Origin of the sequence: Hasllibacter halocynthiae (assembly GCF_003003095.1) — a bacterium.
Classification (GTDB): Bacteria; Pseudomonadota; Alphaproteobacteria; order Rhodobacterales; family Rhodobacteraceae; genus Hasllibacter; species Hasllibacter halocynthiae.
On the sequence record NZ_PVTT01000001.1, the window covers coordinates 438416 to 492179 of the forward strand.

Annotated in this window: 61 protein-coding genes and 1 tRNA gene (2 of these 62 cut by a window edge); 27 read left to right on the plus strand and 35 right to left on the minus strand. The window is 69.4% G+C overall.

The annotated features are described in order from the left end of the window. Positions 1 to 791 carry the 3' portion of an ABC transporter substrate-binding protein gene (locus BCF33_RS02205; protein ID WP_106160158.1) on the plus strand. Its footprint begins 145 nt before the window's first position, so 791 of the gene's 936 nt are visible here — the last part of the coding sequence; its start codon lies off the left edge, out of view; it ends in the stop codon at positions 789 to 791. A gap of 42 nt (positions 792 to 833) precedes the next feature. Here BCF33_RS02205 and BCF33_RS02210 read toward each other — a convergent pair whose 3' ends face one another. Both BCF33_RS02210 and BCF33_RS02215 read right to left on the minus strand, forming a co-directional pair. After that, complete coding sequence (locus BCF33_RS02210) at positions 834 to 2504, minus strand: alpha-amylase family glycosyl hydrolase (protein WP_106159302.1); 1671 nt, start codon at positions 2502 to 2504, stop codon at positions 834 to 836. A 75-nt stretch (positions 2505 to 2579) separates the two neighbouring features. After that, positions 2580 to 3767 (minus strand): FAD-binding domain-containing protein, encoded by a 1188-nt coding sequence (locus tag BCF33_RS02215; RefSeq protein ID WP_106159303.1) that lies wholly within the window; start codon positions 3765 to 3767, stop codon positions 2580 to 2582. A 122-nt stretch (positions 3768 to 3889) separates the two neighbouring features. Between BCF33_RS02215 and BCF33_RS02220 the strand changes: the two genes are divergently transcribed. From BCF33_RS02220 to BCF33_RS02230, 3 genes are all read left to right on the plus strand, one after another. Further along, positions 3890 to 4522, plus strand: a complete 633-nt coding sequence (locus tag BCF33_RS02220; protein WP_106159304.1) for an ATP-dependent Clp protease proteolytic subunit — start codon at positions 3890 to 3892, stop codon at positions 4520 to 4522. A gap of 169 nt (positions 4523 to 4691) precedes the next feature. Continuing rightward, positions 4692 to 5948: an ATP-dependent Clp protease ATP-binding subunit ClpX gene (gene clpX, locus BCF33_RS02225; RefSeq protein ID WP_106159305.1), complete on the plus strand. Its 1257-nt coding sequence runs from the start codon at positions 4692 to 4694 to the stop codon at positions 5946 to 5948. Beyond that, on the plus strand, positions 5945 to 6301 hold the full coding sequence (locus BCF33_RS02230; protein WP_106159306.1) for a Rid family hydrolase: 357 nt from the start codon (positions 5945 to 5947) through the stop codon (positions 6299 to 6301). Before clpX ends, BCF33_RS02230 begins: the two co-directional genes overlap by 4 nt. A gap of 6 nt (positions 6302 to 6307) precedes the next feature. Here the strand turns inward: BCF33_RS02230 and BCF33_RS02235 are convergent, their stop codons facing one another. Then, the gene (locus BCF33_RS02235; protein ID WP_158259332.1) at positions 6308 to 6769 is read right to left on the minus strand and encodes an SPW repeat domain-containing protein; all 462 of its coding nucleotides are present in this window, start codon (positions 6767 to 6769) and stop codon (positions 6308 to 6310) included. 125 nt (positions 6770 to 6894) lie between these two features. Here BCF33_RS02235 and BCF33_RS02240 point away from each other — a divergent pair, with 125 nt between their 5' ends. Both BCF33_RS02240 and BCF33_RS02245 read left to right on the plus strand, forming a co-directional pair. Beyond that, a complete protein-coding gene (locus BCF33_RS02240; RefSeq protein ID WP_106159308.1) occupies positions 6895 to 7272 on the plus strand; it encodes an NADH:ubiquinone oxidoreductase subunit NDUFA12 in 378 nt (125 codons plus the stop codon). Continuing rightward, positions 7269 to 7625: a DUF2155 domain-containing protein gene (locus BCF33_RS02245; protein ID WP_106159309.1), complete on the plus strand. Its 357-nt coding sequence runs from the start codon at positions 7269 to 7271 to the stop codon at positions 7623 to 7625. The genes BCF33_RS02240 and BCF33_RS02245 overlap by 4 nt, the downstream gene beginning before the upstream one ends. Here the strand turns inward: BCF33_RS02245 and aat are convergent. The 10 genes from aat to BCF33_RS02295 all read right to left on the minus strand — a co-directional run bounded on the left by aat (position 7589) and on the right by BCF33_RS02295 (position 19130). Then, positions 7589 to 8257 carry a leucyl/phenylalanyl-tRNA--protein transferase gene (gene aat / locus BCF33_RS02250; RefSeq protein WP_106159310.1) on the minus strand — a complete coding sequence of 223 codons (669 nt, stop codon included), beginning with the start codon at positions 8255 to 8257 and terminating at the stop codon, positions 7589 to 7591. The genes BCF33_RS02245 and aat overlap by 37 nt on opposite strands. Positions 8258 to 8261: 4 nt before the next feature. Continuing rightward, positions 8262 to 9611, minus strand: coding sequence for an acetyl-CoA carboxylase biotin carboxylase subunit (accC, locus tag BCF33_RS02255; protein WP_106159311.1), 1350 nt, complete (start codon positions 9609 to 9611; stop codon positions 8262 to 8264). Beyond that, positions 9611 to 10102 (minus strand): acetyl-CoA carboxylase biotin carboxyl carrier protein, encoded by a 492-nt coding sequence (gene accB, locus BCF33_RS02260; protein WP_106159312.1) that lies wholly within the window; start codon positions 10100 to 10102, stop codon positions 9611 to 9613. Before accB ends, accC begins: the two co-directional genes overlap by 1 nt. Positions 10103 to 10302: 200 nt before the next feature. Further along, the gene (locus tag BCF33_RS02265; RefSeq protein WP_106159313.1) at positions 10303 to 11595 is read right to left on the minus strand and encodes a PRC-barrel domain-containing protein; all 1293 of its coding nucleotides are present in this window, start codon (positions 11593 to 11595) and stop codon (positions 10303 to 10305) included. Positions 11596 to 11763: 168 nt separating this feature from the next. Beyond that, entirely contained in the window at positions 11764 to 13728 is a 1965-nt protein-coding gene (gene acs, locus BCF33_RS02270; RefSeq protein ID WP_106159314.1) for an acetate--CoA ligase, read from the minus strand. Between the two features lie 58 nt (positions 13729 to 13786). Further along, positions 13787 to 14542, minus strand: a complete 756-nt coding sequence (locus BCF33_RS02275) for an ABC transporter ATP-binding protein (protein WP_106159315.1) — start codon at positions 14540 to 14542, stop codon at positions 13787 to 13789. Between the two features lie 12 nt (positions 14543 to 14554). Further along, positions 14555 to 15322 (minus strand): ABC transporter ATP-binding protein, encoded by a 768-nt coding sequence (locus BCF33_RS02280; protein WP_106159316.1) that lies wholly within the window; start codon positions 15320 to 15322, stop codon positions 14555 to 14557. Between the two features lie 5 nt (positions 15323 to 15327). Further along, entirely contained in the window at positions 15328 to 16503 is a 1176-nt protein-coding gene (locus tag BCF33_RS02285; RefSeq protein WP_245883750.1) for a branched-chain amino acid ABC transporter permease, read from the minus strand. A gap of 139 nt (positions 16504 to 16642) precedes the next feature. Next, complete coding sequence (locus BCF33_RS02290) at positions 16643 to 17674, minus strand: branched-chain amino acid ABC transporter permease (RefSeq protein WP_106159318.1); 1032 nt, start codon at positions 17672 to 17674, stop codon at positions 16643 to 16645. A gap of 85 nt (positions 17675 to 17759) precedes the next feature. After that, positions 17760 to 19130: a substrate-binding protein gene (locus tag BCF33_RS02295; RefSeq protein WP_106159319.1), complete on the minus strand. Its 1371-nt coding sequence runs from the start codon at positions 19128 to 19130 to the stop codon at positions 17760 to 17762. 267 nt (positions 19131 to 19397) lie between these two features. Here BCF33_RS02295 and BCF33_RS02300 point away from each other — a divergent pair, with 267 nt between their 5' ends. The 5 genes from BCF33_RS02300 to BCF33_RS02320 all read left to right on the plus strand — a co-directional run bounded on the left by BCF33_RS02300 (position 19398) and on the right by BCF33_RS02320 (position 25052). After that, on the plus strand, positions 19398 to 20549 hold the full coding sequence (locus tag BCF33_RS02300; protein ID WP_158259333.1) for a helix-turn-helix domain-containing protein: 1152 nt from the start codon (positions 19398 to 19400) through the stop codon (positions 20547 to 20549). A 96-nt stretch (positions 20550 to 20645) separates the two neighbouring features. Beyond that, entirely contained in the window at positions 20646 to 21053 is a 408-nt protein-coding gene (locus tag BCF33_RS02305; protein ID WP_245883689.1) for a response regulator transcription factor, read from the plus strand. A gap of 64 nt (positions 21054 to 21117) precedes the next feature. After that, positions 21118 to 21309 (plus strand): hypothetical protein, encoded by a 192-nt coding sequence (locus tag BCF33_RS02310; protein WP_245883690.1) that lies wholly within the window; start codon positions 21118 to 21120, stop codon positions 21307 to 21309. Positions 21310 to 21313: 4 nt separating this feature from the next. Next, complete coding sequence (locus BCF33_RS02315) at positions 21314 to 23992, plus strand: sensor histidine kinase (RefSeq protein WP_106159322.1); 2679 nt, start codon at positions 21314 to 21316, stop codon at positions 23990 to 23992. Between the two features lie 46 nt (positions 23993 to 24038). Continuing rightward, on the plus strand, positions 24039 to 25052 hold the full coding sequence (locus BCF33_RS02320; protein ID WP_106159323.1) for a FliM/FliN family flagellar motor C-terminal domain-containing protein: 1014 nt from the start codon (positions 24039 to 24041) through the stop codon (positions 25050 to 25052). A gap of 128 nt (positions 25053 to 25180) precedes the next feature. On the opposite strand, the gene BCF33_RS02325 is transcribed toward BCF33_RS02320, so the two are convergent. The 3 genes from BCF33_RS02325 to BCF33_RS02335 all read right to left on the minus strand — a co-directional run bounded on the left by BCF33_RS02325 (position 25181) and on the right by BCF33_RS02335 (position 27118). Further along, complete coding sequence (locus BCF33_RS02325) at positions 25181 to 25615, minus strand: protein tyrosine phosphatase family protein (protein ID WP_342747413.1); 435 nt, start codon at positions 25613 to 25615, stop codon at positions 25181 to 25183. Positions 25616 to 25854: 239 nt separating this feature from the next. Then, positions 25855 to 26856, minus strand: a complete 1002-nt coding sequence (locus BCF33_RS02330; RefSeq protein WP_106159324.1) for an ester cyclase — start codon at positions 26854 to 26856, stop codon at positions 25855 to 25857. Between the two features lie 37 nt (positions 26857 to 26893). Continuing rightward, a complete protein-coding gene (locus tag BCF33_RS02335) occupies positions 26894 to 27118 on the minus strand; it encodes a hypothetical protein (RefSeq protein WP_106159325.1) in 225 nt (74 codons plus the stop codon). A gap of 102 nt (positions 27119 to 27220) precedes the next feature. Between BCF33_RS02335 and BCF33_RS02340 the strand changes: the two genes are divergently transcribed. Then, on the plus strand, positions 27221 to 27478 hold the full coding sequence (locus BCF33_RS02340) for a DUF2312 domain-containing protein (protein ID WP_106159326.1): 258 nt from the start codon (positions 27221 to 27223) through the stop codon (positions 27476 to 27478). A 49-nt stretch (positions 27479 to 27527) separates the two neighbouring features. On the opposite strand, the gene BCF33_RS02345 is transcribed toward BCF33_RS02340, so the two are convergent. Further along, positions 27528 to 28214, minus strand: a complete 687-nt coding sequence (locus BCF33_RS02345; protein ID WP_106159327.1) for a M48 family metallopeptidase — start codon at positions 28212 to 28214, stop codon at positions 27528 to 27530. A gap of 77 nt (positions 28215 to 28291) precedes the next feature. Here BCF33_RS02345 and BCF33_RS02350 point away from each other — a divergent pair, with 77 nt between their 5' ends. Next, a complete protein-coding gene (locus BCF33_RS02350) occupies positions 28292 to 28819 on the plus strand; it encodes a DUF421 domain-containing protein (RefSeq protein WP_158259334.1) in 528 nt (175 codons plus the stop codon). On the opposite strand, the gene BCF33_RS02355 is transcribed toward BCF33_RS02350, so the two are convergent. The 5 genes from BCF33_RS02355 to BCF33_RS02370 all read right to left on the minus strand — a co-directional run bounded on the left by BCF33_RS02355 (position 28816) and on the right by BCF33_RS02370 (position 32946). Further along, positions 28816 to 30000 (minus strand): vWA domain-containing protein, encoded by a 1185-nt coding sequence (locus tag BCF33_RS02355; protein ID WP_106159329.1) that lies wholly within the window; start codon positions 29998 to 30000, stop codon positions 28816 to 28818. The two genes, BCF33_RS02350 and BCF33_RS02355, sit on opposite strands and share 4 nt — an antisense overlap. Further along, positions 30000 to 30170: a hypothetical protein gene (locus BCF33_RS14165; protein WP_170073270.1), complete on the minus strand. Its 171-nt coding sequence runs from the start codon at positions 30168 to 30170 to the stop codon at positions 30000 to 30002. Before BCF33_RS14165 ends, BCF33_RS02355 begins: the two co-directional genes overlap by 1 nt. Positions 30171 to 30183: 13 nt before the next feature. Further along, a complete protein-coding gene (locus BCF33_RS02360; protein WP_245883691.1) occupies positions 30184 to 31509 on the minus strand; it encodes a DUF2927 domain-containing protein in 1326 nt (441 codons plus the stop codon). Then, entirely contained in the window at positions 31506 to 31958 is a 453-nt protein-coding gene (locus tag BCF33_RS02365; protein WP_106159330.1) for a GNAT family N-acetyltransferase, read from the minus strand. The genes BCF33_RS02360 and BCF33_RS02365 overlap by 4 nt, the downstream gene beginning before the upstream one ends. 142 nt (positions 31959 to 32100) lie before the next feature. Next, positions 32101 to 32946: an AAA family ATPase gene (locus BCF33_RS02370; RefSeq protein ID WP_106159331.1), complete on the minus strand. Its 846-nt coding sequence runs from the start codon at positions 32944 to 32946 to the stop codon at positions 32101 to 32103. Between the two features lie 169 nt (positions 32947 to 33115). Here BCF33_RS02370 and dksA point away from each other — a divergent pair, with 169 nt between their 5' ends. Together dksA and BCF33_RS02380 are read left to right on the plus strand one after the other, a co-directional pair. Then, positions 33116 to 33538: an RNA polymerase-binding protein DksA gene (gene dksA / locus BCF33_RS02375; RefSeq protein WP_106159332.1), complete on the plus strand. Its 423-nt coding sequence runs from the start codon at positions 33116 to 33118 to the stop codon at positions 33536 to 33538. 61 nt (positions 33539 to 33599) lie between these two features. Then, on the plus strand, positions 33600 to 34742 hold the full coding sequence (locus BCF33_RS02380) for an FAD-dependent monooxygenase (RefSeq protein ID WP_281260009.1): 1143 nt from the start codon (positions 33600 to 33602) through the stop codon (positions 34740 to 34742). A gap of 79 nt (positions 34743 to 34821) precedes the next feature. Here BCF33_RS02380 and xth read toward each other — a convergent pair whose 3' ends face one another. Then, positions 34822 to 35622, minus strand: a complete 801-nt coding sequence (gene xth / locus BCF33_RS02385; RefSeq protein WP_106159333.1) for an exodeoxyribonuclease III — start codon at positions 35620 to 35622, stop codon at positions 34822 to 34824. Between the two features lie 238 nt (positions 35623 to 35860). On the opposite strand from xth, the gene BCF33_RS02390 reads away from it, so the two are divergent. Next, the gene (locus BCF33_RS02390; RefSeq protein ID WP_158259335.1) at positions 35861 to 36793 is read left to right on the plus strand and encodes a Hint domain-containing protein; all 933 of its coding nucleotides are present in this window, start codon (positions 35861 to 35863) and stop codon (positions 36791 to 36793) included. 37 nt (positions 36794 to 36830) lie between these two features. Here the strand turns inward: BCF33_RS02390 and BCF33_RS02395 are convergent, their stop codons facing one another. Beyond that, positions 36831 to 37154 (minus strand): HesB/IscA family protein, encoded by a 324-nt coding sequence (locus tag BCF33_RS02395; protein ID WP_106159335.1) that lies wholly within the window; start codon positions 37152 to 37154, stop codon positions 36831 to 36833. Between the two features lie 91 nt (positions 37155 to 37245). Here BCF33_RS02395 and BCF33_RS02400 point away from each other — a divergent pair, with 91 nt between their 5' ends. The 7 genes from BCF33_RS02400 (at position 37246) to BCF33_RS13985 (ending at position 43469) form a co-directional block, all read left to right on the plus strand. Beyond that, positions 37246 to 38448: a deoxyguanosinetriphosphate triphosphohydrolase gene (locus BCF33_RS02400; protein ID WP_106159336.1), complete on the plus strand. Its 1203-nt coding sequence runs from the start codon at positions 37246 to 37248 to the stop codon at positions 38446 to 38448. Positions 38449 to 38498: 50 nt separating this feature from the next. Continuing rightward, entirely contained in the window at positions 38499 to 39920 is a 1422-nt protein-coding gene (gene argS, locus BCF33_RS02405) for an arginine--tRNA ligase domain-containing protein (RefSeq protein ID WP_106159337.1), read from the plus strand. Between the two features lie 159 nt (positions 39921 to 40079). After that, a complete protein-coding gene (locus BCF33_RS02410; RefSeq protein WP_146132774.1) occupies positions 40080 to 40901 on the plus strand; it encodes an SPOR domain-containing protein in 822 nt (273 codons plus the stop codon). A 1-nt stretch (position 40902) separates the two neighbouring features. Continuing rightward, on the plus strand, positions 40903 to 41898 hold the full coding sequence (locus BCF33_RS02415; RefSeq protein WP_106159339.1) for a glycoside hydrolase family 3 N-terminal domain-containing protein: 996 nt from the start codon (positions 40903 to 40905) through the stop codon (positions 41896 to 41898). Further along, entirely contained in the window at positions 41895 to 42647 is a 753-nt protein-coding gene (locus BCF33_RS02420; protein ID WP_245883692.1) for a segregation and condensation protein A, read from the plus strand. Before BCF33_RS02415 ends, BCF33_RS02420 begins: the two co-directional genes overlap by 4 nt. Beyond that, complete coding sequence (gene scpB, locus BCF33_RS02425; RefSeq protein ID WP_245883693.1) at positions 42640 to 43326, plus strand: SMC-Scp complex subunit ScpB; 687 nt, start codon at positions 42640 to 42642, stop codon at positions 43324 to 43326. Before BCF33_RS02420 ends, scpB begins: the two co-directional genes overlap by 8 nt. Next, complete coding sequence (locus BCF33_RS13985) at positions 43323 to 43469, plus strand: hypothetical protein (RefSeq protein ID WP_158259336.1); 147 nt, start codon at positions 43323 to 43325, stop codon at positions 43467 to 43469. Before scpB ends, BCF33_RS13985 begins: the two co-directional genes overlap by 4 nt. 31 nt (positions 43470 to 43500) lie before the next feature. On the opposite strand, the gene BCF33_RS02430 is transcribed toward BCF33_RS13985, so the two are convergent. The 8 genes from BCF33_RS02430 to BCF33_RS02465 form a co-directional block, all read right to left on the minus strand. Then, positions 43501 to 44559 (minus strand): 2'-deoxycytidine 5'-triphosphate deaminase, encoded by a 1059-nt coding sequence (locus tag BCF33_RS02430; protein WP_106159340.1) that lies wholly within the window; start codon positions 44557 to 44559, stop codon positions 43501 to 43503. 53 nt (positions 44560 to 44612) lie between these two features. Continuing rightward, positions 44613 to 44689: transfer RNA gene (locus tag BCF33_RS02435), tRNA-Pro, on the minus strand. Positions 44690 to 44742: 53 nt separating this feature from the next. Next, positions 44743 to 45795: a MerR family transcriptional regulator gene (locus BCF33_RS02440; RefSeq protein WP_106159341.1), complete on the minus strand. Its 1053-nt coding sequence runs from the start codon at positions 45793 to 45795 to the stop codon at positions 44743 to 44745. A gap of 4 nt (positions 45796 to 45799) precedes the next feature. Further along, positions 45800 to 46108: an integration host factor subunit alpha gene (gene ihfA / locus BCF33_RS02445; protein ID WP_106159342.1), complete on the minus strand. Its 309-nt coding sequence runs from the start codon at positions 46106 to 46108 to the stop codon at positions 45800 to 45802. A 93-nt stretch (positions 46109 to 46201) separates the two neighbouring features. Then, positions 46202 to 47158, minus strand: a complete 957-nt coding sequence (locus BCF33_RS02450) for a beta-ketoacyl-ACP synthase III (protein ID WP_106159343.1) — start codon at positions 47156 to 47158, stop codon at positions 46202 to 46204. After that, complete coding sequence (plsX, locus tag BCF33_RS02455; RefSeq protein WP_281259996.1) at positions 47155 to 48240, minus strand: phosphate acyltransferase PlsX; 1086 nt, start codon at positions 48238 to 48240, stop codon at positions 47155 to 47157. Before plsX ends, BCF33_RS02450 begins: the two co-directional genes overlap by 4 nt. 22 nt (positions 48241 to 48262) lie before the next feature. Further along, entirely contained in the window at positions 48263 to 48466 is a 204-nt protein-coding gene (gene rpmF / locus BCF33_RS02460; protein WP_106159344.1) for a 50S ribosomal protein L32, read from the minus strand. Positions 48467 to 48632: 166 nt separating this feature from the next. Then, positions 48633 to 49151, minus strand: a complete 519-nt coding sequence (locus tag BCF33_RS02465; protein WP_106159345.1) for a YceD family protein — start codon at positions 49149 to 49151, stop codon at positions 48633 to 48635. Between the two features lie 89 nt (positions 49152 to 49240). On the opposite strand from BCF33_RS02465, the gene BCF33_RS02470 reads away from it, so the two are divergent. Next, the gene (locus BCF33_RS02470; RefSeq protein WP_106159346.1) at positions 49241 to 49681 is read left to right on the plus strand and encodes an outer membrane protein assembly factor BamE; all 441 of its coding nucleotides are present in this window, start codon (positions 49241 to 49243) and stop codon (positions 49679 to 49681) included. 2 nt (positions 49682 to 49683) lie between these two features. Here the strand turns inward: BCF33_RS02470 and msrB are convergent, their stop codons facing one another. Beyond that, the gene (msrB, locus tag BCF33_RS02475) at positions 49684 to 50091 is read right to left on the minus strand and encodes a peptide-methionine (R)-S-oxide reductase MsrB (RefSeq protein ID WP_106159347.1); all 408 of its coding nucleotides are present in this window, start codon (positions 50089 to 50091) and stop codon (positions 49684 to 49686) included. A 105-nt stretch (positions 50092 to 50196) separates the two neighbouring features. Between msrB and BCF33_RS02480 the strand changes: the two genes are divergently transcribed. Continuing rightward, positions 50197 to 50895 carry a GNAT family N-acetyltransferase gene (locus BCF33_RS02480; RefSeq protein WP_106159348.1) on the plus strand — a complete coding sequence of 233 codons (699 nt, stop codon included), beginning with the start codon at positions 50197 to 50199 and terminating at the stop codon, positions 50893 to 50895. Between the two features lie 37 nt (positions 50896 to 50932). On the opposite strand, the gene BCF33_RS02485 is transcribed toward BCF33_RS02480, so the two are convergent. Continuing rightward, positions 50933 to 52111, minus strand: a complete 1179-nt coding sequence (locus BCF33_RS02485) for a phosphoglycerate kinase (protein ID WP_106159349.1) — start codon at positions 52109 to 52111, stop codon at positions 50933 to 50935. A 117-nt stretch (positions 52112 to 52228) separates the two neighbouring features. Here BCF33_RS02485 and BCF33_RS02490 point away from each other — a divergent pair, with 117 nt between their 5' ends. Then, positions 52229 to 52726, plus strand: coding sequence for a peptidylprolyl isomerase (locus BCF33_RS02490; RefSeq protein ID WP_106159350.1), 498 nt, complete (start codon positions 52229 to 52231; stop codon positions 52724 to 52726). Next, the gene (locus BCF33_RS02495; RefSeq protein WP_106159351.1) at positions 52719 to 53258 is read left to right on the plus strand and encodes a peptidylprolyl isomerase; all 540 of its coding nucleotides are present in this window, start codon (positions 52719 to 52721) and stop codon (positions 53256 to 53258) included. The genes BCF33_RS02490 and BCF33_RS02495 overlap by 8 nt, the downstream gene beginning before the upstream one ends. Positions 53259 to 53333: 75 nt before the next feature. Here BCF33_RS02495 and tyrS read toward each other — a convergent pair whose 3' ends face one another. Continuing rightward, positions 53334 to 53764 carry the 3' end of a tyrosine--tRNA ligase gene (gene tyrS, locus BCF33_RS02500; RefSeq protein ID WP_106159352.1) on the minus strand. The gene runs 823 nt beyond the window's last position, so 431 of the gene's 1254 nt are visible here — the last part of the coding sequence; the start codon falls outside the window, past its right edge; it ends in the stop codon at positions 53334 to 53336.

A 53764-nucleotide genomic window follows, 5' to 3' on the forward strand; every position in this document is an offset into this window, starting at 1 on the left:
GGCTGGAAGAGGTCTATCCCCAACTGGACTTCGTGCTCGCCACTGCCGGCGACGCGGCCGAGCAGGTCAGCGACATCGAGGACATGCTGGCGACGCGGAACATCGACGCCCTCGTCGTCCTGCCCTTCGAATCCGACCCGCTGACCGGCCCCGTCGCGGCGGTCGCCGACAGCGGCGCCTGGGTCACGGTCGTGGACCGGGGCCTTTCGCAGGAAGGGATCGAGGACCTCTACGTCGCGGGCGACAATCCCGGCTTCGGCCGCGTCTCGGGCGAGTTCATGACCAGCCAGATGCCGGACGGAGGGGACATCGTCGTCCTGCGGGGCATCCCGACGACGATCGACAACGAGCGCGTCGAGGGCTTCGAGGAGGCGATCGACGGCTCGGGCATCAACGTGCTGGCGATGGAGCATGGCAACTGGAACCGTGACGACAGCTTCACGGTCATGCAGGATTTCCTGTCGCGCTATCCGAACATCGATGCGGTCTGGGCGTCCGACGACGACATGGCGATCGGCGTGCTCGCCGCGATCGAGGCGGCGGGGCGCGACGACGTGCAGTTCGTCCTCGGCGGGGCGGGCATGAAGGAGATGATCGCCCGTACCCGCGACGGCGATCCGATGATCCCCGCCAACGTGACCTATCCGCCCGCGATGATCGGCACGGCGATCGAGCTGACGGCGGTCGGCCTGACCTCCTCGGCGCCCGTCTCGGGCGAGTTCACGATCGGCTCGGTTCTGATCACGCCGGACAACGCGGAGGACTACTACTTCCCCGACAGCCCGTTCTGATCGGGTCGGGGGCGGGCCGCGCCGGCGCCGCCCCCACGCGCGTCAGCCCGATTCGGTCCCGAGGAACCCGCCCGACCGCTCGCCCCAACGCTCGCGCGGCAGGGCTTCCTCCTCGACGGCGACCTCGCCTTCGAAGAAGGCCCAGCCGAAGGGCGCCAGGGCGGACCCGTCCCAGCCTTCCGCGGGGCCGGTCCGTTCCTCGCCTGTCAGCCCGAGCGGCTCGGCGGAGAGGTTGAAGACGCCCTTCAGCCCGTCCCGGTCGATCACGAGACCACGCGCGCCCACATGCGGAAAGGCGATGTCGCCCGTCAGCAGTTCCTGCCGGGCGCGACGCTGGGCCAGCAGGGCCTTGTAGCACGCCAGCACCGAACCCTCGCCCTGGAGGTCCACCGCCCGTTCGAGCTGCGGCTCCTTCACGGGCAGCCAAGGCGTGCCGTCGGTGAACCCACCCTCTTCGTCCTGGGCGGTCCAGACCATAGGCGTGCGGCAGCCGTCGCGGCCCTTGTAGTCGGGCCAGAAGGCGAAGGCGGGCGGATCGGTCAGTTCCTCGTAGAGGATGTCCGTCTCGATCTGGCCCAGCTCCTCCCCTTGGTAGAGGCACACCGACCCCCGGAAGCTGAGGAGGAGGGCCGCCGACAGCTTGGCGACCGCGTCCGTGACGTCCCGGTCGTCGTCGGTGCCCGTCAGCCGGCGCGAGAAGCGGGTGGCGTGTCGAGTGACGTCGTGGTTCGAGAACGCCCAGCACGGCCATCCGTCGGGAGCCTTCTCACCGTACTCGGTAATGCGGTCTGCGTAGAAGCGGGGGCTGAAGTTCGGGCCCAGCATCTCGAACGAGTAGGCCATGTGCAGCCGCTTCTCGCCGCGGGTGTACTCGGACATGATCTCCATGGGGATCAGGCTCTCGCCGATCTCGCCTACCATCATCCGGGCATCGTACCCGTCGGTCATGGTGCGCAGCGTCTCCATGAACCCAAGGTTCTCGGGCTGATTCTTCGAATGGAGGTGCTGCTGCATCTCGTAGGGATTGGCGGGGGGCCATTCGTCCCAGCGCCGGTCCTCGGGGACGGGTGGGTTGGATCGCAGCTGCGCGTCGCAATAGTAGTAATTCACCGTGTCGAGGCGGAAGCCGTCGATCCCGCGGTCCAGCCAGAACCGCATCGTGCCGAGGATCGCCTCGCGCATGGGGGCGCAGTGGAAGTTCAGGTCTGGCTGCGAGGGCAGGAAGTTGTGGAGGTAGTACTGCCGCCGCCGCGCCTCCCAGGTCCAGGCGGAGCCGCCGAACACCGAAGGCCAGTTGTTGGGCGGCGAGCCGTCCTCCTTCGGGTCTGCCCAGACGAACCAGTCGGCTTTGGGATTCGTGCGGTCCTGGCGCGACTCCTCGAACCACGGGTGCTTGTCCGAGCAGTGCGAGATCACTTGGTCCACCACGACCTTCAGCCCGAGGTCATGCGCCCGCTCGATCAGGGCGTCCATGTCCCGAAGCGTGCCGAAGAGCGGGTCGATGTCCGTGTAGTCCGAGACGTCGTAGCCCATGTCCTTCATCGGCGAGGTGAAGACGGGACTCAGCCACACCGCGTCGGCGCCGAGGTCGGCGACGTGGTCGAGCCGCCGGGTGATGCCCGGCAGGTCGCCGATGCCGTTGCCGGTGCTGTCCTGAAAGCTGCGGGGGTAGATCTGGTAGATCGTGGCGCCGCGCCACCATTCGTCGGCCATTCCCATGACTCCGCGAGGATACGTTCCCGGATCCGCTAGGGCAGCCCGCAGGCGATTGGAAGCGCCTCGGACGGATCAGGCAGCGCCGCGCTGCGGAAGATGGGCCGTCAGCGCAGGGATCGCCTTCTTCAGCTTGAAGAATCCCGCCGTGGCCTTCGGCCAGGCACGGGCGTCGTAGCTGCGCAGCGCCCGGACGAGGGGCAGGCCCGACCGCTCGGCCGCCCTCAGCGCGTCGGCTGCGGGGCCCGCGGGGGCGTAGGGCGTCACCACCTTCGCGAGGCTTTCGGTCCGCGCCCAGGCGGCGGCCTCCTCTGGCCCGTCGAGCCACCGTGCCGCGATCCCCCGCTCGCGCATGGCGTCCTCCGCGGCCGCACGGGTCCAGCCCAGCACCTTCGGCGCGACCCTCAACGGCGAGCGTCCCTCCGGCGAAAGGAGGACCGCGGTGGGCGCGCCCTCCATGCGGGGCAGGACATGGTCCGCCCAGAGGTCGTCCTCGTGGATCAGGACGCCGTCCGCGTCCGACCAGTCGTCGCCTTGGGGCGGCGCCCCCGGGGGCGGGTTGGGCATGCCGCCGGCCGGCTCGGCCCGGCCGGCCAAACGGTCGTCGGGCTCGAAGCGTCCGTTCGTGTAGCGCGTGATGTTCCCGTTCCTCGCGAGGTAGGTGCGTCCTTCGGTATGCAATCCGACCACCCAGCGCCAACTCAACGTGTTGGAGGCTGCATCGCCATCCAGGAGGTGCCGGATGAAGAAGTCGGCCCCCAGCTCCCATGGCAGGCCGAGCGTGTGGGTCCAGAGCGAGGCGAACCACATCCGCGCGTGGTTGTGCACGTAGCCCGTCTCGACGAGCTCCCGGGCCCAGTGATCGAACGCCTCATACCCCGTCTCGCCCTTGCAGGCCGCCTCCCATTCCGAACGCAGGCCGCTCTCGGCCTGCACCCGGTCGAGCTGTCGGCGCACGTCCCTGCCATATCCGGCCCAGAGCGACGGGCGCAGCTCCATGAAGCCCTTGAAGTAGGTGCGCCAGTGGACCTCCGACACGAACTTCGCCGCCGCGTCGGGAGCGTGCCGGGCGAGCACGGCATCCAGCACCTCCGCCTCCGTTACGAGGCGGTGTCGCAGCCAGGGCGAGAGGACGGAGACGGCGGGATAGCCATTCTCGCTATCGTCGGCGTTGCGTCCCGTGGCGTAGGCTCTCCCGGCTTCGGGCGCGAATGCCTGAAGCCGTTCCAGGCCGGCGGCGCGGGTAGGGGAGAGATCCAGCATGGCGCGAAGACTAGGGCCGCGGCCGCACCGGGCGAGGGCGGGTTGCGGCTCCGGGATGCCGCCCCTACCTTCGCTCTCCGGGCGGCGACCGCGGCCCTGATCTGAGCAGAGGCGACCCGAACATGCGCGACCCCGTCGACACCTACATGAACCTCGTCCCCATGGTGGTCGAGCAGACCTCGCGCGGAGAGCGTGCCTACGACATCTTCTCGCGCCTCCTGAAGGAGCGGATCGTCTTCGTGAACGGACCGGTGCACGACGGGATGAGCCAGCTGGTCGTCGCGCAGCTCCTCCACCTGGAGGCGGAGAATCCGACCAAGGACATCTCGATGTACATCAACTCGCCCGGCGGCAGCGTCGTCGCAGGGATGAGCATCTACGATACGATGCAGTACGTGCGCCCCAAGGTGTCGACGCTGGTTTGCGGCATGGCCGCGTCCATGGGATCCGTGATCGCCATCGGCGGCGCGAAGGGGATGCGCTTCTCGCTCCCCAACGCCGAGTTCCTGGTCCACCAGCCCTCAGGCGGCTCGCAGGGCACGGCAGCCGACATCCTGATCTCTGCAAAGCACATCGAGCAGACGCGCGAGCGGATGTACCAACTGTACATGCGTCATTCCGGCCAAGACTACGAGACCGTCCGCGCGGCCCTCGACCGGGACAAGTGGATGACGCCCGAGGAGGCGAAGGATTGGGGGCATGTCGACGAGATCGTCGAGAGCCGCGATCAGGTCCCCTCGGACGACGCGAAGTAGGCTGGTCGGTACAAATGCGGGGGCCCCCGTTGCGGGCCCCCGTGGCCCGGCCTAGGGTCCGGGTGAGCAGGGGCGGGCCGCAAGTGGCCCGACGGGATGGCGACCCGGCAAACGCCAGCACACTCAGGCGGTTGTCCTTCGGGCGGTCGCCGAACGCCGGAGGACGGACATGGCGGGCGCTCAAGGCAAGGATGGCAAGAACACCCTCTACTGCAGCTTCTGCGGGAAGTCGCAGCACGAGGTACGCAAGCTCATCGCGGGACCGACCGTGTTCATCTGCGACGAGTGCGTGGAATTGTGCATGGATATCATCCGCGAGGAGACGAAGTCAGCGGGCCTGAAGTCCGCAGGCGGCGTGCCCACGCCGAAGGAGATCTGCGAGGTCCTCGACGACTACGTGATCGGTCAAGCCAAGGCCAAGCGCGTCCTCTCCGTTGCGGTGCACAACCACTACAAGCGTCTCGAGCACGCCGGGAAGGGTGAGATCGAGCTGGCGAAGTCCAACATTCTGCTGATCGGTCCCACGGGTTGCGGCAAGACCCTGCTGGCGCAGACGCTCGCGCGCATTCTCGACGTGCCGTTCACCATGGCCGACGCGACCACGCTGACCGAGGCCGGCTACGTGGGCGAGGATGTCGAGAACATCATCCTCAAGCTGCTGCAGGCCAGCGAGTACAACGTCGAGCGGGCGCAGCGTGGCATCGTCTACATCGACGAGGTCGATAAGATCACACGCAAGTCGGACAACCCGTCGATCACGCGCGACGTGTCGGGCGAGGGAGTGCAGCAGGCGCTCCTGAAGATCATGGAGGGCACCGTCGCCTCCGTGCCGCCGCAGGGCGGGCGCAAGCATCCCCAGCAGGAGTTCCTGCAGGTCGACACCACGAACATCCTGTTCATCTGCGGGGGGGCCTTCGCCGGGCTCGACAAGATCATCGCGCAACGTGGGAAGGGCAGCGCCATGGGCTTCGGCGCAGACGTCCGAGCGCCCGACGAGAAGACCGTCGGCGACCACTTCAAGGATCTCGAGCCGGAGGACCTCCTCAAGTTCGGCCTCATCCCCGAGTTCGTCGGCCGCCTGCCGGTCATCGCGACGCTCGAGGATCTCGACGAGGATGCGCTCGTCACCATTCTGACCGAGCCGAAGAACGCCCTCGTCAAGCAGTACCAGCGCCTGTTCGAGTTGGAGGATACCCAGCTGACCTTCACCGACGACGCGTTGACGGCCATCGCCAAGCGAGCGATCGCGCGGAAGACTGGTGCACGGGGATTGCGATCGATCATGGAGGACATTCTCCTCGACACGATGTTCGACCTGCCGGGTCAGGAGAGCGTCAACGAGGTCGTCGTCAACGAGGAGGCCGTCGGTCCCGCTTCGCAGCCTCTGCTCATCCATGCGGAGGAGAGCGCGGAGGCCTCCGCCTGACCCGCCGCATCCGCTCTGGCGGACCTTTCGAGGATAATGTCGGCTACTGCCGTGCCGTAGTGCATGAAGGTTTAGTCCATGTTGCCGGTACGGTCGGCGAGGGCGAGGACGTGGTGGCGCAGTGTCACGCCGCCCTCGCCACCATTGAGGCGGCACTGGAGGAGGCGGGTACGGGTTTCGCTCACGCGCTGCGGGTGCGCTATGTCCTGCCCGACCCGGCCGAGTTCGAAACCTGCTGGCCCCTTCTCCGAAAGACCTTCGCCAGCAACCCTCCGGCGGCGACGATGATATCTGCCGCGCTGATCGACCCCCGCTTTCGCATCGAGATCGAGCTGACGGCGGCTATCGGCTGAAGGACGCTAGATCCCTCGTTCGACACTTTTCGTGGGCCCGGCGCTCGCGATGCCGAGAACGATCGCGAGCAATCCGATCACGATGTCGTTCACCGTCGCCCCGAAGGAGTAAGGGGCGAGGACAAAGGGTGCGATGACCAACCATGCACCGATGCCGGCGCTGGTGTAAGAAGCCCAGACGTTGTCCAGCGGCTTCCCCCACCGGATGGCGCCGAGGATCAGCAGAAGGACGCCGCACACCACGTCGTTGTAGGGCGCGGGGATCACGATGTCCGGCGCGGCGAAGTATGGCAGGATGAACGGCGCGATGATGAGCCATGCACCAAGGCCGGCGATGGTGCCGCTGAGGTGCTTGACGGTCTGGGCGGCGTTCTCCCGCATGTCGGGCATGTCCCGCATCGCCCCTCCCGCCCTCGGGGAGGTGTCGGTGACTTCGGGTTCGCGAAACTCGTCGTTATCGGCAGGCATGATCATCCCTCCGTCGGATGTGTGCCATGACGGAACGGCGTAGGGGCGGGTGGCGTTCCCCAGAATGCTGGACGCCCGGTCCGGCCTGCGCCACAAGGGGGCGCGCGCAGCGGGGAGCCTTTGCAATGGGCCTGTTCACCTACATCAAGCAGGGGCTGACCTGGTGGAACGGCCAGACGCTTGGCACACGTCTGTTCACCTGGCGCCGGGGGAAGCGCGTAGGATCGGACGATCTGGGCAACATCTACTATCAGGATGGCAAGCGGCGCTGGGTCATCTACGCAGGCGAGTCGGACGCGTCCAAGGTCCCGCCTGAGTGGCACGGTTGGCTGCATCACAGCTGGGAGGAGCCCCCGACCGTGAAGCCCGTCCCGAACAAGCCGTGGGAGAAGGAGCATCTTCCCAACCTCACCGGCACGCCCGCCGCCTACGCGCCGCCAGGATCGCTTCGGCGCGTTCGGCCCGAGCCCCGATCGGACTACGAGGCATGGACGCCGGAATGATCCGTCTTGCCGTTCTCCTGACGGTAGCGGCCTTGCTGCCGGCTCATGCGCAGCGGGCGGACACTGGGGCTGGCGTGGTCCTGCGCGCTATAGACCGGATCACCGGTGAGCGGCGGGATATCGAAATGCCCAACAGCTCGATCGCTACCTTCGAGGGAATGGAGGTCGAGCATGCCGAATGTCGCCATCCTGCAGACAATCCTTCGGGGGATGCCTACGCATTGCTGCAGGTGCGGAACCTGGAGGATGAGACGGTGCTGTTCCGGGGTTGGATGATCGCCTCCGCGCCGGCGCTCAACGCGCTCGACCATCCGCGCTATGACGTCTGGGTCCTGCGCTGCACCATGTCCTGAAGAACCTCCTCGAGAGAGGGTTCGGGTCCCAGCCGGTCGGGGCGAAGGGCTAGCGCAGCGCCCAGCCTGCGGCGGTAGTCGTCCTGCCTGATCTCCTCGGCGCCGAGCGACAACAGATGCGAGGTGACGAACTGGGTGTCGAACAAGGCGTATCCCGCCCGGCGAAGCCGGTGGACCAGTACCGCAAGCGCGATCTTCGATCCGCCGGTCTCACTCGAGAACATGGATTCGCCGAAGAAGGCTCCGCCTATGGCCACCCCATAGACACCGCCGATCATCCGGTCGCCGCGCCACACTTCCTGGCTATGTGCGAAGCCTGCCGCGAAGAGCTGGCGGTAGAGGTCAATCAAGCGGCCGGAGATCCACGTCTCGTCCCGTGCCGCGCAGCCTGCGAGGACCCCCTCGAAGTCCAGATCCAGCGAGGTCGTGACCGATCCCGTCCGCGTAGCGCGCCGCATCTGCTTGATGGTGCTGCGGGACAGACGGAAACGATCCAAGGGCAGCACCCCTCGCCACCGAGGCTCGACCCAGAAGAGGTCCGGGTCGTCCCGGGTTTCCGCCATGGGAAAGACGCCCTGCATATAGGCCCCGAGCAGACTCTCTGCCGTTACTGGGGCCCCGACGTCCTTCATAGGATCACGTAAGCGGGTCGGTCTCGAGCCACTTCTCGAGCCAATGGATGTCGTACTCCCCCGCCTGAATCGCATCCTGCTTCAGCAGGGCGTGGAACAGCGGCACCGTCGTGTCGACCCCGTCGACGATCAGTTCGCCAAGAGCCCGTTCGAGCCTGGCGAGCGCTTCGGGTCGATCACGTCCCTCCACGATGAGCTTCGCGATGAGCGAATCGTAGTAGGGCGGGATGCGGTAGCCCTGATAGAGTGCGGAATCCATCCGTACCCCGAGGCCACCGGGCGCATGATAGGCGGTGACGGTTCCGGGGGAGGGGGAGAAGCTCGGGAGCTTCTCCGCGTTGATCCGGACCTCGATCGCATGGCCTCGCACGCCAAGGTCGTCCTGCACGAAGGACATCGGCAGGCCGGCGGCGACGCGGATCTGCTCGCGTACGAGATCGACGCCGTACACGGCCTCGGTCACCGGATGTTCGACCTGAAGTCTGGTGTTCATCTCGATGAAGTAGAACTCGCCGTTCTCGTAGAGGAATTCGATGGTGCCCGCGCCGATGTAGTCGATGCCCGCGACGGCCTTGGCGCAGATCGCACCGATCTCGGCGCGCGTCTCCTCATCTATGGCGGGGCCGGGGGCCTCCTCGAAGACCTTTTGGTGGCGGCGCTGGAGCGAGCAGTCCCGCTCGCCCAGGTGAACCGCGTTCCCCTTGCCGTCGCCGAAGACCTGTATCTCGATATGGCGGGGCTTCTCGAGATATTTCTCGATGTATACCTCGTCGTTGCCGAAGGCGGCCTTGGCCTCGGAGCGGGCGGCGCCGAAGGCAGTCTCCATCTCCTTTTCGGAACGGGCGAGCTTCATGCCGCGCCCGCCGCCACCCGCCGTCGCCTTGACGATGACGGGATAGCCGAACTCCTCCCCGATGGCCTTGGCAGCCTCTAGGTCTGGAACCCCCCCGTCCGAGCCCGGCACGCAGGGCACGCCGAGCTTCCGCATCGTGTCCTTGGCGGTAATCTTGTCACCCATCACGCGGATGTGCTGGGCGGTGGGGCCGATGAACGTCAGTCCGTGCTCTTCGACCACCTGCACGAACTGTGCGTTCTCGGAGAGGAAGCCGTAGCCGGGATGGATCGCCTCGGCCCCCGTGATCTCGCAGGCCGAGATGATGGCCGGGATCGAGAGGTAGGACTGGTTCGAGGGCGGCGGGCCGATGCACACGGCCTCGTCGGCCATGCGAACGTGCATCGCCCCTTCGTCGGCGGTGGAATGCACCGCGACCGTGCCGATCCCCATCTCGCGACAGGCTCGGATGACGCGTAGCGCGATCTCGCCCCGGTTGGCGATCAGGACCTTCTCGAACATCAGTCGACGATGACCAGCGGGGCGCCGAACTCGACGGCGTCGCCATCGGCGACCAGGACCTCGCGCACCGTTCCGGCCTTCGGAGCGGGAATCTGGTTCATCGTCTTCATGGCCTCGACGATCAGTAGCGTCTGCCCCTCGGCGACTTGGTCGCCCTTCGACACGAAGGCCGCGGCCCCGGGTTCCGGGGCGAGGTACGCGGTGCCGACCATCGGCGAGGTCACTGTACCCGGATGATCGGCGGGATCGGCATCGGCGGACGGCGTGGGTGCGGCCTGCTGCGGAGCGGCCGGTGCCGGCTGATACGCAGCCGCAGGGGCAGCGGGAGCCTGCGCGGCATAGCGCGAGACGCGCGCCTTCAGCGAGTCGTCCTCGCCATAGTCGCGTCGAACCTCGATTTCCGCCAGATCGTTCTCGCGCAGCATCCGCGCAAGCGCCTCGATGAAGGCTACATCGGCATCCTCGCGTGCGTCTTTGCTGCTACCGGTCATCCATTCCTCGCCTTGCCCGCCGACCCGCAGGTCCGTCGCCGCCTTACACCGGCGGCGGCACAGGCGAAAGGGATGGCGGACGACCGCTTCGCCTGCCGGGCTCGGCATCAGGCAAAGTCGCCGGGCGGAATGGCAGATGGCGAAACGCAAACGGGCCGCCCGATAGGGGCGGCCCGCAAGCTCATCCTATGTCCGTTTGCTTACCGGATGTAGGCGTCGCCGATCCGGCCATCGGCGGGCAGGAACTCGACCATGTCGTTGTCGTACTCGTCGAGGCCCTCGAGCACCGAGGCGCTCATCTGGACGACGAGGTCGTCACCGACCATCGAGAACCGCTCCAGGGGAAGGGCGACGTCGTGCTCGCCCAGCCCGAGGAAGCCGCCGACGCCGACGATCGCCACAAGGCGGTCGCCCATCAGGCCGATGTTGTCGACCTCGCCGATGTCCTCGCCGTCCGCGGCCAGCACGTCGCGGCCGACGAGATCGGTTACGAGCGCGTCGTCGAAGGTCGAGTAACCCTGCAGGCGCGTGGCCTCGTCCTCGACGAACAGGTTGTCGCTGCTCGTGGCCATGTCGGTCACGATGACGTTCGGATCACCCTCTTCCTGGAGGTCGATCTGCGCGTCGGCCTGCTCGACTTGGATGTCCGCGTCGCCACCATCGACGACGTTCACCTCCGCGTCGGCCGTCTCGACCGAAACCTGCGGCTCGCCAGCTTCCTGGATCTGCACCTCGGCGTCGGCCTGCTCGATGCGGACGTCGGCCTGCGTGGTGCGGTTCACGTCGATCTGGGCCTCGGCCTGACGGACGTCGACCTGAGGCTCGGCTTCCATGATCCGGATCTGCGGCTCGGGTCGCACGAACCGGACGACGGGCTCGGGCTGGTCCACGGCGACCTCGGCGTCACCTTGGGCGACCTGCACGTCGGGCGCGGGCATGCGGATGGTCACGACGGGCTCGGGGATGCGAACGGTGACGACCGGTCGGTCCTGCTCGACCGTGACGACCGGGGCCTGCTGCTCGACCGAGACGCGCGGCGGCGTTTGAGTCACGGTGATCTCGGGCTGCGGCTGCTGCACGGTCACCTCGGGCTGGGCCTGGTCGACCGAGACGACCGGGTCGGGCACGTCGACGGTCACGTTGGGATCGGCCTGCTCGACGATGAACTGGCCACCCATCCCAGCGTCGGCCGTCGTCCGGCGCGCGAACGAGCGGTTGCCCTCCGCATCGACATCGGCCATCGCGAACTCGCGGTCGATCAGGTAGGGCGTGCCTTCGGCGTCGATGTCGTAGGCGCCGGTCGGCACGCGGGTGCCGTCGGCCATGACCACGATGTAGTTGCCGTTGTCGTCGATCGCGCGGCGGTCGCCGTCCATCTGGAACTGCAGCGCTTCGTACTGCTGTCCGTCGATGTCGATCATCTCCTGCGCCATGGCGCCGGTGCTCATCAGGGTCGCGATCGCGACCGTGCCAAGAAGGTGCTTGGTCTTCATGGGGGAGTTCCCTCCGTTTCGGTGCATACGGCGAGGCAACGGGAGGGGGGGCTTCCATGTTCCCCCATATGTAAAAAAATGTCTTCCCCCCTCTAAGGCGGCGGCAGGCGGGGGCGCCGGAGGCGTCGGAGAGGCTTCCGCGACGCTTCCGGTTCCAATCAACGCATCTCAGTCGCTCCGGTTCATCCGGTTCTCGATCAGGTCATCCACGACCTGGGGCTCGGCCAAGGTCGAGATGTCGCCGAGGCTGCCGAAGTCGTCCTCGGCGATCTTGCGAAGGATGCGCCGCATGATCTTGCCTGACCGTGTCTTAGGCAGTCCGGGCGCCCACTGGAGCAAATCGGGCTTCGCGATCGGCCCGATCTCGTCGCGGACCCAACTCTCCAGCTCCTTACGGAGGTCGTCGGACGACTCGCGCCCCGACATCAGCGTGACGTAGGCGTAGATGCCCTGGCCCTTCACCGGATGCGGATAACCCACGACGGCCGCCTCGCTGACCGCCTCGTGGGCGACGAGCGCGCTCTCGACCTCGGCGGTGCCCATGCGATGGCCGGACACGTTGATCACGTCGTCCACCCGGCCGGTGATCCAGTAGTAGCCGTCCGAGTCCCGCCGGCACCCGTCGCCGGAGAAGTAGTAGCCTGGGTATTGTCGGAAGTAGGTGTCCATGAACCGCTGATGATCGCCCCAAACGGTCCTCATCTGGGCGGGCCAGCTGTCCGCGATGCAGAGCACCCCTTCCGCCTCGACCGTCTCGATGGGTTTGCCGGACTCGGGTTCGAGGATGGCGGGCTCGACGCCGAAGAAGGGCAGGGTGGCGCTGCCGGGCTTGGTGGGGATCGCGCCGGGCAGGGGCGTCAGAAGGTGACCGCCCGTCTCCGTCTGCCACCAAGTGTCGACGATGGGGCAGGTGCCGCGGCCGACCACCTCGTCGTACCAGCGCCAGGCCTCTGGGTTTATCGGCTCCCCCACCGTGCCGAGGACGCGGAGAGAGGAGAGGTCGTGATTGGCGACCCATTCGTCGCCCTGACCCATAAGGGCGCGGATGGCGGTGGGGGCGGTGTAGAACTGGTTGACGCTGTGCTTGGCGCAGACCGCCCAGAAGCGACCTGCATCCGGGAAGGTCGGCACCCCCTCGAACATCAGGGTGGTCGCGCCGTTCGCCAAAGGGCCATAGACGATGTAGGAATGGCCCGTGACCCAGCCGACGTCAGCGGTGCACCAGAACACCTCGCCCGGCCTGTAGTCGAACACATGCTCATGGGTCATGGCGGCATAGACGAGATAGCCGCCCGAGCTGTGGACCACGCCCTTGGGAAGGCCCGTGGAACCTGAGGTGTAGAGGATGAAGAGCGGATCCTCGGCGTTCATCTCCTCGGGCGGGCAATCGTTCGAGACCTTCGCCTCCTCCTCGTGGAGCCAGAAGTCGAGGTCTTCGCGGAAGGCGATCTGCTGGCCCGTGCGCTTCACCACGAGGCACTTCACCTCGTCGAAGTCGTTCAGCAGCGCCTTGTTGACGTTGTCCTTGAGGTTCGTGACCCGCCCGCCGCGCGGCGCGCCGTCCGCCGTGATGACGAGCTTGGCGTCGCAGGCGTTCACGCGCGCGCCCAACGCATCGGCCGAGAAGCCCGCGAACACGACCGAATGGATCGCCCCGATCCGCGCGCAGGCCAGCATGGCGTAGGCTGCCTGGGGGATCATCGGCAGGTAGATGACGACCCTGTCGCCCTTGCCGACCCCGAGCGCCTTCAGGACGTTCGCCATCTTCGAGACGTGGTCGTGAAGCTGGCGGTAGGTGATGTGCTGCGCACCGCCCCCTTCGACGGAATCGGGGTCGTCCGGCTCCCAGATGATGGCGGTCTGGTCGCCGCGCTCCGCGAGGTGGCGGTCGATGCAGTTGGCGGCGACGTTCAGCGTGCCGTCCTCGAACCACCTTATGGAGACGTCGGGGTAGCGGAAGTTCACGTCCTTCACGGTCGTGAAGGGCTTGATCCAGTCGACGCGGCGGCCGTGCTCGGCCCAGAAGCCCTCCGGGTCCTTCACGCTGCGCTCGTACATCGCGTCGTAGGCAGCGCGGTCGATGGTGGCCTTCGCGGCGAATTCCTCGGACGGGGGGCGGGTGCCGTCTGGCATGTCTGGTCTCCCTTGTGGCACATGGGGCCGGGGCGGGCCCGTCCCCGCGGTCGTCAAATCAGATCGCCAGGTATTCCTGGCGAAGCCGCTCGTCCTCCAGCACCTCCCTCGCGGAGCCGTCGAAAACGACGCTGCCCGTGTCGAGGATCACCGCCCGGTCCGCGAGGTTCAGCGCCCGCACGGCGTTCTGCTCGACGAGTATGGTGGTTAGGCCCTGGTCGCGCACCACGTTTAGGGTCTTCTCGATCTCGTCCACGATGACCGGGGCCAGCCCCTCGTATGGCTCGTCGAGAAGGAGGACCTTGATGTCACGCGCGAGCGCGCGTGCGATGGCCAGCATCTGCTGCTCGCCCCCCGAAAGGGTCGTCCCCTCCTGCTTGCGACGCTCGCCGAGGCGGGGGAAGAGGTCGTAGATGCGTTCGAGCGACCAGCCCACGGGCGGGGCGATCTGGGCGAGCTTGAGGTTCTCCTCGACCGTCAGACCCTGGATGATGCGGCGATCCTCGGGTACGAGGCCGATCCCGGCCTGTGCGGCATCGTGTGCCTTCATCTTGTGCAGGGGCTTGTGGTCCAGCCAGACCTCTCCGTGTCGGATCTCGGGCTCGGCCACCCGGGCGATGGCACGCAGGGTCGAGGTCTTGCCCGCCCCGTTGCGTCCCAGCAGCGCGAGGATCTCGCCTTCGTGGACGTTGAAGGAGATGCCCTGAACGATGAAGCTCTCGCCGTAATAGGCCTCCATCTCCCAGACGGAGAGGAAGGCCGGCGCGGTGCTGGCGTGGTTGGCGTTGGGATCGAAGGGCGCGTGCTGGTTCATGGGGCTGGCTCCTTACGCCGCTTCCTCGGCCGGCTGGCCGAGATAGGCTTCCTGGACCTTCGGGTGGCCCTTGATCGCCTCGGGCACGTCCTCGACGAGGGGGGTCCCCTGGGCGAGCACGGTGATCCGCTCTGCGAGGGAGAAGACGACATGCATGTCGTGCTCGATGATGCACATGGTGATGTCGCGCTTCTCCTTGATCTCCCGCAGAAGGTCGATCGTGTTGTTCGTGTCGGCGCGGGCCATGCCCGCGGTGGGCTCGTCCAGGAGCAGCAGGCGCGGCTCCTGCACGAGGCACATGGCCATCTCCAGCCGCCGCTTGTCCCCGCGCGAAAGGGCGGCGGCGTGGATGTCGCGCGCGGAGGTCATGTTCATGTCCTCCAGGATCGCCTCGGCCTGCTCCCGCACGCCCGTCTGCCGGCGCACTGCGGACCATGCGTTCAGCGCGAACGCCCCGTCGCGGTGCGCGAAGCAGGGGATCATCACGTTCTCGAGCACCGAAAGGTCGCCGAAGATCTCGGGCGTCTGGAACACGCGGGAGATGCCCATCTGGTTGATCTCGTGCGGCTTGCGCCCGAGGACGGACTGACCGTCGAACATGACGGACCCCGTGTCCGGTATGAGCTTGCCTACGAGGCAGTTCAGCAGCGTCGACTTGCCCGCCCCGTTCGGCCCGATGATCGCGTGGACCGTGTTCTCCGCGACCGAGAGGTTCACGTCCCCGAGCGCTTGCAGCCCGCCGAAGCGCTTGGAGACGTTCTTGACTTCCAGAATGCCCATCGGTGTCACTCCTCGGCCTTGGCGCGGGTGTCTGCGGCGGGCGCCTCGACGCCCAGCCCTTTGCGGTCGCTGCGTCGGAAGACACGGCCCAGGCGCTGCCCGCCCTCGACGAGGCCCCCGGGTAGGAAGATGACCACCAGCATGAAGACGATTCCCAGGGTCAGGTGCCATCCCTTGCCGACGAAAGGATAGACGATCGTCACGAGGACGTCCGACAACCCGTCCGGGAAAACGGAGAACCAGCCCTCGAGCACGCCCTTGTTGATCTTCGAGAAGATGTTCTCGAAGTACTTGATGAGCCCGGCGCCCAGGACGGGGCCGATAAGGGTGCCCGCGCCGCCGAGAATGGTCATCAGGACCACCTCGCCCGAGGCGGTCCACTGCATCCGCTCGGCCCCTGCGAGGGGATCCATCGATACGAGGAGCCCGCCCGCGAGGCCGGCGTAGACGCCCGAGATCACGAATGCCGCCAGCGTGTAGGGCCGCGACGAGACGCCCGTGTAGTTCAGCCGCTGCTGATTCGACTTCACCGCCCGCAGCATCATCCCAAAGGGCGAGCGGAAGATGCGGATCGAGACGTAGAACGCGACGATCATGACGGCGGCGCAGAAGTAGTAGCCGACGTTGAACGGGAACGCCCAGACGCCAAGCCCCTCGATCCGGAAGGTCACGAGCTCGGTCGTGCGCATCTCCAGCCCGAAGAGCGAGGGCAGGGGGATGTTCCCCGAGGCGGTCACGCTCTCGCCGAGGATGCGGGGGTCGTTCAGCGCGAGTTGAAGCCCTGTCTCGCCCCCCGTGATCGGCGTCAGGACCGAGTAGGCGAGCGCGAAGGACATCTGCGCGAAAGCGAGCGTCAGGATCGAGAAGTAGATGCCCGAGCGGCGCAGGCTGACATAACCCACCATCAGCGAGAAGAGGGCGGCGACCGCCATCGACGCGCCGATGGCCAGCAGGACGTTCATCCCGAGCAGCTTGAACATCCACACACCCGCGAACGAGCCCGCGCCGAGGAAGGCGGCATGTCCGAAGGAGAGGTAGCCGGTCAGCCCGAAGAGGATGTTGAAGCCGATGGCGAAGATCCCGAAGATCACGAAGCGCTGCATCAGGTCCGGATAGCCGGCGTTGAACTGCGCAAGGCTGCTCGTCGCGGGGAAGGGATTCAGCAGGACCGGCGCTGCCATCGTCAGCACGATCACCAGCAGCAGGAGACCGGCGTCCCGGCCCGTGAGCCCGAGGAAGCCGGAGCGTTCCCTTCGGGCGGCGGTGCGCGTGCCGCGCGCGGCGTCGGGGCGGCCGAGTTCGGGGTTGGCGGTCATGGGATCAGTCCTCCATGACGCCCTTGCGGCCCATCAGGCCGCGCGGACGCGTGAGCAGGATCAGGACGGCGGCGAGGTATATCACCACCTGGTTGATACCGGGGATCAGCTCGATCACCGCGTTCAGCGAGGCGAGGGACTCCAGCACCCCCAGGACGAACCCGGCGAGGACCGCCCCCCCGAGGCTGCCCATCCCGCCGACGACCACCACGACGAAGGAGATCACGAGGAAGTCCATCCCCATGTGGTAGTTGGGCGAGTTGATGGGCGTGTACATCACCCCCGCGAGGCCCGCGACCGCCGCCGCGATGCCGAACATCACCGTGAAGCGCTTGTCGATGTCGATGCCGAGGATGCCCACCGTCTCGCGGTCGGCCATGCCGGCGCGGACCACCATGCCGAAGGTCGTGAACTGGAGGAACGCGAAGACGCCCGCGATGATGATCAGCGCGAAGACGAAGTAGATCAGGCGCCAATAGGGATAGATGATCGTGAAAGGATCGAACCCGAGCACCGCGCCGAGGTCGAAAGAGCCGGAGAACGCGTCGGGCGCGGGGGTCGGGATCGGGTTGGCGCCATAGAAGTACTTGATGATCTCCTGCAGCACGATCGCGAGGCCGAAGGTCACGAGGATCTGGTCGGCATGGGGGCGTTTGTAGAAGTGCCGGATCAGGCCCCGCTCCATCGCGAAGCCGATCAGCAGCATCACGGGGATCGCGAAGAGGATCGCCAGCGGCACGGACCAGTCGATGATCGCGTTGCCCGCGGCCTCGCCGAACCATTCGACGACGTAGGGGATGTCGACCTGCATCGGATTGCCGAGGAAGTCGGTGCGGCTCTCGTCGACGACCGTGTGCGAGATGGTCAGGAGCTGCGAGAGGAGGACGGCGCAGAACGCGCCGAGCATGAAGAGCGCCCCGTGCGCGAAGTTCACCACGCCGAGCGTGCCGAAGATCAGCGTGAGGCCGAGGGCGATCAGCGCGTAGGCGCTGCCTTTGGAGAGCCCGTCGAAGAGCTGAAGGATGATGCCGTCCATCTGTCAGGGACTCCCCTTGGTGGTGGCGTGCGCGCGGAAGAGAAGGGGTGGGCGGCCCCGGACAACGGGGGCCGCCCCGCGGCGCCTAGGCGCCGTTGTTGCACGACCCGAGGTCGCCGCCTGCGAACTGCGGGTGGTCGGGCGGGTAGGTGACCTGCTCGACCGGGGTCACCTCGACGATCTCGACGAGATCGAACTCGTTCTCCGGGTTCTCCTTGCCGCGCACGACGACGACGTCCTTGAAGCACTGGTGGTCGGCCGCGCGGTACAGGGTCGGGCCGTTGCCCAGGCCGTCGAACTCGAAGCCCTCCAGGGCCTCGACCACGGCGCAGGGCTGGAAGGACCCGGCGCGCGTGACCGCGTCCGCGTAGAGCAGCGTCTGCACGTAGCAGGTATGCGCCGCCTGAGAGGGCGGGAAGCCGTACTTCCGGCCGAAGGACTGCACGAAGGCGTTGGTGCCGGAGTAGCGGTCGCCCAGCTCGTTCTCGAGCTTCCAGTCCCAGTTCTGCGAGCCCAGGATGCCGGCGATGTTCTCTCCCGCGCCGCGGGCCATCAGCTCGGAGTAGAGCGGGACGACGATCTCGAACTGCTTGCCGTTGGCCTCCTGCTGGCGCAGGCCGAACTGCACGGCGTTGGTCAGCGAGTTGACCATGTTGCCGCCGTAGTGGTTCAGCACCAGAACGTCCGCGCCGGAGCCCAGGACAGGCGCGATGTAGGACGAGAAGTCCGTCTGCGTCAGCGGCGTGCGGACGGTGGCGACCGTGTCCCAGCCCAGAGCCTCGGTGGAGGAGGTGATCGCCTCCTCGGTGGTGTAGCCCCAGTTGTAGTCGGCCGTCAGGTGATAGGCCCGGCGGTCCGTCCCGTAGCGGTCCGCGAGGATCGGCGCGAGCGCGGCGCCCGACATGTAGGAGTTGAAGAAGTGCCGGAAGCCGTTGGCCTTCCGGTCCTTGCCGGTCGTGTCGTTCGAATGGGTGAGGCCCGCCATGAAGATGACGCCCGCCTCCTGCGCGAGCGCCTGCACCGCGACCGCGACGCCCGAGGACGAGCCGCCGGAGATCATGACCGCGCCGTCGCGCTGGATCATCCCCTGCGCCGAGGCGCGCGCGGCGTCCGACTTGGTCTGGGTGTCGCCGGTCACATACTCGACCCGCTTGCCGAGGATGCCGGTGCCGTCGAGGTTCTGCTCGGAGAAGGTGGACAGCATGCCGCCGTCGCCCTCGCCGTTGAGATGCTCGACCGCCAGCTCGAACGCGCGCAGCTCGTCCGCGCCCTCGTCGGCGTAGGGGCCGGACTGGGGCACGTTGAAGCCGAGCGTGACGGTGTCGCCAGTGGGCGCGTTGGTGAAGCCGCTCTCCTGCGCCCAGGCGGCGCCGGTGAAGATCGTCGGCGTGGCGAGCGCCGCGCCGGCGCCCGCGCCGGTCTTGAGCGCACCGCGGCGCGTCAGGTTCTTGGACATGGATGTCCCTCCCTAGAAGTTCCTTGCGGTCGGGCCGGCCGTCACGAGAGGCGGATCCCGCCGATCCCTCATTTGCAGGGGACGCACCCTGTATCGCAAAGCCGCCATTCTCCCGCCACCAAACTGCCGCTGGGAAAGGAGCTTTTTGTTAAGAAGTTTGCAAAGCTCATCGTCGAGCCGTATGTTCGTTATCAACGCGACGCGGCGGGAATCGAGATGCACACGCGGCAAGACGATGATCCGCAGCGGTTATCGGGAAGCCGTCCCATGAGCGCGAAGGGCAATGCCGGTCCCGCCATCCGTCGGCGCCGTCTCGCGCTGGGGCTGAAGCAGGCGGAACTGGCGCGCAGCTGCGGCATCTCCCCATCCTATCTCAACCTCATCGAGCATGGCCGCCGCCGGATCGGCGGGCCCCTCCTCGAGCGGGCGGCCCGTGCGCTCGGCGTCGATCCCGGGGGGCTGGAAGACGGCGCCGAGGTCGAGGCGTTGCGCGCTCTGGCCGGATCCGGTTCCCTGCCCGCGGACGAGCCTGCGGACGCGTTCGCGGCACGGTTCCCAGGATGGGCCGCGTTCACGCTGCGCCAGGCGGAGAGGATCGCCGCGGCGGAGGAGCGGCTGCGAGCCCTTTCGGACCGGATCGCGCACGATCCGGCGCTGGCGACCTCGCTGCACGAGATCGTCTCCGCGGCGACTGCGGTGCGGGCGTCGGCTTCGATCCTCGCGGGGGACAAGGTCGACCCCGACTGGCAGCGCCGCTTCCTGCGCAACATCCGCGAGGACGCGCTGCGCCTCGGAGCGGCGGCGGAGGATCTGTCGGGTTTGCTGCGCCCCCGGGGGACCGATGCCGAGGACGGTGTGGTCGTCACGGCGCGGGAGGCCGCCGAGCGCTGGATCGCCGAGGGCGGCACCCGGCCCGAGGGACCGGCAGGTGAGATCGCGGAAGCGCTCGTCGCCCTTCTGGAGGACGCGGGCGACGCCGAGGACGGCGCCGCGGACCCGTTCGAGGGCGACGGGGATCCGGTGCGGGCGGTGCGACGTGTGGGGCGGCAGGCCGGCGCCGGCCTCATCCTCGCCGACGGGACCGGCGCGCCGCTGCTGCGCCTGCCGCCGGACGGTTTCGGCTGGCCGCGCGCGGGGCCGCCATGCGGGCTGCTGCCGCTCTTTGACGCGCTGGGCGATCCCGGCCGCCCCGTGACGGCCACGCTCGAGACGCCGGACGGCCGGCTCTGGACGGCGCACGCGGCAGCCGCGCGGCGGTGGCCGTTCGGCGCGGACGGCCCGCCGGTCACCGAAGTCGCTATGGCGTTGGCCCTGGGCGGCGGGCCTTCCCCCCGTCGCGCCGTCGGCCCTGGCTGCCGTCTCTGCCCCAGGACCGACTGCCCCGCGCGGCGCCGGCCGGCGATCTCGGGGGCGGGGTGATCGCGTGGTGGCGGCAGGCGACCCTCGCGCCCTCTTGCGCCGCGCCCCTCGGCCCGGCACGCTGCGCCCGTCGTTTCGGGGGGGAGGCCGGATCGCATGATGGGTGTCCAGGACGGCCCGGACCGCCCGCGGCGCGTGGCGCTGGTGGAGGACGAGCCCAACATCCGCGAGGCGCTGCGCTTCATCCTGTCGCGCGCGGGCTGGCGGCCCTTCGTGATCGGTGACGGAGCCACGGCGGCCGAGCGATTGGCCGAGGACCCGCCCGATGCCGCCATCCTCGACGTGATGCTGCCGGGCCGATCGGGCTTCGACGTGCTGCGGGCCCTCCGTGCCGATCCGGCGACGGCGGCGTTGCCCGTGCTGATGCTGACCGCGCGAGGGCAGGACAAGGACCGGGCGCTGGCGCTGGCGCTGGGGGCGGACGACTTCATGACGAAGCCCTTCTCGAACGCCGAGGTGGTCGAGCGGCTGGACACCCTCGCGCGCGCGCCGCAGGCGAACTAGCGCCTTGGTCCGCCGCGCGTCGCCGATCTTCCTCGAAAGGCGCTCATACCGGCGCCGGCGGTTGGTGGACGCGGTGCGGCTGCTGCCGTTCGCGGGTATCGCTTTCTTTGCCGTGCCGATCCTGTGGCCCGTGCAGGGAGGGCCCTCGCTGGCGGGGCGGACGGCGGCTCTGTTCGGAGGCTGGATCATCCTGATCCTCGGCGCGGCCATGCTCGCCCGCGCCTTGGGCCGCCCGCCGCCCGCCGGCGAGGACTAGCGTGATGACCGCGCAGTCCTTCGTGGTTCCGGCTGCGCTGGGATATGGGGCCTTGCTCTTCGCGATCGCGGCTCTGGCCGAGGCGAGGGCCCGGCAGGGACGTGCCCGCTGGCTGCGAGGCCCATGGGTCTACACCTTGTCCCTTTCGGTCTACTGCACCGCTTGGACGTTCTACGGCGCGGTGGGCTATGCCGCCCGTTCGGGGTTGGAGTTCGCGACGATCTATCTCGGGCCGACCCTCGTGATGATCGGCTGGTGGTGGGGCCTTCGGAAACTCGTCCGGATCGCGCGGGTCCAGCGGATCACGTCCATCGCGGACCTCGTCTCCTCGCGGTTCGGCAAGTCAGGGCCGTTGGGGGCGGGGGTGACGCTGCTCGCGCTGGTGGGCACGATGCCCTACATCGCCCTCCAGCTGCAGTCGCTGACGGTGTCCTTCGCCGTCCTCGGCGGCGACCCGCGGCCCGCGTTCGAGGACCTCCAGGCCTTCGCGCTGTGGGCGGCGGCGGGCCTCGCCCTCTTCACCATCCTCTTCGGCACGCGCGCACTCGACGCGAGCGAGCGCCATCACGGCGTGGTCACTGCCATAGCCGTCGAGGCGATCGTCAAGCTCGTCGCGCTGGTCGCGGTCGGCCTCTTCGTGACTTTCGAGGTCCTCGGCGGTCCGGGACCGGCCATGGCGCGAATCTCCGCCTCGGACCTGCCGGCGGCGGTCGCTCCGGGGCGCTGGGTCGGCATCATGGCGCTTGCCGCCGCGGCCTTCCTCACGCTGCCGCGCATGTTCCACGTCGCCGTCGTCGAGAACGCGGACGAGGGGCACCTGCGGACCGCTTCCTGGGCCTTCCCCCTCTATCTGTTCGCGATGTCGCTCTTCGTCGTCCCGATCGCGGTCGCTGGGCTCGAGGCGCTGCCGCCGGACGCGAACCCCGACCTCTTCGTGCTGACCCTGCCAATGGCCGCCGGGCGCGAATGGCTCGCGCTGCTGGCGTTCCTGGGCGGCTTCTCGGCCGCCACGAGCATGGTGATCGTGGCCGCGCTGGCGCTGGCGACGATGGTATCGAACCATATCGTCGTGCCCATGTGGCTTTGGTCGCAAGGGGGCGGGGCTGCGCTGTCGGGCGACGTGAGGCGCACGACGGTGCTGTCGCGGCGCGTCGCCATCGGCGCGGTGCTGCTGCTCGGCTGGGCCTATTGGCGCGCATCCGATGGGGGCGAGGCGCTGGCAGCGATCGGCCTCGTCAGCTTCGTCGGGGTGGCGCAGATCCTGCCGGCGCTGCTGGGGGGCATCTTCTGGCGCGGCGGTACCCGCTGGGGCGCCGCCGCAGGCCTCGTGACCGGCTTCGCGGTCTGGTCCTGGACGCTGTTCCTTCCCTCTTTTGGAGACGGCATCGTTCCTGCGGCGGTCATGGTAGATGGCCCCTTCGCCATGGGCTGGCTGCGGCCGACAAGCCTCTTCGGGCTGTCCGGCATGGATCCGGTTGTCCATGCGTTCGTGTTGTCGATGCTCCTGAACTCCTTCGCGTTTGTGGCCGTCTCGCTGGTGACCTTTCCCACCCCTCTGGAGCGTCTTCAGGGCGCCGCCTTCACCGGCGTGTTCGAGAGCCGCGCCTCCGGGGCCGACGACGCGCGCGGCGCCGATCCGGAAGCGCTCATGGTGATGGCCCAGCGTCTGCTGGGGCCGGGCAGGGCACAGGCGTTCTTTCGGGGCTGGGCCGCGCGGCAGGGCCAGGACGGCTACCTTCCGGACCCGACGCCGGAGTTCCTGATGGCGCTGGAGCGCGAGTTGGCCGGAAGCGTCGGCGGCGCGACGGCGGACGCCATGATGGCGCAGGTCATGGGGCGGCGGGCGATCTCGGTCGCCGACTTGGTGGCCGTCGCCGACGAGACGGCGCAGGTGCTGGAGCAGTCGCATGCGCTGCAGCTGAAGACCGAGGAGGCCGAGCGGGCGGCAAGGGGCCTGCGGGATGCCAATGCCGCCCTGACCCGGCTGGCGCGCCAGAAGGATGCGTTCCTCGGCCAGATCTCCCACGAGCTGCGGACCCCCATGACCTCGATCCGGGCCTTCGCCGACATTCTGATGTCGAACGACCTCTCCGACGCGGAGCGGGCGCGCTATGCTGGCACGGTGCATGACGAGGCCATGCGCCTGACGCGGCTGCTGGACGACCTTCTCGATCTTTCGGTGCTGGAGAACGGGCAGGTGCGGCTGAACCTCGCCGAGGCGCGGCTGGACGCCGTGATCGATCGGGCGCTGCTCGCGGCAGGAACGCACGGCCTTGCCGTGCGGCGCGATCCGGTGGACGAGCGGGTGACGCTCTTCACGGATGCGGACCGGTTGGTGCAGGTCTTCGCGAATCTCGTGACGAATGTCCGCAAGTACTGCGACGCCGAATCGCCGGAGTTGCGCTTCGAGGTGAGGCGGCGGGACGCCGAGGTGCTGGTCGACGTGGTGGACAACGGCACCGGGATCGCGCCTGCGGACCGCACGGTCATATTCGAGAAGTTCGCTCGCCTCGGCGATCATGCCGCCGCTGGCGGGGCGGGGCTGGGCCTCGCCATCAGCCGCGAGATCATGGAACGCCTGGGGGGTGGGATAGCTTACCTGCCGGGGCAGGGCGGCACGGCATTTCGGGTGCGCCTGCCGCGGCGCGTCGCCCCGGCCGGACATCGCGAGGCGGCCGAATGACGGGCGGCTAAACGGTTTCTCAACCCTTTGCGGGCAAGAGATCGACATGGCCCTCGCCGCGCCCGACCTCCTGCCGCGCCTCCTGCGCCGCCCCTCCGCCGCCCGCACCCCCGCGAGGGCGGCTGTCATGGGGGCGGTGCCGCGTCTCGCCGAGCGCTGGACCGGAATGCCTCTGGTGCCGAGGAACCTCGACATAGTCCTCGGCGAGCGCGAGCGCCTCGCGCCCCTGCCCGAAGGACCGCTGCTGGCCTTCTCGGCAGAGAATGCCCCGCGGGACGGGTTCGCCGTGTTCACCCCGAACCTCGCCGATGCCGTGGCGGAGTGGCGCCTGACCGGCCGTCCGCTGGCCGGCACCGCGCCGACCGGCGGGGGTATCGCCGCCGGCGCGCTCTGCGCATCGTTCGCGGCGGAGTTGCTGGCGCTCGTGGACGAGGTGGCGTCGTGGCTATCCGCCGGACCGCGCCCGGCCCGCCCGCTGAACATCCTCCTCGAACCCGGCCTCTACGAACGGATCGAGCTGCACCTAGCGGGCAAAGGAGTGGATGGACGGATCGTGCTCCTGCGACCAGTCGAGGGGCGGGAAGGCATGGCGCCCGACCTTTCGGGCGGGCCGGTGCCGCTGTCGCGCAAGGGCAGCCGCGCGCCCCTCCGCGCGGTGCTGGCGCGCGCGCGGATACCTTTGGCGCAAATCGAAGGATTGACCGTGGGGACGGTGCTGCCCTTGAACGGGATCGGGTTGTCGGGCGCCACGTTGGAAGCGAAAGGCCGTTCTATCGCCAGTGGACGTGTCGGGCGGGCAGGAACGGTGCGCGCGCTCCGCCTGCATGGCACCGGCCGTCCGAACGGATCGGTGCCCGACGTCCTCTCGCCCGCGGACGTCATGGGCACCGCCTTCGGCTTGGAGCGGCCCATCCAGCCTGTTTCCGGGGCGTTGCAGGAACAGGACCGGCCGGATGAGAGGGACGGCGAGCCGAGCACGAGGGCCTTCGGCGGCCATTCCACGCCAGCACCCGGAAACGATCCCCCGACCTCCGAGGCCGGCGAGCCGGCAGGTTCGTGAAGCCCGTCCATCAGCGGACGATTGCGCCGTAGCGGCCAGCAAGGTGCGCCGCCCTGGACCTTTCTGTCTCGAGATCTCGCGCCGGCCGAGCATTTCGAGATGCTCCGACCAAGCCTCCGATCGGGGGGTCAGCCCAAGCGGCCGCGGAGACCGCCGAGGTCGTAGCCGGCCGCTGCGGCGTTGGCGATGATCTCCTCCTCCGGCATATGACCCGCCTCGCCCAGTGCCCAGAGGATCGTGCAGCGCGTGCCGGAGGCGCAGTAGGCCAAGACCGTCCCGCTCCCTTCGGTCGACAGCCGAGCCACTTCGGCCCGCTGCCGCGCCGCAAGCTCCGGCCCGATCTCGGCGTGATGAGCTGGCAGTTCGGCGAAGGCGAGGCCGGCAGCCTCGGCAGCCGCGCGCAGGTCCGCCGCACGAAGGCCAGCGGGCACTTCCCCGTCGGGCCGATTGCACAGGATGGCGGTCACCCCTTCAGCGGCGAGAACGGGAACATCCTCAGGCTCGATCTGGGGTGAGACGGCGTGGCGGTCTGTCAGCGGGCGGATCGGCATGGGCTGGATCACTACCGGGCGGAAGGTCGTCAGGCCAGCCCCCCGAGGCGCTGAACGGAGCCCAGGGGTCGCCCGCATGCCTTCGACCGATCGGGCAGCCCGCGTGATACGGCGAACGGCGGCCGGCATCGCCATAGGAATGGTTCGGACCGCTCAGGCCGATGCCCGGCAAGGGCACCGGGCGTGGAAGCATCGATGGCAGAGCCGCATGCCTCACGGATCAGGACGCCCGCAGAGCCGCCGAACGCGGTCTAGAGCTTCGTCCGCCGTTCACCCGCGAGATGGCGGACACGGGCCAGAAGGTCGACGCCCATGTCGGTCGCCGCTCCGACCACGTCGATGGGCAGCCAGTTCTCCGCGATGCGCCCGTCCTCGCGGACGCGGTAGAAGTCCATCACGGGTATCCGCACGCGCCGCCCTGTCGGCGCCATGCCCAGCCATTCGGCGGAATGGGTGCCGATCACGGCGCCGCCCGTCACGGCGTAGGGCCCGTCGGACAGGCGCACGTGATGTCCTTCGGAAGCCCGGTCGGGGAAGGCCCGAAGGAAAGGAATCTGATGGCAGGCGCGGAAGCCTGCGAGACCCTTCATCGCGCCGATGCCCCCGCCAGCCATGTAATCGAAGTCCGGCGTCCAATGGTCCGCGTGCGGCATCGAATCGAGGTCCTGTCCGTCGAAGGCGTGCAGGGCCTCGTGCATGGCGAACACCGTCTCCAGCGCATCCGGCCCCGCCCATGGGCCGGCGCGATGGATGCCGTCGCCCGTGGCGGGACCGGGCCAAAGATGCTCGGCTCCGAGCGACGGGGGAAGGGGAGGGGTGCCGCACTGCCGTGCGAGGTCCACGAGGTCGAGGATGATCCGTGACTCGGCGATGCGCCCGCCCTCGACGGCATGCGTCTCGCCGTAGCGCAGATGGACCGTGCCGTTCGTCGCCGGGATGCCCCTGAGCGGGGCGCGCATGGTGCCCGAAAGCGTCCCGATCGCCGCGACGAGGGATGGACGGCGTGGTCCGGCCAACCGCTCGTCCGGGCGGTTCGTCCCTCCGGCGAGGACTATGTCCCGGCGGGTCATGTCGGGAATGGCGGCACGCAGCTCGGCGACGAAGCGCGGCACGGCCGCACCCGCGAGGCGTCCCCAAGGCTGCGAGACATGGAGCACCGCACCGGGGGCGTAGATCCCATCCGCATCGGCCCCATCCGCAAGCCGCAGGAGGAGGTCGCGCGCCGTGCGCTTCAGGGCTTCGGCCTCGATCATGTCCGGCGCTTCCTCCTTCGGGACCGGTAGGGGCGCCTCAACCGAGGAAGAGCCCGACGACGATCATCATCAGCCCCAGCGCGGACACGAAGAGCGCGCCGAGGTTCAGCGGCAGGATGCGCAGGAGCGCGGCGCGCAGCGCGTCGTCGTCCCCGCCCGCCACGCGGCGCGCGCGCGCGACCCGGAAGATGGAGAGGACCAGCCCGCCGAGCCCCAGCACCGTGAGGGCCACGCCGGTCCAGAGCGTGATCGTGGCTGCCATGCCGCGCCATTAGGCCGGCCTTCGGCGCCCGGCAAGCATCCCGCTGGCGACTTGCATCCAGGCAGTCTACGCCGACCCCCCAAGCTGCGAGGAGGGCAGGAGATGGATGGATCGGAGACGCCGGAGAGCTATCGCGTGACCGCCGAGGAGCTGCGTCAGTTCGTGGAGCGTTGGGAGCGGCTCGATCAGGAGAGGGCGGACATCGCGGACCAGCAGAAGGAGGTCATGGCCGAGGCCAAGGGCCGCGGCTACGACACCAAGGTGATCCGGAAGGTCATCGCGCTGCGCAAGCGCGACAAGGACGACATCGCCGAGGAGGAGGCGGTCCTGGACATGTACAAGCAAGCGCTCGGGATGTGACGCGCAGCATGCGCCGCCACGCCGCCCGGGCGCCCGGGGCGACGGCGCATCAGTCCAGACCCCATCGCCGCTCGTTGGCCTCGATCGCCGCGATGCGTTCGTCGACCTTGGGGTGCGTCAGCAGCCAGGCCGGCGTGCCGCCTCCAGCGCCGCCCGTGAGATGCTCGAGCTTGCGGAAGAGCGATTTCTGAGCGGCGGTGTCGATCCCGGACTTCACCAGGAGCGCGGTGGCGTAGGCGTCGGCCTCGTACTCGTCCTTGCGGGAGAGGCCGGCGGCGACGAGGCCCACGACCGCGTTCGCGATCAAAGGCCCGATCAGGGGGACGAAACGTCCTACCAGCCCCATCAGGATGACGCGGATGGCGTTCTGGCCCGAGAAGTCGATCATCCTGCGGCGGGAATGGCCCAGCGCCACGTGCCCGATCTCGTGGGCGATCACGCTGGCCAGCTCCTCCGCCGTGACGAGGCCCTGCTGGTACTTCTGCAGAAAGCCTCGGGTGACGAAGATCCGCCCGTCCGGCGCTGCGAGGCCGTTCACAGGATCGATCTCGTAGATCATCACGCGCACCCGCTCGACGTCGAGCGCCTCGGCCATGGGGGAGAGGAGACCGAGGAGGCGCCTGTCGGCCAATTCGGTCGACTTCGCGTCCAGCTCCTTGCGCGTGCGCCATGCGGAGAAGCGGTACATCAGAAGCGCGTAGCCGATTGCCAGCAGAATTGGGGTCAGCTTGAGCATGACCTGAGAATGGGGATCGTATGGCCCGAGGGAACCCCCGCAGGGTGCGGCCCATTCGCCCGGAGAAGGAGACGCCCATGCCCGACATCCCCGACTGGATCACGCCGCTGACGGATGCCCTGATCCTTATCCCGCTGATCATGCTCTACGTGCGCATCTCCGGCCTCCGGACCTTTGCTAAGATGAGCGCGCATGACTTCATCTCAACGGTCGCGGTCGGATCGACGTTGGCGGCGACCGTCCTGAACTACACGATCCCCTGGTGGCAGGGGGCGATCGGGCTGGCCGGATTGATCGGGGTCCAATGGCTCGTCGGCATCGTCCGCTCCCGCGCCCCGGCCGTTCAGCGCTGGAGCGACAACGAGCCCCTCGTGCTGATGCGGAACGGCACGGTGCGGCACGACGCGTTGCGGACGGCGCGGATCACGGACGACGATCTGCGGCAGAAGCTGCGGGTGGCGGGCATATCGGATCGTTCCGAGGTGGCGCTGATGGTCCTGGAGACGACAGGCGACACGTCGATCCTCAAGGAGATGCCCGAGGAGGACCTTCTCGTCGAGGTCAGGGGCGTTGAGGGGCCGCCGCGGCAAGGCACCGCCGCCTAGGCCAGAAGCCGCATGCCGCGCGTCAGCCCTTCGAGCGTAAGCGGAACCATCCGGTCCTCGCCCGTTATCGCGCGGATCATCTGCGTGGATCGGGTCAGGCGCCATTCGTCTTCGTGAACGGGGTTGATCCACAGGAAGCGACGCCAGGCTTCCGCGATGCGGCGCAGCCAGACCTCGCCGGCCTCCTCGTTCCAGTACTCGTTGGCGCCGCCGGGAAAGGCGATCTCGTAGGGCGACATGGCGGCATCGCCGACGACGATGCAGGTCCAGCCCGACCCGTGGCCGTTCAGGACCGCCCGGGTCGGCACGGCGTCGTCGGGGCGTCGCCGGGCCGTTCGCCAAAGGGTCTCGTAAGGGCAATTGTGGAAATAGAACGTGCCGAGATCCGCGAACTCGGCGCGAGCGGCGGAGAAGAGATCCTCGGCCGCGCGGACATGGTCGTCCATCGACCCACCGACGTCGAGCAGGAGGAGGACCTTCGCCGCGTTCCGCCTCTCGGGACGCGTGCGGACGTCGATGAAGCCCGAGCGGGCGGTCTCCCGGATGGTGGTGGCGAGATCCAGCTCCTCGGCGGCCCCGTCCCGCGCCCAGCGCCGCATGCGCCGGAGCGCCATCTTGATCGCCCGGGTGCCGATCTCCCGCGTGTCGTCGTAGTCCCGGAACTCGCGCCGATCCCAGACCTTCGCGGCGCGACGATGGCGCGACGTGTCCTGACCGATCCGAACGCCGTCGGGATTGTAGCCGTAGGCGCCGAAGGGCGAGGTTCCGGCGGTGCCGATCCACTTCGAGCCGCCCTGATGACGACCCTCCTGCTCCTCCAGGCGCTTGCGAAGAAGGTCCATCAGCGCCTTGAAGCCGCCGGGGCCGTTCACGGCGCCACGCTCCTCCTCCGTCAGATGCCGTTCGGCCAGCTTGCGGAGCCATTCCTCGGGCAGCGCGGCAGCGCTCAGCACGTCCCCGATGGGAACGGCCCCGGCATCCTCGAACGTGCGGGCGAAGGCGCGGTCGAACCGGTCGATCCGCGTCTCGTCCTTCACGAGGGCGGTGCGGGCGAGCCAGTAGAAGCCGTCCGGGGTCAGGCCCCCCTCGCCGGCCCGTAGGGCCGCGAGGAAATCGAGCCATTCGCCCAGGGTGGTGCCGCTTCCCTCCGCCCGAAGGGCGTGGAAGAAGGTCAGAAGCATCAGGACGACAGGCGCGTGACGACCACCGCGACGAGAAAGCCGACGAGGCCGAAGGCGATGCCGTAGCCGGCGGCGTATTGGGCCATGTCCGCAGCCTTGCCGCCGAGGGCCTTCGCCTTGCGTGCGCCGAGGAAGCCGCCGATCACAAATCCCAGCACGAAGAGCGGCATGACTGAATCCCCTCTAGCGAGGCGCCAAGCCCCGTATCTCAGCGACGCGGGCCGCCAAGGCCGTGCCCGAACCGAAGCCGTATCGCGCCCAGCCGAGGCTGTCCACGCGCAGCGCCTCCGCTTCGGCCGTGCGGCCGAGGAGTTTCAGCGCCTCGGCCTCGATCAGGCCGAGCGAGGCGAGGACGGAGGCGTTCTGCGCGGCATCGGCAGCGGGACGGTGCTGGCGCGCGATGGCGATCGCCGTCCGGGGCCGACCGGCGGAGAGGGCGAAGGCAGCCATCTGGACCGCGACATGCGCGCTCTGCACGGGAAGGTCGGCGCGGGCGTATATCTCGCCCGCCTGCAGAAAGGCGGCAAGCGCAGCGCTGCCATCGACGGACAGCGAGAGCCGGCCGTACACGTAGAGGGCGAAGGCCCTTCGGGTGTCGGGGAAGCGCCGCGCCTCCTCGGCGGCACGGACGGCGCGTTCGCGCCGCACCCTCGCCTGCCCGGGCCCCAGGGCGGCCGCCATCAAGGCCGACCATCGGGTATCGGTGGCAGGGTTGGTCAGGTCCACGCTTCCGCCTCGCGGGTTCAGCCTTGCGAGGATGCGCGGCAGGGCGGCCGCGGCGACCTCGCGCGACATGCCCGACCGCAGCTCGGGGGCATACGTCATTCGCAGCACGAGCATGTCGAAGGACGTCAGGACCGCATGGAAGTTGTCGTCGTTGAAGACCGAATCCGCGAGGTGCCAGAGATCGTTGAGCGGGCCGAGCGCCTGGGCCACCTCCTCGTGCAGGCAGTCGCGCTGCTCCTGCGGGGGAAGGTCGGAGGGGATGAAGACGACGACGTGCCGGCGCTCGGCGAGGGCGGCCCAGTCGGTCGTGCCGGCGCGGCGGCCGGCTTCGTACTCCGCCCAGGAGGAGGCGCGCGGCGCGACGAAGCAGGCGGCCGTGGGCACGATGCGCCGCACCACGTGCCCTGGAAGGATCTGCACCGTGATCGTGCGATCGCCCGCGGTGTCCAGGCGGATGTCGACGTCGGCCTCGTCTCGCAGGCGCCGCGTCAGCAGGTCCGCCTCGCCTGCAAGGTGGGGCGGCGCGCCGACGAGGCGCAGCGTGACGGGGCCTTCGAAACGGGTCAGGCGGGGCAGGGTCCGACCCGATTCCAGCGCGAAGTGCAGGTCGAGGAAGTCCCGCGCGATCGTCGCGTTGGAGCGGCGCAGGGGTCCCGGTGCAGAGGGACCGAATGTTTGCATCGCCGGCAGCGCCAAGTGCATCGGCACGGCGCGCGTCGTCTCCGGCGCCGGCGCGCAGGCCGCGAGGAGGGTCGATACCAGAAGGGCTGCCGGACGGATCACGACGGTCTCTGGTACTTTATGAATGGCGTCAGCTCGCCTACGCGGTCGTAGAGGCGCCGACCTGCGGCGTTGAAATGCTGGGTGGTCCAGTACACGCCCTTGGCACCGCGCCCGTCGGCATTGACGTAGACCCTTTCGATCAGAGCGCGGCCCGTGCCCGTTCCCCGGGTGGCTGGGTCCACGAAGAGGTCTTGAAGGTAGCACACCGGCTCGGCCTGCCATCCATGGGCGTGTAGGCAGTAGTGGGCGAGGCCAACGGGGCGGTCCACTACCGCGAGGAGGCAGTGGTAATCGTGCGCATCGCCCGAGAGAAGGCGTTCGAAATAGGCATCGAAGTAGGATGCGGGGCGCGTCGTCTCGTAGAACGCCAGATAGTGTTCCCAGAGGCGTCCCCAGCCCGCGCGGTCCGCGCGTGCGAGTGGACGGATGGCGAGGCCCGATGATTCCATGACCCTAGCCTAACGATGCCGGGGCGGATCTGTCCCGTCCCGCGGGGCGATCGCTCCGTGCGTTCGCGCAGGGCCGGGCCAGCCTTCCCCTTATCCTCGCGCACGTGGATCTCGACGGCCCGACCTTTCGACGGTCGTCCCTTCAGCGGCGCGTGCCCCGATCCATGAAAGCCAGGCGCTCGAAGAGGTGAAGGTCGGCTTCGGTCTTCAGCAGCGCCCCGTGGAGCGGGGGCAGGGCGTCGCCACCCCGCGCGCGCAGGTCCGCCGGCGCGAGGTCCTCGGCGAGGATCAGCCGCAGCCAGTCGAGCATCTCGGAGGTGGAGGGCTTCTTCTTCAGCCCGGGCGTCTCGCGGAGCTCGAAGAACCGCTCGAGCGCGGCCTCCAGGACCGCGTCCTTCACGCCCGGATGATGCGCCTCGACGATACGTCTGAGCGTCGCCTCGTCCGGGAACGGGATGTAGTGGAAGAAGCAGCGGCGCAGGAAGGCGTCGGGCAGCTCCTTCTCGTCGTTGGACGTGATGACCACGACGGGCCTGTGGCGGGCGCGCACTGTCTCGCCGGTCTCGTAGACATGGAACTCCATCCGGTCGAGCTCCTGAAGGAGGTCGTTGGGGAACTCGATGTCGGCCTTGTCGATCTCGTCGATCAGCAGGACCACGCGTTCGTCCGCGGCGAGCGCCTCCCACAGCTTGCCGGGGCGGATGTAGTTGGCCACGTCCGAGGTCCGCGCCTCGCCGAGCTGGCTGTCGCGCAAGCGGTTGACGGCGTCGTACTCGTAGAGGCCCTGGGCGGCGCGGGTGGTCGATTTTACATGCCATTCGATCAACGGGGCGCCGAGCGCAGCCGAGATCTGCCGCGCGAGCTCGGTCTTGCCGGTCCCGGGCTCGCCCTTCACGAGGAGCGGACGGCCGAGCGCGACGGCGGCGTTCACGGCGACGGCGAGGCCCTCGGTCGCGATGTAGCTGTCGGTGCCCTCGAAGCGCGCCATGGACTTCCTCCGATCCGGTGCGGCCCGGGCCGCTAAGCCACCGGGCAGCCGGCGTCAAACGCCTGCGGAGGCATGTCTTAGCATAGTGACACCCTGGCTTGGTGCGGATAGACGGGCGCCGGGGAAAGGCCGGCACCCCCCGCCCGGTCGCCAGGGAGAAGACGCGCACATGAAAGCCCAGGTTTTCTTGCCGGAGGATTACCGTCCAGCCGAGGACGAGCCATTCATGAACGATAAGCAGATCGAGTACTTCCGCCGGAAGCTGCTGGCGTGGAAGCAGGACCTGATGTCGGACACACGCGACACGGTCGAATCGATGAAGGACGGCACCCGCAACATTCCGGACGTCGCGGACCGTGCCTCCGAGGAGACGGATCGGGCGCTCGAGCTGCGGACCCGCGACCGGCAGCGCAAGCTCGTCGCTAAGATCGACGCCGCCCTGCGCCGGATCGACGAGGGCGAGTTCGGCTACTGCGAGGCCACGGGCGAGCCGATCTCCCTCAAGAGGCTCGACGCGCGCCCCATCGCCACCCTCTCGCTCGAGGCGCAGGAGAAGCACGAGCGGCGCGAGCGCGTCCATCGCGACGACTGACCTCTCCGAGGCCGCCGCGCGGGACAGGCCGGCAGGATCGAACAGGGGCCGCGACGTCCTGATTGCGGGGGGCGGGATCGCGGGACTGGCCGCAGCGCTCTCCTTCGCCCGGCTCGGCGGCCGCGTCGTCGTCTCCGAAGTCGCGCCCGTCCTTCGCGAGGTCGGCGCGGGCCTGCAGCTTTCCCCGAACGGGCATCGCGTGCTCGACGCGCTCGGTCTCTCCTCCGAGATGGAGGCCGCCGGCGAGCGGACGCGGGCGGTATGCCTGGTATCCGGCCGAACGGGCCGGGACGTGGCGCGACTGCCTCTCGATCGTCTGCACGGTTTCCGTCTTCTCCACCGCGCCGACTTGCATTCCATCCTCGAACGGGCTTGCCGGGAGGCGGGGGTGAAGCTGCTCCTCGGCCGCCATGTGGGGGCGCTGATCGACCGGGGCCGGCGGCCGACACTGCGTGTCGAACAGCGCGGCGAGAATGAGCTTCTCGACGCCGATCTGGTGATCGGTGCGGACGGCGTCGGGTCGCGCGTACGCGACGCGCTGGCGCCCGGTGCGGAACCGGCCTTCACCGGCCAGGTGGCGTGGCGCGCGACCGTGGAAGGGGAGGGGGCAGGCGATCCGGTCGCGACGGTGCACCTGTTCCCGGGTCGGCACGTGGTGACCTATCCCCTTCGCGGCGGAGCCCTTTGGAACGTGGTCGCGGTGGCCGAGCGAGGGGAGTGGAGGGCGGCGGACTGGCGGCTGCTCGGCGATCCCGACGAGATGCGGGCGGCCTTCGCCGATGCATCTCCGGGCCTGGCTGGCCTTCTCCAGCGGGTCGGGACCTGCTCGCACTGGGGGCTGCACGCCCTGCCGAAGCTGCCGCCGTTCACCGGCCAGGGGGTCGCGCTGATCGGCGATGCGGCGCACCCGACCCTGCCCTTCCTGGCGCAGGGCGCGAACTTGGCGCTGGAGGATGCGCTGAGCCTGGCGCTCGCCACCGATGCGCCCGCGACCCTGGACCGGGCGCTGCGGGGCTGGGAAGCGGCGCGGCGGGACCGGGTGGCCAGGGCCTTGGCGGCAGCGCGGGACAACGCGCGCAACTACCACATGGGCGGGCCTGGGCGGCTGGCTGGCTGGGCGGCCCTTGGAACCGCGAGCGTGCTGGCCCCTGGGCTTCTCCTGCGGCGCTACCGCTGGCTGTGGGACGCGGACGTCACCGCCTAGGCGGTCCTCCCGCTGCCTGCCGAGGAACCCCGGGCCAATCATGCATGGCGCGGGCCGCCTTCCCGACCATCCAGGCCTTTCAGGCGCCTAGCTCGATCCAGACGGGCGTGTGGTCGGAGGGTTTCGCCTTCGCCCTCGGCGCGGTCTCAATCCATGCGCCCGCCAGCAGGTCGGCAGCCTGCGGGCTGAGGAGGTGATGGTCGATCCGCAGCCCTTCGTTCCGGTCGAAGGCGCCGCGCTGGTAGTCCCAGTAGGAATAGTGGCCCGGCCCCGGCTCGCGCAGGCGGAACGCGTCGAAGTAGCCCATGTTCTCGATCCGGCGGAAGGCCTCGCGCGTCTCAGGCCTGAAGAGGGCGTCGTCCTCCATGACCTCGGGTCGGGCGACGTCGATCCGCTGCGGGATCACGTTGTAGTCGCCGCCCATCACCACGGCCTCCTCCGTGCTGAGAAGTTCGTCCGCGCGCAGGCGCATCCTCTCCATCCAGCGCAGCTTGTAGTCGTATTTGGGGCCGGGCGCAGGGTTGCCGTTCGGCAGGTAGAGGGCGCAGACCCGCACCGCCACGTCCCCGACGACGGTCGCTTCGATCCAGCGCGCCTCCTCGTCGTCGGCGCCCTCCCGGCCCGCGCCCTCCGCGCCAGGCAAGCCGCGCCGCACGTCCTCGATCGGATGCTTCGCGGCGATGGCGACGCCGTTGAAGCCTTTCTGGCCATGCGTCTGTAGATTGTAGCCCGCGTCCTCGAAGACCTCGCGGGGGACGGCCTCGTCCACCGATTTCAGTTCCTGCAGGAGGGCGATGTCCGGCGCGCTGTCGCGCAACCAGTCCGCGACGATCTGCGCGCGGGCCTTGATGCCGTTGACGTTGAAGGTGGCGATACGCATGGAGCCGGGGATGGCGCGACGGGTCGGTGCGCGCAAGCCTGTCCGGGGCCCCTGGATGCCCCGCAAATGATCGGATAACGCCCGATCCACGCCCCAGGCCGGCATCAGTTCGGGCGGGCCGGAAACATGGAAGGCCTCACGAATGCCGTTGACTTGGAACGCTATCTTTCTCGGATCGAGGCGGGACTTCGATACGGACGAGAGAACGTCCGCGACCGAGTTACTCTTCAGTCGCGGCGTGACCTTCGGCAGCGCCAACGATCCGCTGGCAGGGAAATTCGCTAAATTTACAGTGAACGATACCGACGGCGACAACCGCTGGGATCGTGACAACAACCCTTCCACCCAAGAGACCGCCACCCTTGTTGAGGGCAACGATACAGAATTAGTGTTGTTGGATAGCGCCATGGGCTACGACGCGACGCTGACCTATGCGGACGGCACAACAGCAAATATCTCGGCCGTCTTGGCACAGCTTGCCGACGGCCGCTTCTATTTGCTGCCCGAGTTTCAGAACAATTCGGATGTCGCGGCGATGGAGGCGGGGCCGATCCGCTCGCTCAGACTTAATCGATCCCTTACTAACGATGCACAAATCGTTGCGGACCGCGTCGCCACAAACTTCGTTCCCTGTTTCGAGGCTGAAACGCGGATCGCGGTTCCAGGTGGCCGGGCGCGTGCCGGGAACCTAGTCGCAGGGGATCTGTTGGTGACGCCAGATGGCCCCGTGCCGATCCTCTGGGTCGGCCGCAGCCGCGTTCCGGCGTCGGGCGGGAACGCCCCCGTCCGGTTTGCGCCGGGTGCCATCGGGAACGCGCGGGTGCTGAGGGTGTCGCCCGAGCACCGGATGCTGGTGACGGGTTGGCGGGCCGAACTCCTCTACGGCGAGGCGGCGGTCCTGGTGCCGGCGAAGTCGCTGCTCGGCATGGCCGGCGTCACGAGGGAGGAGGGCGGATGGATCGACTACGTCCACATCCTGACGAAGCGCCACTCCATCCTCGATGCCGAAGGCGCCGCTGCCGAAAGCTTCTTCCCCGGAGCCGAAGCGATGGCGCGCCTGTCGCCGGTCGATCGCCTGCGGATCCTGGCCGCCCTGCCCGACGGCATCGCCGCCTACGGGGCCGCCGCCCCCATCATCCGTTCCCGCTCGGCCCTGCCACTGGCAGCATAGCGATCACGTCGCAGCGTCCGGGCCGGACGCGCGAGGCCTACATGGCGAAGGATACGCCGCAGCCGCAGGCCGAGGCGGCATTGGGGTTGTCCACGGTGAACCGTGCGCCGATCAGCTCCTCGGTGAAGTCGATCACGGCGCCGGTGAGGAAGGGCATCGAGACCTCGTCGACCAGGACCCGCTCGCCCGCGCCCTCGAGGACGGTATCCCCATCCTCCGGTTCGCCAAGCTCGATCCGATACTGAAAGCCCGAGCAGCCCCCGCCGTCCACTGCGACGCGCAGGGCCTTGCCCTGCGCGGCGGCGCCGATCTCGGACAGGCGCTCGTAGGCCCTGTCGGTCACTTTCGGCGGAAGGAACATCCGGGACCCCCGTGGATTCACCCTTTTCCAATGTTTGCATATAAGGATGGTGGAGGACGTTCCAACGTCCGCCAAGAGAAAGGGTCCTTCGATGACGGCGCCGCTTCGCAAGCAGGACCTCGGGCCCGTGCCGCGGACAGGCCCGTTGCCCGCGCCCGCCTGCCGCCCGGACGCGACGCGCGGGCGCCTTCACGACGAGGAGGACTTCGATCACCGCGGGCCGTTCCAGCGCGACCGCGACCGCATCATCCACGCGAGCGCCTTCCGACGGCTCAAGCACAAGACGCAGGTCTTCCTGGAGCATGAAGGCGATCACTACCGCACCCGCCTGACCCATTCGATCGAGGTCGCGCAGGTCGCGCGAACCATCGCCCGCGCATTGGGCCTGAACGAGGATCTGGCGGAGGCCGTCGCCCTGGCGCACGACCTCGGCCACACGCCATTCGGCCATACGGGCGAGGACGCGCTCTCCGAATTGATGGCAGTCCATGGCGGCTTCGACCACAACGCCCAAGCGATCCGCATCGTCACCCGGCTGGAGCGATCCTATGCCCGCTTCGACGGGCTCAACCTCACGTGGGAGACGTTGGAGGGCATCGCCAAGCACAACGGTCCCGTGCCCGCCCCTCTGCCCTGGGCCTTGGCGGAGTACGACCGCGTTCAGGATCTCGAGCTGACCACCCACGCCTCGGCCGAGGCGCAGGTCGCGGCGCTGTCGGACGATGTGGCCTACAACAATCACGACATCCAGGACGGGCTTCGCGCGCGCCTCTTCACCGAGCGTGAGGCGTCTGAACTGCCGCTGGTCGGTGCGGCCTTCGCGGAGGTGGGCACCGTGTTCCCGGGCCTCGACGCCCGCCGCCGGAGGGCGGAGGCCCTGCGACGGGTCTTCGGCGCCATGGTCGCCGACGTTATCGAGACCAGCAGGACGCGCATCCGTGAGGTCGCGCCCACGGACGCGGACGCCGTGCGCCGCGCCGGCGTCCCGGTGATCCGCTTCTCGGACGCGATGTGGGCGGACCTCCAGGTGATCCGCGCCTTCCTCTTCACTCGGATGTATCGGGCGCCGGCCGTGATCGAGATGCGGACGCGTGTGACGGGCGTGGTGCGGGAACTGTTCCCGATCTATCTCGACCAGACCTCGCTCCTCCCCCGGGAATGGCAGGACGACGTTCGTGCGACCGAAGGCGATGCAACGCAGACGGCGCGCCTCGTCTCGGACTACGTCGCGGGGATGACCGATCGCTTCGCCCTGCGGGAATGGAGCCGCCTGACCGGCCGCGCCTTGGGGTGAGGGTGCGGCGCGCCTTGCCACCCCCGCGAAGGGGCGGCTAGGGCGCAGGGGTGGACCTTCTCGGCGCCATCCTGTCGGACCTTCGGTCCGCGCTCCCCGAGGGCTTGAACTTGGACGCCGTCGTCCTGCGGAAGGCGCCCACGACGTCTCAGGGGGATCTGGCGACGAACGCCGCACTCGTCGCCGGAACCGATCCGGCGGTGCTGGTGCGGCGGCTTTCCAAGGATTTCCGCATCGATCGCGCCTCCGCCGCGGGCGGCTTCGTCAACCTGAGGCTTTCGAAGGCGGCCCTGGACGATGCGCTGAAGGTCGCCGCCGACATGGGGCCTGATTGGGGCACGGCGGGTGACCGAGGTGAACCCGTCTCGATCGAGTTCGCCTCCGCCTATCCGACGCCCGGCCTCAGCGCCTCGCACCTTCGGCAGGCGGCCTTCGGCGACGCCCTCGCCCGGACGCTGGAATTCGCCGGCCATGCCGTGACGCGCGAATACTACGTCGGCGACGGGGGCGCGCAGGCCGATACGTTGGCCCGCGCCGTCCGTGGCGTGCAGGAGGGTCGCACCACGGACCCCGCGCTGGCGCCGATCGCCGCTGATGCGCCCGACGGCGGCGATGACGAGGACGGATGGCTCGCTCCTCTGAGGGCCCATGCTGTGCGCGGCGCGATGCGGATGGTGCGATCGGAACTCGAGGCATTCGGCGTACGCATGGATCGCTTCATCTTCGAACGGGCGCTGATGGAAGGCGGCGCCGTGGCCGCCGCGGTCGCGGACCTCGATGCGGCCGGTCACGTGCGGGACGGCTACATCTTCGCCGCCGACCGGTTCGGGGACGAGCGTGCGCGCCCCATGCGCCTCGAGGATGGGCGATGGACTTACTTCGCAGGCGACGTGGCCGCCCATCGCCTGCGGCTGGAAGGGCACCGAACGCTGATCGACGTCCTCGGAACCGATCACGCCGCCTATCGACGTCGGCTTACCGCCGCGGTGACGGCCCTATCGGGGGGCGCCGCGACGCTCGATCTGCGGCTGGTCGGTCCGGCCGACGGTCCGCCTGCGGCCGAGATCCTCGAGACGCTCGGGCCGGACATCGCGCGGCTCGCGCTGTTGGCGCCGCGCGCGGAGGTGCCGATGACCTTCGACATGGCGGGCGCCCGCGGTGTCGCATGGGGGAATCCCGCCTGGCGCGTGCTGTCCGCCGCGGCGCGGCTCGGCGAGGTGGGGGCGAACGGCGGGGGGGCCCCGCGCCCCCTAGCGCTGGCGATCGCTTCCTGGCCGCACGTGGCACGATGCGCGGCCGCCGAACGCAATCCGAGGATCGTCCTGTCGCATTTGCTGGATATCGCTGAACGTTCCATCGCCGCGCTGGACCGGCCCGAAGGCCTGGACGATGCCGGCCGGCGTGCCGCGGCGGCGTCGATGGCGGCGGGCCTTTCGTGTCTCGGCGTCCGGCCGCCGCCCGACCTCGGCTGAAGGCGCGGACCGTCGCGCAGGGGCCACGGCGCGGTGGCGCCGTTGCCACCTCCGCGGGTCCGGCGGTTGCCGGGCGGGCGCGACTCGGGACAGTCTGTGGAGGTCAGCGGAGAGCGACGGAAGATCGCCACGCCGCCGGACATCGAGCGAGGGCACGAGATGACCGACATTGAACGGACCGGCATGGCCGGGGGGCCGGATATACGCATGGCTTTGGCTGCCGTGACCCAGCGCACCGTGCAATGGGTCGGAGCCGGCGCTTCCCTCGCCTTGGTCGCCGGTGGGCTCTGGTGGGGGTGGCAGACCCTCAGCCGTGAAGCGTCCGGCGTCCCGGTGATCCAGGCGTTGGCCGATCCAATGCGCGAGCGGCCCGCGGATCCGGGCGGACGGGTGATCCCGCACCAGGGATTGTCCGTGAACGCGGTCGCGGGCGGGGACGGCGTCCGACCCGGGGCCGACCGGGTAATCCTCGCCCCCGGGCCCGAGGCGCCGCGCGAGGAGGACGTGATCCTCGCCGTCCTGCGGGAGGAGGCGCCCGCGCCAGTTCCCGTGGCGGTCACGTCGCCCATCGAGGACGCGATCACCGCTGCGCTGAACGCTGATGCCGAGGTGCTGCCCGCCTCCGTGCCGGGGGTGACGCTGTCGCTTCGGCCGCGCGTGCGGCCCGGCGCGCTCGCCCGCCGGGCCCCCGTGCCCGACGCGCCCGAGATCGCCCCGGAGGCGTTGACCGCTGGTGCGCTGCTCGCGCAGATCGGCACCTTTCCCGACGAGGACACGGCCCGTGCCGAATGGACGCGCCTCGCCTCCGCGCATCCGGCCCATCTCTCCGGGCGCGAGCGGGTGATCCAGCGGCGCGAGACGGGGGGACGGTCCTGGGTGCGTCTGCGCGCCGCCGGGTTCGGCGGGCGTCCCGAGGCGGTGCGCTTCTGCGACGCGATGCTCGCGGGGGGCGTCGAATGCGTCCCGGTCGAGCACCGCTGACATGCCGGGCGCCTACGCATTCGGCTGCGCCGGCACCACGATCACCCCGGGGGAGAGGGCCTTCTTCCGCGAGGCCGACCCGTGGGGCTTCATCCTCTTCGCGCGCAACGTGCAGACGAAGGATCAGCTGCGCGCGCTGACCGGCGACCTGCGCGAGGCGGTGGGTCGGCACGTGCCGATCCTGATCGACCAGGAGGGGGGACGCGTGCAGCGGATGGGCCCACCCGTCTGGCGCCGCTACCTGCCCGCGCTGGACGCGATCCGCGCCGCGGGCGAGCGGCCGGAGAGGGCGATGTGGATCCGCCAGCGCCTGATCTCGCAGGAGCTGCACGAGGTCGGCATCGACGTGAACTGCGTTCCCTGCCTTGACCTCCTCTACCCGCGGACGCACCCGATCCTGGCGAACCGCCTCTACGGCTCGACCGTGGAGGAGGTCGTCCGGATCGCCCGCGCCGTGGTCGCAGGGGGCAAAGCGGGCGGCGTGCTGCCGGTCGTCAAGCATCTGCCGGGCTACGGCCGGATGCGGGTCGACCCGCACTTGGGCCTGCCGCGCCTCTCTGCGCCGGTTGAAGAACTGTCCGACACCGATTTCGCCCCGTTCCGCGAATTCGCCGACGAAGCGATGGGAATGACCGCCCACGTGCTGATCCCCCAGATCGACGAGACCACGCCGGTCACCCTCTCGCGCGAGGGGATCGACTTCCTCCGCGCGGAGATGGGTTGGGACGCGCTTCTGATGACCGACGACATCTCGATGGAGGCCCTGCAGGGGACGGCGGCGGAGCGGGGCGAGCGGGCCGTCGCCGCCGGGTGCGACGTCGTCCTGCATTGCAACGGCGAGATGGCCGAGATGGAGGGGATAGCCGCGCGGTGCGGAATGCTTTCCAACGGCGCGTTACGCCGCGCCGCCGCCGTGCCTCCGGCCCCCGCCCCCCAGGAAAGTGACATCCCCGCCCTGATCGCCGAATACGAGGAGATCGTCGGGAGGGTTCCGTGAGCGAAGTCGAAGAGAGGTTGCAGGCCGAGGCGTTCCTCGTGGACGTGGAGGGCTACGAGGGCCCGCTCGACCTGCTGCTCGCCATGGCGCGGACGCAGAAGGTCGATCTGCGCCAGGTCAGCGTCCTGTCCCTCGCCGAGCAGTATCTCGCTTTCACACGCGAGGCGGCGGCCGTCAGGCTCGAGCTCGCGGCCGACTACCTCGTGATGGCGGCGTGGCTGGCCTTGCTGAAGTCCCGCCTCCTCCTGCCGCCCGACCCGGAGGAGGAGGGGCCGGGCGCGGAGGAACTGGCCGATCACCTGGCCTTCCAGCTCCAACGGCTGGAGGCGATGCGCGAGGCGGGCGCACGGCTCATGGCGCTGGACCGGCTAGGGCGCGAGCGGTTCGCGCGCGGTGCGCCGGAGGCGGTCGAGACGGCCGTGACGATCCGCTATCGGGCGAACGTGCTCGATCTGATGCAGGCCTATGCGCGCATCCGCACCCGCGACGAGTTTCGGCCCTACGCGGTGGACCGCACGGACCTCGACACGATGGAGGCCGCGCTGGAGCGGCTCCGCCGCATCGTCGGCGGCGTACCCTCCTGGACCAACCTGATGGACTTCCTGCCTGATGGATGGACCCGTGGGAAGCGGGGGCGTTCGGCCGCGGCGGCGACTTTCGCGGCCTCGCTCGAGTTGGCGAAGGCCGGCCGGATCGCGATCCGCCAGGCGGGCACATTCGAGCCGATAGAGATCCGGACCCGTGACTGACGGCAGCGCCAACACCGATGCGCCGCCCGCAAGCGCGCCCGCGCAGGAGCGCCTGTTCGACGCGCCCCCCGCGGCCGAGCAGGAGCGGATGGCCGAGGCGATCCTCTTCGCCGCCGCCGAGCCGATGCGGCTGCAGGACCTCGCCGCACGCCTTCCCGAGGGATCGGACCCCGCGCGGGCCATCGAGGCGCTGCGCCGTCGCTACGAGGGCAGAGGGATCGTGCTGGAGGGCGCCGGCGGCGGCTTCGCGTTCCGCACGGCGCGCGACCTCGCCTTCCTGATGCGGCGCGAGACGCTGCGGACGCGCAAGCTGTCGCGCGCCGCGATCGAAACGCTCGCCATCGTCGCCTACCATCAACCGACCAGCCGCGCCGAGATCGAGGAGATACGCGGCGTCTCCGTCAGCACCGGCACGCTTGAGCAGCTTCTCGAACTGGACTGGATCGGCCTGGGCAAGCGGCGCGAGACCCCGGGGCGTCCCGTCACCTACGTGACGACGCGCGCGTTCCTCGATCATTTCGGCCTCGGCAGCCCCCGCGATCTGCCGGGCCTGAAGGAGCTGCGGCAGGCCGGGCTCCTCGAGAACCGCCCGCCGCCGGGAACGCCGTTGCCCGAGGACGACCAGCGCCCGCTCCCCATCGGGGGGGACGAACGAGACGCATCCGAGGAGGACCGATGAGCTTCGACCGCATCGTGCAGATGATCCTGCGCCAAGTGATGAACCGGCTGATCCGGGGCGGCGTGAACGCCGGGATGGATGCCGGGGGGCGCGCTGCACGGCGGCGGAGCGGCGCCTCGAAAAGCGACCGACCCCGCCGCTGAGGGCCTATTCCGGCGCCCCTAGGGCAGCCCGTCAGGCGAAATGCTTGGAGAGCTTCAGGCCCTGACCCTGGTAGTTCGACCCCAGCCCCGCGCCGTAGAGACGGCTGGGGCGTTCGGCCATCCGCTCGTACACGAGGCGCCCGACGACCTGTCCGTGCTCGAGGACGAAGGGCGCCTCGTGGCAGCGTACCTCCAGCACGCCGCGCGCGGGGGTGCCGTGACCGAAGCCGGGATCGAAGAACCCCGCGTAATGGACCCGGAACTCGCCCACCATGGCGAGGTAGGGGGCCATCTCGGCCGCGTATCCTGGCGGGATGTGCACCGCCTCGCGGCTGACGAGGATGTAGAACGCCCCGGGGTCCAGGATCAGGTGGTCGCGGCGCGCGTGAAGCGGTTCCCAGAACTCGGCTGCCTCGTGCGCGGCGACGCGGCGCATATCGACGGCGCCGGAGTGCGGCTTGGCCCGCCAGCCGACGATCCCCTCTCGCGCGAGGTCGACGGAGAAGCGCAGGCCGTCCTCGATGAGGGCGGGGCGGTCGACCAACCTCTCGGCCTCGTGGAGGGACGCGAGCGCCTCGTCGTCCAGCCGCGCCTCGCCGCGGCGGAAACGTATCTGGCAGAGCGCCAGGCCAGCGTCGATCACCACGGAGAAGGACCTCGGGCAGATCTCGACCCAGAGCGGCCCTCGATAGCCGGGCGGGACGCGGTCGAACTCGCTTCCGTCGTCGGTGATGACGCGGGTCAGAAGGTCCAGGCGACCTGTCGAGGACTTGGCGTTGCAGGTTGCCGAAAGGTCCGGCGGAAGGGCCAGCGCCTCCTCCAGCGGCACGAGATAGACGCACCCTCGCTCCAGCACCGCACCGTTCCCGATCGCGAAGGAGTGCATCTCGAACTCGGCCAGCCGGTCCGCTACGCTTCGTCCCTCGCCCGCGAGGAAGGATGCCCGGACCCGGTGGGCCCGCTGCCCGAGCCGCAGGTCGAGCGACGCTGGCTGCACCTGCCCGTCCGTGATCGGCGCGCCCTTCGCGAGGATCGTTCCCTCGACGATCAGCGCGTCGATGCTCTGACAGGGAAGAACGCCGTCGGTCATTTCGGTCCTTCGGAGCGAAACGCCCCGCCCCGGCGGAGGCGAGGCGTTCTCTATGGTCGGGCTAGCAGGACTCGAACCTGCGACCTTCCGTCCCCCAGACGGACGCGCTACCAGGCTGCGCCATAGCCCGCCGGAGGCCCCTCTACCAAGCGCGGCGGCGGGGGCAAGCCCCTTGGGGGCGCTTCATCCCTCCATCCTGTGGAGAAGATCGCGCATGCGGCCTTCGATCCGCCGGAGCGACGCGCGCTCGATCGCGCGAAAGCGACGCCAATGCGGTCGGGACGGTCGCAGCGGAGGCAGCGGAACCTCGTCGTCATCCGCGGGATCGGACGGCAAGGCGGCGAGGAGGCCCGAGAAACGGCCCGCTTCTTCCGGCACCAAGGCAGGCCCCAGACGCTGCGCTGCGAAGAGCCGGGACGGAGGGGCGTCATCGGTTTCTCCGGCCATGACTTTTCCATCCTCCGAAGGAACCTTCTCCTTGACGAAGCGATCGTCGCCCGCCGCTGTCTCGCCCATGGCGTGGGCGGCCATGTCGGAAAACGCCGCGGGGTCTTCGTGACGGGCTCCTTCACCGGCGGACGGCAGGCCGGAGGAGGGCTCGGTTGTTCCGTCGGCGTCCGAACCGTCCTCGCTGCCCGTGGCCTTCGACTGGGGGTGGGAGAGTCCATCCGCGGCCGGATCGTTCTTCTCGAAGGGCGCCACGTTCCGATCCCCTGCAGGTTCCGATCCGGCGGGGGGGGCATCTCCATCGGCAGGAGGCGCGGGGGCTGCGGGAAGCGGGCGATCGTCTCCGGCTCGCGGTGAGGCGCCATCGCCGGCCGTACCCAGGCCGCCGCCCTCCACCGTGCCGCCGGTGGGTCGCGGCATGTACGCTGCCGCTTCGGCACCCCGGGACGCATCCGTGCCGCCGTCCTCGTCCGGCTTCGCGGCGGAGGTGCCTTCGACCGCGTCGTCCTCCGGATCGACGGGGGCGCCCTTGGCCGCGACGGCTGCCGGACCGTCCTCCCGCATCATCTTCTGGACGCCCTTGATCGTCATCCCTTCGTCATGGAGGAGCGTCCGGATCCCCGACAGCAGCGCCACGTCGTCCGGCCGGTAATAGCGACGGCCCCCGGCGCGCTTGACGGGCTTCACCTGCGTGAACTTCGTCTCCCAGAAGCGGATGACATGAGCCTGGACGCCCAGTACTTCGGCCGCCTCGGAGATCGTGCGGAACGCCCCGGCGGCCTTCGCCATGGCGTCAGCTCACCGGGGCCGGCGCATCCGCCACCCGGTCGCGCATCAGGTGCGACGGCCGGAAGGAGAGGACCTTGCGCGGCGCGATCGGCACCTCTTCGCCGGTCTTCGGGTTGCGGCCGATGCGCTCGGCCTTCTGACGAACGCTGAACGTTCCGAAGCCCGATATCTTCACCTGCTCGCCCCGCACGAGCGCGTCGGAAACATGCTCGAGCACGGATTCGACCAGGCCAGCGCTCTCGTTGCGGGAAAGGCCGACCTCACGGTACACAGCCTCGCTCAAATCCATACGCGTCAGGGTTTTCCCGGCCATCTGCTTTCCCCATCCCTATCCCCCCAAGCCTGCCGGAAGGAACGCGGGGCGGTCAACCCGAACAGGGGCGGAACGACGGCGGCCCCGTTCCGGTCAGAGGCGGAACGCGACCGCGCCCCAGACGAGCCCGCCGCCGATGGCTTCGCAGACCACGATCTGCCCCTCTCGCAGCCGTCCGTCCGCGCGGCCCGCTGCCAGCGCCAGGGGGATCGAGGCGGCCGACGTGTTGCCGTGGTCCTGGACGGTGACGATCACCTTCTCCATCGGGGTCCGCAGCTTCTTCGCGGTCCCTTCGATGATGCGGACGTTCGCCTGGTGGGGAACCACCCAATCGACGTCGCCATGATCGAGGCCCGCGTGTTCCAAGGCGGCCGTCGCCGTCTGCGCGAGCTTCGAGACCGCGTGGCGGAATACCTCGCGCCCCTGCATCCTGAGCTTGCCGGAGGTGCCACCCATGCTGACGCCGCCATCGACGTAGAGAAGGTCGGCGTAGGAGCCGTCGGAGTTCAGGTCGACCCCGAGGATGCCGCGCTCGCCCTCGCGCGCCTCCAGCAGGACCGCTCCGGCGCCGTCGCCGAAGAGGACGCAGGTGCCGCGGTCCTCGAAGTCGAGGATGCGGGAATAGGTCTCCGCCCCGACCACGAGGACCCGCCGCGCGAGGCCGGCGCGGATCAGCGCGTCGGCGTTCCCCATGGCGAAGACGAACCCCGCGCAGGCCGCCATGATGTCGTAGGAGAAGCCCCGCACGCCCAAGGCGGACTGGGTCTTCACCGCCGTGGAGGGAAACGTCTGGTCCGGCGTGGTCGTCGCCACGATCACCGCGTCGACCTCGGCCGGATCGACCCCGGCATCGACGAGCGCGGCCCGTCCCGCGGCGATGGCCAGATCGCTCGTCAACTCGCCGTCCGCCGCGAAGTGGCGGCGTTCGATCCCCGTCCTCTCGCGGATCCAGGCGTCGGACGTGTCGAGGAAGCCCGAGAACCAGTCGTTCGGGACGACGCGGTCGGGCAAATGGGCGCCGATGCCCGTGATCACCGCACGTACGGTCATTCTTCGACCTCCCCGGCGATCTCGCCCACCTCGGCAAGGCGCATGGCCAGCCGCTCCTCGAATCCGGATCGGACGAGCCGTGCGGACAGCCCGATCGCCGCGGCGACCCCGGTCGCGTCCGCTCCGCCATGCGACTTCACCACCGTCCCACCGAGCCCCAGGAAGACGCCGCCGTTTACGCGGCGAGGATCGATCCGCTGGCGCAGGCGCCTGAGCGAGCTCAGCGCGAAGAGCGCGCCGAGGCGCGACAGGGGGGAGTGGGTGAACGCGCCCTGCAGAAGGTCGCCGACCAGCTTGGCCGTTCCCTCGCCCGTCTTCAACGCGACGTTCCCGGTGAAGCCGTCCGTGACGACGACGTCCACGCGGTCGCCCGGGATGTCGCCCCCCTCGACGAAGCCGACATAGTCGAACCCGGCATCGTCAGCGGCGGCTGCGATGGCCTGCCCGGCCTCTCGTATCTCCGGGCGGCCCTTGTGATCCTCGGTTCCGACGTTGAGCAACCCGACCCGCGGGCGCCCGAGCCCGAGCCCGTTCCGCGCATACGACGCCCCCATGAGCGCGTACTGGACCAGATCGCGCGCGTCGGCACGGATGTCCGCGCCCACATCGAGCATTACGTTGAAGCCGGACGGGTTCCGCGACGGCCAGAGGCAGGCGATCGCCGGGCGCTGCACGCCGGGAAGCTTCCGCAGCCGCAGCATCGAGACCGCCATGAGCGCGCCCGTGTTCCCGCAGGAGACCACGGCCCGTGCATGACCGTCCCGGACCGCCTCCACGGCGTTCCACATGGAGGTTCCCGCGCCCCGGCGCATCACGGTGGACGGCTTGTCCTGCATGGACACGACCTCGGAGGTGTGCCGCACCTCCGCGATCGCCCCGAGCCCCCTCCGGTCGATCTCGGCGGTGAGGGCCTCGCCGTCGCCATGAAGGATGACAGCGAGATCGGGGTCGTGCGCCGCGGCCTCCGCAACACCTTTCACGACGGCCCCCGGCCCCCGGTCACCGCCCATCGCATCGACCGAGATCACCGTCCGACGCGGGGGGGACGGATCGCCGGCCCGGATGTCGGCGGGTTCGGTCACGGTCGGACCGGGCAAGGAGGCTTCAGGCCGCGTCGTCGTCTAGTTCGACGGTGTCCTCCGCGAGGACTTCACGGTCCGCGTAATGGCCACATGCGCCGCAGACGTGATGCGGGCGCTTCAGTTCCCCGCAGTTCGGGCACTCGGCCGGGTTGGACGCCGTCAGGGCATCGTGCGCGCGGCGCATGTTGCGGCGCGACTTCGTGACCTTGTTCTGCGGGACGGCCATTTGGGAAACCTCGATGTCGGGCGGGGTCGAAGGACGCCCCGGATGCGTGTCGGATGCCTCGCCGGGCGGCGTGCGCGGCGGACCGGCGCGGGGGATCGGGCCGGGCCGGAAGTCGCGTCGATATACGCCGATTCACCCGTGGCGCAACCCTGCGAAGGCGGTGCCTTCAGTCCCCCATCCGATCCCTCAGGGCCCGGAGCCCTGCGAGCGGCTTCGCGTCCTCGTCCGTCATCGCCTCGACGCCCGGGGCGGCGAACACCGCCTCGCCCAGCTCGGCGCCCTCGGCGCGGGGAAAGGCCGGCAGCGCCAGCGAGAGCGCTTCCTCGAAGAGGGCGGCTGGATCGAACGTCTCGGGCGCCTCTTCCCACTCGTCGTCGTGCCGGGCCATCTCGCGCTCGCCCGCCGGGGCGGGCGGCGCCTCGCCGTAGCGGCGGACGAGGTCCTCATCGATCCGGGTCGACACCGGAGCGAGCGTCACCCCGCACGGCTGGCGCACCGTGGCGCCGAGCCGCCCGTCGAAGAGCCATCCCCCCGAGGCCGCGCGCAACGTCCCTTCGAGGCGCGCCTTGGAGAGGCCGGTCAACCCCAGGCGCCCGGCCATGTCCGCAGCCTCGGGCGCGGAGGGAGCCCAGGACACCGCCATGCCTTCCGGCCCCACGTCCGCCAACCTCAACCGTTCGCTCATCGCACGCCTCCGACTTGCCCCGCCGCGCCCGCACCCTGTAAGCCGCTGCAAAGGGGCGGACCAGACCGCCCGGCGCACGGGGACGACCGATGGCATCGAAGCACCTGACGATCCTCGCCGCCGCCCTGGCCTTCGCCGGCTGCACGCCGATCGTCAGCGAACACGGCTACATCCCCCCAGCGCAGGAGCTGGCGCGCCTGCAGATCGGGGTAGACACCCGCGACACGGTGGCCGAGGCCGTCGGCCGCCCCTCCACTTCCGGGGTCACGGAGGGCGACTGGTACTACGTCGCCTCCACCCGCCGGACCTTCGGGCCCTTCGCTCCCCGCATCACCGCGCGGGAGGTGGTCGCGATCACCTACGACGACGCCGGCCGCCTCGCGAACGTCGAGCGGTTCGGGCTTCGCGAAGGGCGGGTCGTGGCCCTCTCGCGTCGCGTCACGCAGAGCACCGTGCGCCGGCCCGGCTTCCTGAGCCAGCTCCTGACCAGCGTCGGCCGCCTGCAGGCCGGCGACTTCCTCGCCGACTAGCCTCAAGCGTCGCCGCCCGGCGGGCTTGGCTCGAAGTCTAGGGCGACGCCGTTGATGCAGTAGCGCAGGCCCGTGGGCTTCGGCCCGTCGGGGAACACGTGCCCGAGATGCCCCTCGCACCGCTCGCAGTGAACCTCCGTCCGGCGCATGAACCACGATCGGTCCTCGCTCTCGCCGACGTTCTCCTCGTTGATCGGCTGGTAGAAGCTGGGCCAGCCGGTGCCGCTGTCGAACTTCGTGGCCTGCTCGAAGAGCGGCAGCCCGCACGCCTTGCAGACATAGACCCCAGGCTCCTTCGGGAAGTCCTCATGGGTGCCGGCACGCTCGGTGCCGTGCTTGCGCAGGACCTTGTAGGCCTCCGGCGACAGCTCGGCGCGCCACTCCTCGTCCGTCTTGGTAACCTTTTCCATGATCGACCGCCTTCCTTGCTTGACCGTTGATCGCCCGTAGTGCGGGTGCATCCTCGGGATATCTAGGAATCGCGCCGCCCGGTTCCAAAGGGTGGGAGGAGATCGATGCGCTACCGCGTGCGTCATGCCGAGACGGAAGCCGACCTCGCGCTCGCGCTCGGGCTGCGTGCCGCGCGATTCCGCGCCGGCGGCGACGATCGGGACCGCTTCGACGGCATCTGCACCCATGTCCTGATCGACGACGCGGAGGGGCCGGCCTGCACCTTCCGCCTCCTTCCGCTGGCCGACGGGGGCGAGGTCGGACGCTCCTACGCGGCGCAGCACTACGACCTGAAGGCGCTCGAGCGCTTCGACGCCCCCATGCTGGAACTCGGCCGGTTCTGCACCCGCGGGGGCGAGGCGAACGCCGACCTGCTGCGCGTCGCCTGGGGCGAGCTGGCGCGGATCGTGGACGAGACGGGGGCAGGGATGCTGTTCGGCTGCTCGTCCTTCGCCGGCACGGAGGCCGCGGCCCATGCCGACGCGCTCGCCCTCCTGGCCGAGCGGCACCAGGCGCCCGCCCGTTGGCGCCCGCTGCGGCGCGCGACGGAGGTGCTGCGCCTGCCACGCCGCAAGCCGGACCCGCGCAGCGCGATGAAGGCGATGCCGCCGCTCCTGCGGACCTATACCGCGATGGGGGGCTGGGTGTCGGACCATGCGGTCGTCGATCGCGACCTCGGGACGCTCCACGTCTTCACCGGGCTCGAGATCGGCAGCATCCCGCCCGCCCGCGCCCGCGCCCTGAGGGGGCTGGCGATGTCCTGAAGGGGCTCGCCCCGGGGCCGGACGTCCGGCGCGGCGCCTAGTCCGCCAGGGCCGCGATGCCGGGCAGGGCCTTGCCTTCCATCCATTCGAGGAAGGCGCCCCCGGCCGTCGAGACGTAGGTCAGATCATCCGTCACGCCCGCCTTGGCCAGCGCGGCCACCGTGTCGCCGCCGCCCGCGACGGATATCAGCTCGCCGTCCCTGGTGCGATGCGCGACGTGCTCGGCCACGGCGAGGGTGCCCGCGTCGAACGGCTCCAGCTCGAAGGCGCCGAGGGGGCCGTTCCAAATCACCGTGCTCGCGTCCTCGATCGCTTGGCCGATGTGGAAGACGCTGTCGGGGCCGGCATCGAGGATCATCGCGTCCGCGGGGACGTTTTCGGCCATCACGACGTCGTTCTCGGCATCCGCCTCGAACTTCCACGCCACCACCACGTCGCGGGGCAGAAGGAGGGTGCATCCCTTCTCCTCCGCCTTGCGAACGATCTCGCGGGCGGTGTCGGCCATGTCGTGCTCGGCCAGCGACTTGCCGATGTCGATCCCTTGCGCAGCGAGGAACGTGTTGGCCATCCCGCCGCCGATGACGATGGAGTCCACCCGGTCGATCAGGTTCCGAAGCACGGCGAGCTTCGTGCTGACCTTCGCGCCGCCGACGATCGCCAGTACGGGCCGCTTGGCACGGCCCAAGACGGATTCCAGCGCGTTCAACTCGGCCTCCATCAGCCGGCCGGCGGCGGCCGGAAGCATCCGCGCCAAGGCGTGGGTCGAGCTGTGCGCGCGGTGCGCGGCGGAGAAGGCGTCGTTCACGTAGACGTCGCCGATCGCGGACAGGCGGCGCGCGAAGCCCTCGTCGTCCTGCTCCTCGCCGGGATCGAACCGCAGGTTCTCGAGCAGCAGGACGTCGCCCGGCTTCATCGACCCGGCGGCCGCCGAATAGTCGCCATCGGCGAACGCGACCTTCTGGCCGAGGGCGTCCTCCAGCGCGGGAACGATCTGGCGCAGCGAGAGCTCGGGCCGGACCTCGCCCTTCGGGCGGCCGAGATGCGCCAGCAGCACCGGCATCCCCCCCCTGGCCTGGATGTCCTTGACCGTGGGCACGATCCGCTCGATCCGGGTCGCGTCGGTGACGGCCCCGTCCTTCATCGGAACGTTCAGGTCCACCCGCACGAGCACGCGCTTTCCGTCGATCTCAAGGTCGTCGAGCGTCTTCCAGGCCATCGCGTTCCCTCCGGGCGGTATCGGCGTCCCCCTGCCGGCTTCGGCCCGCCGGACGCAAGGTCTTTCCAACGCACGGGTCGGGGCCTAGGTCCGCCGAAAGCGAACAAGGAGGGCCGCATGGCTGCCGATCCCGAAAATACCGTCCTGATGGAGCTGGAGAACGGCACCGTCACCATCGAGCTTCTGCCCGACGTCGCGCCCAAGCACGTCGAGCGGATGAAGGCCCTCGTGCGGGAGGGGGCCTACGACGACGTCGTCTTCCACCGCGTGATCGACGGTTTCATGGCCCAGACGGGCGACGTGGCGAACGGCAAGAAGGCGTCGCTGAACCTCTCGGCGGCCGGCACGGGCGGCAGCGACATGCCGGATCTTCCGGCCGAGTTCTCGAAGATCCCGCACGACCGCGGCACGGTCGGCGCCGCCCGGTCGCAGAACCCGGACAGCGCGAACTCGCAGTTCTTCATCAACTTCTCGGACAATAACTTCCTGAACGGTCAGTACACGGTCTACGGGCGGGTCACGGACGGGATGGCGCACATCGACGCCATCACGCGCGGAGAGCCGCCCCAGGACCCTGACCGGATCGTCAGCATGAAGGTGGCCGCCGATGCGTAGCGTTCTGATCCTGGCCCTGTCGGCCGCCCCCGCCTTCGCGACCGGCCTCGAGATCGACGTCGCCGGCGAGGCAAACGGCACGATCGTCGTCGACCTCTTCGACGATGTCGCGCCCCAGCACGTCGAACGGATAACCGAGCTGGCGGAGGAGGGCGCCTATGACGGCGTCGCTTTCCACCGGGTCATCGACGGATTCATGGCCCAGACCGGCGACGTCGAATGCGGCGCGCCCGGCGCGACCTGCCCGGCCGGCACCGGCGGCAGCGACCTGCCGAACGTCCCGGCCGAGTTCTCGGACCTTTCCTTCGAACGGGGCGTGGTCGGCATGGCGCGCACGCAGGACCCGAACAGCGCGAACTCGCAGTTCTTCATCATGTTCGCCCCGGGCACCTTCCTCGATGGCGAGTACACGGTCGTCGGCGAGGTGACGTCCGGCATGGACGTGGTCGACGATATCAAGCGCGGCCAAGGCCAGTCGGGCGCGGTCGCGGGCGAGCCCGACCGCATGACCGAGGTTCGCGTCACCGAGTGATGCCCGGCGCGGGGGGCGGGCCTGGCATGGCCCGCCCCCCCCCCCGCATCTGGCGCACGCCGGAAGGGGCGGCCCTCAGCCCATCCGCACCAGGGCGTGCCGCTTCTTGCCGGCCGACAGCTTCAGCGGCTCGGCAAAGTCGCGCGCGGTGAACATCCGGCCCGCGTCCTGCAGGGGCGCGTCCGCCGCCTGCGCCCCGCCGCCCGCGATCAGCCGCTTCGCCTCCTTGCCCGTGGGCGCGAGCCCCGAGCGCACGAGGAGTTGCGCGGCGGAGATGCCGTCCCCCACCTCGTCGGCGGAGAGGGTCAGCGTGGGCAGGTCGCCGCCCGCGCCGCCCCGCTCGAACACCTCGCGGGCGGTCGCCTCGGCCGTGGCCGCCGCCTCCGGCCCGTGGGCCAGCGCCGTCACCTCGTTGGCCAGCCGCACCTTGGCCTCGTTGATCTCGGCTCCCTCCAGCGCGCCGAGGCGCTCGCACTCGCCCACGGGAAGCTCCGTGAAGAGCTTCA

Coding starts and splice junctions, on each gene's coding strand:
- BCF33_RS02210 (WP_106159302.1), bottom strand. CDS start 2,504: ATGGCCGACGAATGGTGGCGCGGCGCCACGATCTACCAGATCTACCCC.
- BCF33_RS02215 (WP_106159303.1), bottom strand. CDS start 3,767: ATGCTGGATCTCTCCCCTACCCGCGCCGCCGGCCTGGAACGGCTTCAG.
- BCF33_RS02220 (WP_106159304.1), top strand. CDS start 3,890: ATGCGCGACCCCGTCGACACCTACATGAACCTCGTCCCCATGGTGGTC.
- clpX (WP_106159305.1), top strand. CDS start 4,692: ATGGCGGGCGCTCAAGGCAAGGATGGCAAGAACACCCTCTACTGCAGC.
- BCF33_RS02235 (WP_158259332.1), bottom strand. CDS start 6,769: ATGCCTGCCGATAACGACGAGTTTCGCGAACCCGAAGTCACCGACACC.
- BCF33_RS02240 (WP_106159308.1), top strand. CDS start 6,895: ATGGGCCTGTTCACCTACATCAAGCAGGGGCTGACCTGGTGGAACGGC.
- BCF33_RS02245 (WP_106159309.1), top strand. CDS start 7,269: ATGATCCGTCTTGCCGTTCTCCTGACGGTAGCGGCCTTGCTGCCGGCT.
- aat (WP_106159310.1), bottom strand. CDS start 8,257: ATGAAGGACGTCGGGGCCCCAGTAACGGCAGAGAGTCTGCTCGGGGCC.
- accC (WP_106159311.1), bottom strand. CDS start 9,611: ATGTTCGAGAAGGTCCTGATCGCCAACCGGGGCGAGATCGCGCTACGC.
- accB (WP_106159312.1), bottom strand. CDS start 10,102: ATGACCGGTAGCAGCAAAGACGCACGCGAGGATGCCGATGTAGCCTTC.
- BCF33_RS02265 (WP_106159313.1), bottom strand. CDS start 11,595: ATGAAGACCAAGCACCTTCTTGGCACGGTCGCGATCGCGACCCTGATG.
- acs (WP_106159314.1), bottom strand. CDS start 13,728: ATGCCAGACGGCACCCGCCCCCCGTCCGAGGAATTCGCCGCGAAGGCC.
- BCF33_RS02275 (WP_106159315.1), bottom strand. CDS start 14,542: ATGAACCAGCACGCGCCCTTCGATCCCAACGCCAACCACGCCAGCACC.
- BCF33_RS02280 (WP_106159316.1), bottom strand. CDS start 15,322: ATGGGCATTCTGGAAGTCAAGAACGTCTCCAAGCGCTTCGGCGGGCTG.
- BCF33_RS02285 (WP_245883750.1), bottom strand. CDS start 16,503: ATGGCAGCGCCGGTCCTGCTGAATCCCTTCCCCGCGACGAGCAGCCTT.
- BCF33_RS02290 (WP_106159318.1), bottom strand. CDS start 17,674: ATGGACGGCATCATCCTTCAGCTCTTCGACGGGCTCTCCAAAGGCAGC.
- BCF33_RS02295 (WP_106159319.1), bottom strand. CDS start 19,130: ATGTCCAAGAACCTGACGCGCCGCGGTGCGCTCAAGACCGGCGCGGGC.
- BCF33_RS02300 (WP_158259333.1), top strand. CDS start 19,398: ATGAGCGCGAAGGGCAATGCCGGTCCCGCCATCCGTCGGCGCCGTCTC.
- BCF33_RS02305 (WP_245883689.1), top strand. CDS start 20,646: ATGATGGGTGTCCAGGACGGCCCGGACCGCCCGCGGCGCGTGGCGCTG.
- BCF33_RS02315 (WP_106159322.1), top strand. CDS start 21,314: ATGACCGCGCAGTCCTTCGTGGTTCCGGCTGCGCTGGGATATGGGGCC.
- BCF33_RS02320 (WP_106159323.1), top strand. CDS start 24,039: ATGGCCCTCGCCGCGCCCGACCTCCTGCCGCGCCTCCTGCGCCGCCCC.
- BCF33_RS02330 (WP_106159324.1), bottom strand. CDS start 26,856: ATGATCGAGGCCGAAGCCCTGAAGCGCACGGCGCGCGACCTCCTCCTG.
- BCF33_RS02335 (WP_106159325.1), bottom strand. CDS start 27,118: ATGGCAGCCACGATCACGCTCTGGACCGGCGTGGCCCTCACGGTGCTG.
- BCF33_RS02340 (WP_106159326.1), top strand. CDS start 27,221: ATGGATGGATCGGAGACGCCGGAGAGCTATCGCGTGACCGCCGAGGAG.
- BCF33_RS02345 (WP_106159327.1), bottom strand. CDS start 28,214: ATGCTCAAGCTGACCCCAATTCTGCTGGCAATCGGCTACGCGCTTCTG.
- BCF33_RS02350 (WP_158259334.1), top strand. CDS start 28,292: ATGCCCGACATCCCCGACTGGATCACGCCGCTGACGGATGCCCTGATC.
- BCF33_RS02355 (WP_106159329.1), bottom strand. CDS start 30,000: ATGCTTCTGACCTTCTTCCACGCCCTTCGGGCGGAGGGAAGCGGCACC.
- BCF33_RS14165 (WP_170073270.1), bottom strand. CDS start 30,170: ATGCCGCTCTTCGTGCTGGGATTTGTGATCGGCGGCTTCCTCGGCGCA.
- BCF33_RS02365 (WP_106159330.1), bottom strand. CDS start 31,958: ATGGAATCATCGGGCCTCGCCATCCGTCCACTCGCACGCGCGGACCGC.
- BCF33_RS02370 (WP_106159331.1), bottom strand. CDS start 32,946: ATGGCGCGCTTCGAGGGCACCGACAGCTACATCGCGACCGAGGGCCTC.
- dksA (WP_106159332.1), top strand. CDS start 33,116: ATGAAAGCCCAGGTTTTCTTGCCGGAGGATTACCGTCCAGCCGAGGAC.
- xth (WP_106159333.1), bottom strand. CDS start 35,622: ATGCGTATCGCCACCTTCAACGTCAACGGCATCAAGGCCCGCGCGCAG.
- BCF33_RS02395 (WP_106159335.1), bottom strand. CDS start 37,154: ATGTTCCTTCCGCCGAAAGTGACCGACAGGGCCTACGAGCGCCTGTCC.
- BCF33_RS02400 (WP_106159336.1), top strand. CDS start 37,246: ATGACGGCGCCGCTTCGCAAGCAGGACCTCGGGCCCGTGCCGCGGACA.
- BCF33_RS02410 (WP_146132774.1), top strand. CDS start 40,080: ATGACCGACATTGAACGGACCGGCATGGCCGGGGGGCCGGATATACGC.
- BCF33_RS02415 (WP_106159339.1), top strand. CDS start 40,903: ATGCCGGGCGCCTACGCATTCGGCTGCGCCGGCACCACGATCACCCCG.
- BCF33_RS13985 (WP_158259336.1), top strand. CDS start 43,323: ATGAGCTTCGACCGCATCGTGCAGATGATCCTGCGCCAAGTGATGAAC.
- BCF33_RS02430 (WP_106159340.1), bottom strand. CDS start 44,559: ATGACCGACGGCGTTCTTCCCTGTCAGAGCATCGACGCGCTGATCGTC.
- BCF33_RS02440 (WP_106159341.1), bottom strand. CDS start 45,795: ATGGCGAAGGCCGCCGGGGCGTTCCGCACGATCTCCGAGGCGGCCGAA.
- ihfA (WP_106159342.1), bottom strand. CDS start 46,108: ATGGCCGGGAAAACCCTGACGCGTATGGATTTGAGCGAGGCTGTGTAC.
- BCF33_RS02450 (WP_106159343.1), bottom strand. CDS start 47,158: ATGACCGTACGTGCGGTGATCACGGGCATCGGCGCCCATTTGCCCGAC.
- rpmF (WP_106159344.1), bottom strand. CDS start 48,466: ATGGCCGTCCCGCAGAACAAGGTCACGAAGTCGCGCCGCAACATGCGC.
- BCF33_RS02465 (WP_106159345.1), bottom strand. CDS start 49,151: ATGAGCGAACGGTTGAGGTTGGCGGACGTGGGGCCGGAAGGCATGGCG.
- BCF33_RS02470 (WP_106159346.1), top strand. CDS start 49,241: ATGGCATCGAAGCACCTGACGATCCTCGCCGCCGCCCTGGCCTTCGCC.
- msrB (WP_106159347.1), bottom strand. CDS start 50,091: ATGGAAAAGGTTACCAAGACGGACGAGGAGTGGCGCGCCGAGCTGTCG.
- BCF33_RS02480 (WP_106159348.1), top strand. CDS start 50,197: ATGCGCTACCGCGTGCGTCATGCCGAGACGGAAGCCGACCTCGCGCTC.
- BCF33_RS02485 (WP_106159349.1), bottom strand. CDS start 52,111: ATGGCCTGGAAGACGCTCGACGACCTTGAGATCGACGGAAAGCGCGTG.
- BCF33_RS02490 (WP_106159350.1), top strand. CDS start 52,229: ATGGCTGCCGATCCCGAAAATACCGTCCTGATGGAGCTGGAGAACGGC.
- BCF33_RS02495 (WP_106159351.1), top strand. CDS start 52,719: ATGCGTAGCGTTCTGATCCTGGCCCTGTCGGCCGCCCCCGCCTTCGCG.